Genomic DNA, 55,758 nt, shown 5'->3' on the forward strand with positions numbered 1-55,758 from the left:
GGGCGAGCACCTGCGATGCGGTCTCGATGCCCAGGGCGTCGCATCCGGCCAGCAGGGCCAGGGCGGTGAGGCTGATCAGGAGGCGGGAAGATCGCATGGCGTGGGCTCGGTCGTGGGGCCGGGGATGTCATCTGTATCGGCAGTGCCGGTCCCGACTTGATACCGCAGGCCCGGTTCCGCCCATGAAAAAGGGGCCCGAAGGCCCCTCGATCCGGTCGGTCGGACCGCTGTCGTCACTCGCGCTCGCCGCCGAACACACCCAGCAGGGTGAGCAGGCTCTGGAACACGTTGAACAGGCTCAGGTACACGCCCAGGGTGGCGGTGATGTAGTTGGTTTCCTCGCCGTCCACCACGCGCTTGAGGTCGTACAGGATGAAGGCCGAGAAGATGCCGATCGCCAGCACCGACAGGGTGATCATCAGCGCGCTGGACTGGATGAACACGTTGGCGATGCCGGCCACCAGCAGCATGATCACGCCGATGAACAGGAACTTGCCCATGTTCGACAGGTCGCGCTTGATGACGGTCGACAGCGAGGCCATGCCGAAGAAGATGGCCGCCGTGCCGCCGAAGGCGGTCATGATCAGGCTGGCCCCGTTGGAGAAGCCCAGCACGTTGGCGATCAGGCGCGAGAGCATCAGGCCCATGAAGAAGGTGAAGGCCAGCAGCACCGGCACGCCGGCGGCCGAGTTCTTGGTCTTCTCGATGGCGAACATGAAGCCGAAGGCGCCACCCAGGAAGACGATGAGGCCCATGAAGCCGGTCAGGCCGGCGGTGATGCCGGTGGCCACGCCCACCCAGGCGCCGAGCACCGTGGGCACCATGGACAGCGCCAGCAGGGCGTAGGTGTTGCGCAGCACACGGTTGCGCTGGGCGGCGGAGCCGGCGATGGTGGCGCCGAAGCGGCCGCTGGTCTGGATGTGTTCGGACATGGCGAGACTCCTTGTCGTCGTTGGGATGTTGACTCTGAGCATTAATTGCCCATTAAGTTTCACGATTGTAGGGGTCGTCCTGGTGGCCCGACCCGAAGACGGCGAAAAAGCAGGGCTGTCAGGGGACTTGTGACCGAAATCCCACCAATCGGCGCGGTATCGTCGGGGTTTGTGCCGGGAAAAGGCATGCAACCCTGGAGAAACCTTCCATGAAATCCAAAGACCAGCTCGAAGCCGCCGACGTGAAGGCGATTGCCGCCGCCGCCGAGGCCGAAGCCCAGAAGAACAACTGGCCGGTGACCATTGCCATCGTCGACGACGGCGGCCACCTCCTGTGGCTGCAGCGCATGGACGGCGCAGCCGCCATCTCCGCCCACATTGCCCCGGCCAAGGCCCACACCGCCGCGCTGGGTCGCCGCGAGAGCAAGATCTACGAGGACGTCATCAACCAGGGCCGCATGTCGTTCCTGAGCGCTCCGCTGCTGCAGGGCATGCTGGAGGGCGGCGTGCCCATCATGAAGAACGGCCAGTGCATCGGTGCCGTGGGCGTGAGCGGCGTGAAGTCGACCGAAGACGCCCAGATCGCCCGCGCCGGCATCGCCGCCCTGGGCCTGTAAGCCGATCCAAAAAAGGCCTGGCTACCGACGCTCGGGCGTCGTGGCTGGCCAACACGACCCGGCAGGACCCGCCGCAGCGGCGTCCGGGGTCGCCCCACGAAACCTATTTGGTCAGGATCAGCTTGCCCTGGCGCGTGGCCTGCAGGCGGTAGATCGACCCGTTGTGCTCGATGGCCACGCTGCGCTGGCCTTGCAGGATGCGCTCGCTGGGCACCAGACCCGCCGGCGGGACCGGCGAGGTCGGGGCCCGGCATTCGGTGCTGCCGGTCGGCTCCGGGCGGGGGGACAGGGCGTTCATGGCGCGGGCTCCGTGATGAACCCGATCTTGCGCACCCCGGCGCGCTGGGCTGCCGCCATCGCCTGGGCCACGCGCTCGTAGCGCACCGCCTTGTCGCCCCGGATGTGGAGTTCGGGCTGCGGGTCCATGGCAGCTGCCTGACCCAGCCGAGCCGAGAAGTCGTCGTCGCTCACGCGCTGATCGTTCCAGAAGTACTGGCCCTGGGCATCCACCGAGAGGCGGATGTTCTCGGGCTTGTCCTGCACCCGTTCCACGCTGGCCTGGGGCAGTTCCACATTCACCGAGTGCTTGATGACCGGCACGGTGATGATGAAGATGATCAGCAGCACCAGCATGACGTCGATGAACGGGATCATGTTGATCTCTGCCAGCACCTCGCCGCTGTCGTCCTGGGTTCCGATGGCCATGGTCAACCCCGCTTCATGGGCAGCACCTTGCCGTCGGCACCCACCGAGACGCGGGCACCGGTGACGAAGTAGGCGTGCAGGTCATGGGCAAAGCGGTTGAGCTGGTGCAGGATGCCCTTGTGGCCGCGCACCAGGGCGTTGTAGCCCAGCACCGCCGGAATGGCGACCAGCAGGCCCAGCGCGGTCATGATCAGTGCCTCGCCGATGGGGCCGGCCACCTGGTCGATGCTCACCTGGCCCGCCGCGCCGATGCCCAGCAGCGCGTGGTAGATGCCCCAGACGGTGCCGAACAGGCCCACGAAGGGCGCGGTGGACGCCACCGAGGCCAGCACCGACAGGCCGCTCTGGCCGCGCGCAGTGAAGTCGTCCACGCTCTTGCGCAGCGAGCGCTCGATCCAGTCGCTCACGTCCAGGCTGTCGTGCAGCTGGGGGCGGGTCTGGCCGTCCTTGTGGGTGATGTGGCGCGCGGCTTCGCGGCCTTCGGTGGCCAGCGAGCGGAACGGGTTGCCTTCGGGGGCGCCCAGCTTGTCGAGCCCCTCGGCGAAATCGGCGCTGTGCCAGAAGCCTTCGACGGCGCGGGCCTGGGCCCGCTGCGCGCGCTGGTCCAGCACCTTCCACAGGATGATCACCCAGGTAGCCAGGCTCATGGCCAGCAGCACCAGGGCCACCGAGCGGGTGACCCAGTCGCCCTGGGTCCAGACGTGGGCCAGGCCCGAGGTCGCGAAATCGTTGTTCATGGTGTGGCGAAGTGAGGTTTATTCAAGGACGAAGTTGATCGGGACGGTGACCCACATGGCTTCCGGGGTGCCGCCGCGCTTGCCGGGCACGTAGCGCCAGCGCAGCACGGTCTGCAGGGCCGCCTGATCCAGACGGTCGAAGCCGCTGGAGGTGCGGATCTCGGCGCGCGAGGCGGTGCCGTCGGTCTCGATGAAGACCCGCAGCGTGACCTTGCCCTGTTCGCCCAGCCGACGCGACAAGGCCGGGTAGGGCGGGCGCGGGTTGTTGAGGTAATCGGCCTGGCTGCTGGGCAGCACGACCGCCGGCGGCGCGGGCGGCGCTGCGGGGGCTGCTGACGCGGGGGGTGCCGGTGGTGCCGGGGCCGCAGCCGCAGGCTCGGCAGGCGCCACCTGGGGTGCCAGCGGCGACGGGGCAGGAGACGGGCTGGCCACCGGTTCGGGCCGGGGTGCCGGGGCCGGACGGGGTTGCGGGCGCGGCGCCGGGCTGGGTGCGGCCTGGGGCGGCGGCGGCGCGGGCGGCACCTGGGGCTGGGGCGCTTCGATGAACTCGGCCATCACCTCCACCGGCACCACCAGCTCCACAGCCCGGCGCAGCAGCCCGCTCTGCAGCGCCCACACCCCGGCCAGGTGCAGGCCGACCACGGTGGAGACGACGGCAACCCGTCGGGACGTCTGACGCGACATGGGCAAGGCGGGTGGGGACAGCGGCGGGGGCATCGCAGCGGAGGGCAACGTCATAGTTTAGGCGGCGGTCCGTCCCGGAACACCCAGCGCGCGGCCAGCACGATGATCAGCAGGCTCAGGCCGAAAGCCGACAGGGCAGCAGTCATGGGGGATCCTTTCAGGCGAGGTGGGCATGTCTCGAATTATAAATGAGAATGGTTTGCATTTGAATGAAGAGGCCGAATCTTTTGGCCCGTCAACGCAACAGGCCCAGCGTCGGGGCCTGGGCCGGGCAGTGGCATCCGCACAAGGCCTGCGCGGCCACCAGCTCGTCCTGCAGCCGGCGCAGCACGGTGGCCACCCCCGGGGCGCCGCTGCGGGCAAGACCTGCCAGCACCGGCCGGCCCACCAGCACCGCCGCCGCACCCAGTGCGAGCGCCTTGAGCACGTCGGTGCCGCGCCGGATGCCGCCGTCCACCAGCACCGGCAGTGCTCCCGCCACGGCCGCCACCACCGCGGGCAGGGCCTGCGCGGTGGGGACGGCGGTGTCCAGGGTGCGCCCGCCGTGGTTGGAGACGATCAGCCCGTCGACGCCGCGGGCCACCGCCTCGGCGGCATCGACCGGATGCAGCACGCCTTTGAGGAGCACCGGAAGCCGGGTGTGTTCCTTCAGCCAGGCGACCTGCTCCCAGGTGGGCGCGCCGGCCAGCAACTCCGCCAGCGGGACCTGGGGCGCGGGCTTCAGGTTCACGGCCGACAGACCCGCCGGCAGGCGGAAGCCGGTCTGCAGCTCGCGGTCGCGGACGCCTTGCACCGGGGCGTCCACCGTCAGCACCAGCGCCTCGAAGCCGGCGGCCTCGGCGCGCCGAACCAGGGCCAGCGTGTCGTCCGGGCGGGGTTGCGGGTACAGCTGGAACCACAGCGGGCCTCGGGCCGGGTCATCGAGCACGGCGCGGGCCACCGCCTCCAGCGGCTGACTGGCCTGGCAGCTCAGCACCATGCCGGTCCCCTGACTGGCGGCGGCCAGGGCGGTGCCCTGCTCGCCATGGGCATGGGCCAGCATCTGGTGGGCCATGGGGGCCACCAGCAGCGGCGTGGGCCAGGTGCGGCCGAGCAGATCGGTGCGGGTATGGCTGCCCGCCAGCCGGCGCAGGGTGCGCGGCCACAGTGACAGGTCCTGCCAGGCCTGCCGGTTGGCCTGCAGCGTGATCTCGTCGGCTGCGCCGCCGAACAGGTAGGCCGCGTGTGAACGGTCCAGGTGCTGGAGACCTTCGGCCAGGCTCACAGCTGGCTCCACTGACGCAGCAGGTTGTGATAGACGCCGGACAGCGCGGTGGTCTCGGCGCTGTCGCCGTGGCGCGCGCGCAGGCGCAGCAGGTTCATGTCGAGGTCGAACAGGATCTGGCGCCGACTTTCGTCGGCCACCAGGCTCTGCACCCAGAAGAATCCGGCCAGCCGCTCGCCCCGGGTGACCGGGGTCACTTCGTGCACGGTGCTGGCCGGGTAGAGCAGGGCGTGTCCGGCCGGCAGCTTGAAGGCCCGGGTGCCCGTGCTGTGGTGCACCACCAGTTCACCGCCGTCGTAGCTGTCGGGGTCGGACAGGAAGACGGTGCACGAGAGGTCCCCGCGCATCCACTGCGCCGTCCCGGTCCCGGGCAGGCGCAGCACCGCGTTGTCGACATGGCGCCCGTAGTGGTCGCCCATGGTCTGGCCGCCGTCGGCCGGCGCGCGGTAGCGGTTGAACAACGCCGGCAGCACCTGCCGGGGCAGTGCGGCCGAGATGAACAGGGGATCGCGTTCCAGCGCTTGCGCCACCAGGGCCTGCAGCCCGCGCGACGCGTCGCTGTCCTGCTGCAGCTGCCGGTTGTGCTTGAGGGCCGCGGCCTGGCCACCGGCGGTACCGGCGCCGTCCACCCAGGGCGCCTGTGCGCCCAGGCGCGCGCGGGCCTGCCGCACTTCCTCGGGGGTCAACAGGTCCTTGAGCGGCAGCAGCATGGATGGTCAGAACAGGCTGGTGAGGGTGAGCTGCACCTTGCGCGCGGCACCGGGCACATAGAACCCGGAGTACAGGCTGTCGGCATACAGCTTGTTGGTCAGGTTGCTGATGTTGAGTTTGAGCGTGTGGCGGTCGGAGATCACGTACTCGGCCATGGCGTCCACCGTGGTGAAGGCCGGGGCCACGTTCACGCGGCTGGTGGCCGGCGTCTGCTCGCTGCGGTAGTTCAGGCCCAGGCCCAGGCGCAGAGGCTGCGTGACCCGGTAGGTGGTCCAGAGGCTGGCGCTGTGCTTGGGCGTGAGACCGGGCCGGTCGCCCTGGCGCGGGCTGTTGCCGGTTCGGGCGCCGGCATCGATGCGCGCGCTGGGGATCCATGTGTGGTTGTAGAACACCTCCCACTGCGGCGTGAAGCGCCCGGCCAGGTTGAACTCCATGCCGGTGGCGTGCCGCTTGCCCGAGAGCAGGTACTGGCCGGCCGCGGTGTCGGGGTCGGTGTTGCGCTCGTTGTATTTTTCGGAGCGGAACAGCGCCACGCCGAGCAGTGCCCGGTTCTCGAACAGGTCGAACTTGGCGCCCACCTCGACGTTGCGGCTCTTCTCCGGCGGCGTGTTGGCCAGCAGGGCGTTGTTGCTGCCCGGTGTGAAGGCGCCCAGCGCGTACTGGTAGGTGTCGCCCGAGGTGTTGTACGAGGTGCCCACCGACGCGTAGTACGAGGCCGTGCTGCTGGGCTGGAAGATGAGCCCCACGCGCGGGCTCACCAGGTTCTCGCTGATGTCGAAGGCATTGCCGTTGGGGTCGGCATAGCCGGCCTTGAAGTGGTCGAAGCGCAGGCCACCCACCAGCTTGAGCTGCTCGGTGAGCGAGACCGTGTCCTGCACATAGGCGCCGATGCTGGTGGTGTCGAAGGTGTTGAGCGGGATGGCACCGCGCGTGTCGGGGCGGATGGCGCCATCGTTGGGGTTGCCGACGGTGGTGTTGCTGCCCAGGCTGGGGCCGCCGAAGTTCTGGTTGCGTCTGGCGTCCTCGCGGCTGAGGTCCACGCCGGCCAGCAGCTGGTGCCTGAAGCCCAGTGCATCGAAGCGGGTGCTGTAGTCGCTCTGCAGCTGGGTCAGGTCGCTGTAGCCCACGCGGCCCTTGGCGGCGTTGGTGGTGCGGTTGATGACCGTGTTCGGGTTGAGGTTGGCCAGCGTGGTGCCGGCGCCGAAGCGCACCACGGTGCCCCAGAGTTCGCGCTCGTACTGCCCGTGGCGCAGCGTGGTCTTGAGCTCGGTGTCCTGGTCGAAGCGGTGCAGGTGGCTCAGCGTGACGGCGGTGGTGCGGGTGCGGTTGTAGTCGCTGGCGAAGCCGTAGAAGTTGTCGGCCGGCAGCACCGGGATCACCAGGTTCTGGCCATTGCCCCGGGGTGTGGTGAGCCAGGGATGGTTGTAGATCGGGTTGGCGTCGGTCTGCAGGTGGTAGATGCCGGCCGAAAACTCGTCGCGCAGGCCGATGCCCCAGCGGTAGGTGGCGGCCAGACCGCGCTTGTCGTCCCGTGCGCCCTGGTTGTCGGCGTTCTGCACCATGGCATTGATGCGCAGGGCCGCGTCCTCGTCGGTCTTGAGGTTGAAGTCGCCGGTCAGGCGCACTTCGCGGCCGGTGCCGATGGTGGTGTTGATCTCGTGCTGGTCCAGCAGGAACGGCTGCTTGCTCACCTGGTTGATGACGCCGCCGGTGGAGCCCCTGCCGAACAGCATGGAGGCCGAGCCCTTGAGGATTTCCACGCGGTCGAGGTTGAAGGTGTCGCGTTCGATCAGGGGCGCATCGCGCAGGCCGTCGACAAAGATGTCGCCCGCCTGGCTGAGCGAGAAGCCGCGCATGCGCACGTCTTCCTCGCCGGTCTCGCCGGCCTGGAAGGTCACGCCGGCGGTGGTGCGCAGCACCTCGCGGAAATCGTCGAGGTTGCGGTCATCGAGCAGGCGCTCGGTCATGACCGTGACCGACTGGGGGATGTCCTTGATGGCCTGGCGGCCCTTGCCGATGCCGGTCTCGGTGGCCTTGAGGGTGTTCTTGGCATCGCTGCCGATGGCGCTGTCGCGGACCTCCACCGTGCCCAGCGTGGGCGTGGCGGGGGTCTGCGGGGTGGTCTGGGCGTGGGCGGTCAGGGAGGCGGCCAGCAGCAGGGTGGCCAGGGGCAGGGGGGCGAGCGGGAACGGAGCAGGGGTCGGGAATGGCATGGTGGCAGACAGGTCGAGGGTGGTCGGCTGGCTGCAACGCGCCCGACGGGCGGTGGTGGCTGGCTGAGTGTGTCAGTATATTACAAATAGGAATCGATCTCATTTGCATGCAGTTGCTGCGTCGCAACAGGTCGCCTATCGGGTGCATAGCAACTATCAATCCTGTAGCGTGATAGATCCCTTCTAAAATCAGGGTCATCCCCGGGGCGCCACACTGTCCTGGACAACGTTTCTCCCATCCCGCAACCCACCGAAAGGAATCACCATGTCCCTGATCAACACCACCGTTCAGCCCTTCAGCGCCACCGCTTTCCACAACGGCAAGTTCGTGCCGGTCACCGACGCCAGCCTCAAGGGCGAGTGGTCCGTGCTGATCTTCATGCCGGCCGCCTTCACCTTCAACTGCCCGACCGAAGTGGAAGACGCCGCCGAGAACTACGCCGAGTTCCAGAAGGCCGGTGCCGAGGTCTACATCGTGACCACCGACACCCACTTCGCCCACAAGGTGTGGCACGAGACCTCCCCCGCCGTGGGCAAGGCCCAGTTCCCCCTGATCGGTGACCCGACCCACCAGCTGACCCGCGCTTTCGGCGTGCACATCGAAGAAGAGGGCCTGGCCCTGCGCGGCACCTTCATCATCAACCCCGAGGGTGTGATCAAGACCGCCGAAATCCACGACAACGCCATCGCCCGCGACGTCAAGGAAACCCTGCGCAAGCTCAAGGCCGCCCAGTTCGTGGCCAAGAACCCCGGCCAGGTGTGCCCCGCCAAGTGGCAGGAAGGCGCCAAGACCCTGACCCCGTCGCTGGACCTGGTCGGCAAGATCTGATGATCTGAGGCGCTGACTGGCCCCGCCAGTACCGCAGCCCGATGGGTGGGAGTCGCTGACCCCACCCATCCACCGGCGGCACTGAACACCGCATCCCCTACCAGGAGATCCCCATGCTTGATTCCCAGCTGAAGTCCCAGCTGCAGGCCTACCTCGGCCGTCTGCAGCGTCCCATCCGACTGATCGCCTCCCTCGACGACAGCCAGGGCGCCACCGAGATGCGCGAACTGCTGACCGAGATCGCCGAGCTCTCCGACCTGGTGAGCTTCGACGACAGCGGCACCGATGGCCGCAAGCCGTCCTTCCTAATCGCGCCGCAGGGCTCCGACCAGGGCGTGCGCTTCGCCGCCATCCCGCTGGGCCATGAATTCACCTCGCTGGTGCTGGCCCTGCTGTGGACCGGTGGCCACCCGCCCAAGGAAGAAGCCGAGACCCTGGACGCCATCGATGCGCTGCAGGGCGACTTCCGCTTCGAGGTCTACATGAGCCTGTCGTGCCACAACTGCCCGGATGTGGTGCAGGCGCTCTCGCTCATGGCCATCCGCAATCCGGCCGTCAAGACCGTGGTCATCGACGGCGGCCTGTACCAGGCCGAGGTCGAGGAGCGCCAGGTGCTGGCCGTGCCCATGGTCTACCTCAACGGCGAGGTGTTCGGCTCCGGCCGCATGACGCTGCAGGAGATCGTGGCCAAGCTCGACGTGAATGCCGACGAGCGCGAAGCCGCCAAGCTCGATGCCAAGGAGGCCTTCGATGTGCTGGTGGTGGGCGGTGGCCCGGCCGGCGCGGCAGCAGCCGTCTATGCCGCCCGCAAGGGCATCCGCGTGGGCGTGGCGGCCGAGCGCTTCGGTGGCCAGACCAACGACACCATGGGCATCGAGAACTACATCTCGGTGCTGGAGACCAACGGGCCGAAGTTCGCCGCCGATCTGGAAGCCCAGGTGCGCCACTACGACGTCGACCTGATGAACCTGCAGCGCGCCGAGAAGCTGATCCCCGCCACCGAGCCGGGCGGCCTGGTGCAGGTGCAGATGGCCAACGGGGCGGTGCTCAAGGCCCGCAGCGTGATCCTGTCCACCGGCGCCCGCTGGCGCAACGTGAACGTGCCCGGCGAGAACGAGTACCGCAACAAGGGCGTGGCCTACTGCCCGCACTGCGACGGTCCGCTGTTCAAGGGCAAGGACGTGGCGGTCATCGGTGGTGGCAACTCCGGCGTGGAAGCGGCCATCGACCTGGCCGGCATCGTCGGGCATGTGACGCTGATCGAGTTCGCCGATGCCCTCAAGGCGGACGCCGTGCTGGTGAGCAAGCTGCGCAGCCTGCCCAACGTCACCATCCACGTGAACGCCCAGACCACCGAGATCACCGGTGCCGGCGGCAAGGTCAATGGCCTGAGCTACAAGGACCGGGTCAGCGGCGAGGTGCGCCATGTGCCGCTGGAAGGCGTGTTCGTGCAGATCGGCCTGGTGCCCAACACCGAATGGCTCAAGGGCACGGTGGAGCTCAGCCGCTACGGCGAGATCGTGGTGGATGCCAAGGGCCACACCAACGTGGAAGGCGTCTTCGCCGCCGGTGACTGCACCACGGTGCCGTACAAGCAGATCGTGATCGCTGCCGGCGACGGCGCCAAGGCCGCGCTCAGCGCCTTCGACCACCTGATCCGCCAGCCTGTGGCCGAGGCCGTTGCTGCCTGATCTGCAAGGTTCGTGTCAGTTGTTGACCTCGGCCGTAGGGGCATACCCTTAAGCCCCGCCGGCCGGGATCGATCAGCAATTTTCGAGTAAGGCAGTCTGCCCACATTGCGCTCCCACAAGCCGCAGACCTTCTGCGGACGAGAACCGCCCGGCCTTCCAGTCGGGCTCAACAGGAGCAAGCAACATGGCAACCGCCGACACCGCATCCAACATCCGGGAACGCTCCCGGCCGATGACGCCCGAAGAGAAGAAGGTGATCATGGCCTCATCGGCCGGCACCATCTTCGAGTGGTACGACTTCTACCTGTATGGCGCTCTGGCCGCCATCATCGGCGCGCAGTTCTTCACCGCCTTCCCGGAGAACACCCGCAACGTCTTCGCCCTGCTGGCCTTCGCCGCCGGCTTCATCGTGCGTCCGTTCGGTGCGCTGGTGTTCGGCATGCTGGGCGACATGATCGGCCGCAAGTACACCTTCCTGATGACCATCGTCATCATGGGCGTGTCGACCTTCCTGGTGGGTGTCCTGCCCAACTACGAGAGCTGGGGTGTTGCCGCTCCCGTCATCCTCATCCTGCTGCGCATGGCGCAGGGTCTGGCACTCGGTGGCGAATACGGCGGCGCAGCCATCTACGTGGCGGAACACGCACCGGCCAACCAGCGTGGCTACTTCACCGCCTTCATCCAGACCACGGCCACGCTGGGTCTGCTGCTGTCGCTGATCGTCATCCTGTCGGTGCAGGGTTACGTCAACGCCAACTACCCCGATGTGCCCCTGCTCAAGGACGGCGTGGCCGTGCTGATGGCCGACGGCAATCCGACCATGGTCAAGGCGTTCAACGCCTGGGGCTGGCGCATTCCCTTCATCGGCTCGATCCTGCTGCTGGGCATCTCGCTCTACATCCGTCTGCAGATGAATGAAAGCCCGGCCTTCAAGAAGATGAAGGAAGAGGGTCGTACCTCCAAGGCCCCGCTGAGCGAAGCCTTCGGCAACTGGAAGAACGGCAAGATCGCGCTGATCGCCCTGCTGGGTCTGGTCGCCGGTCAGGCCGTGGTCTGGTACACGGGCCAGTTCTACGCCCTGTTCTTCATGCAGAACGTGATCAAGGTCGACAGCTTCACCGCCAACGTGATGGTGGCCTGGTCGCTGATCCTGGGCACCGGTGGCTTCCTGCTGTTCGGCTCCCTGTCCGACCGCATCGGCCGCAAGCCGATCATCCTGGCGGGCTGCCTGCTGGCCGCCGCCACCTTCCTGCCGGTGTTCGGTTTCCTGACCAAGACCGCCAACCCCGCCCTGTACATCGCCCACCAGACCCCGGTGTCGGTGACCGTGGCGGCCGAAGACTGCTCGTTCCAGTTCAACCCCACCGGCACGGTGAAGTTCACCTCGTCGTGCGACATCGCCAAGGCCCAGCTGGCCCGCACCTCGGTCAACTACACCACCATCGAAGGCGCCGCCCCCGGCACGCTGGCCGTGGTGAAGGTCGGCGAGACCTCCATCCCCGCCTACGATGCCGGCAAGCTCAGCGGCGACGAACTGAAGAAGGCCAAGGCGGCTTTTGACGGCGCCCTGAACGCCGCTCTGAAGCAGGCCGGCTATCCGCTGGTGCCGGCCGACAACACCACCATCGCCAAGGCCCAGAACTTCTTCGACATCTTCTCGGCCCAGAAGCTGACCATCATCCTGATCCTGACCTACCTGGTCATCCTGGTCACCATGGTGTACGGCCCGATCGCCTCGATGCTGGTGGAGATGTTCCCGACCCGCATCCGCTACTCCGGTCTCTCGCTGCCCTACCACATCGGCAACGGCTGGTTCGGCGGTCTGATGCCTGCCACCGCCTTCGCCATCTCGGCGCAGACCGGCAACATCTACTCGGGCCTGTGGTACGCCATCGTGATTGCCGTGATGACGGTGGTCATCGGCTCGATCTTCGTGCCGGGCGGCACGCACAAGAAGGACATCTTCGCCGGTGACACCGGCAAGTAAGCCCGGGTTCCGGACCTGACGCGTCGACCGTCTGCCCGCGAGGGCAGGCGGTCGACCTTTTTATGAGTGCCCAGCACACAGGAGTCCCCGCCTTGATCGACCTGATCGTTTCACAACTCACCGATGTGTTCCGCATCGGACTGATCATTGCCCTGGTGATCACCACCCTCCGGACATCGGCCATCACCGGACGGGTGATTCCGCTGGCCTGCGGTGTGGTGTTCGTGGCGGTGATGCTGCCCCTGACCCTGCCCACCGGATCGGTCCCCCTGGTGGACAGCATCCTGGCGGGACTGCTGTCCAACCTGGTCATCCTGCTGCACGTGCTGGCCGTGGCCCGCCTGGTGCAGCTCCTGCGCCGCTGACCGGGCGGTCCTTCAGTACTCCAGCCGCTCGGGCCGCACTTCCTGCAGGATGGTGGTGGCGATCTCCTCGATCGACTTGGTGGTCGTGGAGAGCCAGCGGATGCCCTCGCGGCGCATCATGTTCTCGGCCTCGGACACCTCCATGCGGCAGTTGTCCAGGCTCGCATAGCGCGAGTTCGGCCGGCGTTCGTTGCGGATCTCGCTCAGCCGCTCGGGCGCGATCGTCAGACCGAACAGCTTCTTGCGGTGCGGCACCAGCGCCGGTGGGAGCTTGCGCCGGTCGAAGTCTTCCGGAATGAGCGGGTAGTTCGATGCCTTCAGCCCGTACTGCATGGCCAGGTAGAGCGACGTGGGCGTCTTGCCGCTGCGGCTCACGCCCACCAGGATCACGTCGGAACCCTCGAGGTCCTTGTGGCTCTGGCCATCGTCGTGGGCCAGCGAGAAATTGATCGCCTCGATGCGGTCGTGGTAAGCCTTGCTCTTGGACGCATCCGAGAAGCGACCCACGCGGTGGTTGCTCTTGATGGACAGCTCGGCCTCCAGCGGCTCGACGAAGGTGCCGAACATGTCGAGCATCATGCCCCGGCAGTGCTGTCGGAACACATCGAGCACCTCGTCGTTGACCACGGTCAGGAACACCAGCGGGCGCTTGCCTTCGAGCTCGGCCACATGGTTGATCTGGCGCACCGCCTGGTGAGCCTTGTCCACGCTGTCCAGGAAGGGCAGGCGCACGCGGCGCACATGGATCTCGAACTGCGCCAGGATGGCGTTGCCGAAGGTCTCGGCGGTGATGCCGGTGCCGTCGGACACGAAGTACACGGTGCGATTGGCCATGGGGGCGGCGTCCTACAATGTCGGTTGTTGCGTGGGGTGATTATGTGGCCCTGCGCTGAGCGATCTGCCTGCCTTGCCCGGTGCCCGACCCACAACAGAACTACAGGTCATCCGCTGGTGCATGGAGCCCCCCGGTTTTTCAACCTCAGGAGTCTTCCCATGTCCCAACTGTTCGGTGCGACCGACCTGGTCGTTCCCTTTGAAAAGCTCAGGATGAGCGATGTCGAGGCCGTCGGCGGCAAGAACGCCAGCCTCGGCGAGATGATCTCGCAGCTGCCCAGCGGCGTGAAGGTGCCCACCGGCTTTGCCACCACGGCCCACGCGTTCCGCCAGTTCCTCAAGCACGACGGTCTGGCCGACCGCATCAATGCCCGGCTCGATGCGCTCGACACCGAGGACGTCCGTGCGCTGGCGGCCGCCGGCGCCGAGATCCGCGCCATGGTCGAGGCCCAGCCGTTCCCGGCCGATCTGGAACAGGCCATCCGCGCCGAGTTCGCCACACTCAGTGCCGGCAACCCGCAGGCCTCCTTCGCCGTGCGCTCCTCGGCCACCGCCGAGGACCTGCCCGATGCCTCCTTTGCCGGCCAGCAGGAGACCTTCCTGAACGTGGTGGGCATCGAGGACGTGCTGCACAAGATGAAGGAGGTGTTTGCCTCCCTCTACAACGACCGCGCCATCAGCTACCGCGTGCACAAGGGCTTTGCCCACGCCGACGTGGCCCTGTCGGCCGGCGTGCAGCGCATGGTCCGCTCCGACCTGGGGGCGGCCGGCGTGATGTTCACCATCGACACCGAATCCGGTTTCGAGGATGTCGTCTTCATCACCTCCAGCTACGGCCTGGGCGAGACGGTGGTGCAGGGCGCTGTGAACCCGGACGAGTTCTATGTGCACAAGCCCATGCTCAAGGCCGGCAAGCGCGCACTCATCCGCCGCAACCTGGGCAGCAAGCTGATCCAGATGACCTTCAGCACCCCGGAGGAGAAGGCCGCCACCGGCAAGCTGGTCAAGACGGTCGACGTGCCGGTGGAGCAGCGCAACCGCTACAGCCTGAGCGATGCCGACGTCGAGCAGCTGGCCCGCTACGCCCTGGTCATCGAGCAGCACTACGGTCGCCCGATGGACATCGAATGGGGCAAGGACGGCACCGACGGCCAGCTCTACATCCTGCAGGCCCGTCCCGAGACGGTGAAGAGCCAGTCCGCCGGCAAGACCGAGGTGCGCTACAAGCTCAAGGGCAAGGGCGCCGTGCTGGCCAGCGGCCGCGCCATCGGCCAGAAGGTCGGCACCGGCCCGGTGCGCCTGGTGCACAACATCAGCGAGATGGACAAGGTGCAGCCCGGCGACGTGCTGGTGACCGACATGACCGACCCCAACTGGGAACCGGTGATGAAGCGGGCGAGTGCCATCGTCACCAACCGGGGTGGCCGCACCTGCCACGCGGCCATCATCGCCCGCGAGCTGGGCATCCCGGCCGTGGTGGGCTGCGGTGACGCCACCGAGCAGCTCAAGGACGGCACCCTGGTGACGGTGAGCTGCGCCGAGGGCGACACCGGCCAGATCTACGACGGCCTGCTGGAGACCGAGGTCACCGAGGTGCAGCGCGGCGAGATGCCGGACATCGACGTCAAGATCATGATGAACGTCGGCAACCCGCAGCTGGCCTTCGACTTCGCCCAGATTCCCAACGGCGGTGTCGGCCTGGCGCGGCTGGAGTTCATCATCAACAACAACATCGGCGTGCACCCCAAGGCCATCCTGGACTACCCGGCGGTGGATGCCGACCTGAAGAAGGCGGTGGAGTCGGTGGCCCGCGGCCATGCCAGCCCGCGTGCCTTCTATGTGGACAAGGTGGCCGAAGGCGTGGCCACCATCGCCGCGGCCTTCTGGCCCAAGCCGGTCATCGTGCGGCTGTCGGACTTCAAGTCCAACGAGTACCGCAAGCTGGTCGGCGGCAGCCGCTACGAGCCGGACGAGGAAAACCCGATGCTGGGCTTCCGGGGCGCCGCCCGCTACATCAGCCACGACTTTGCCGAAGCCTTTGCCATGGAGTGCGAGGCACTGAAGCGGGTGCGCGAGGACATGGGCCTGACCAACGTCCAGGTCATGGTGCCGTTCGTGCGCACCCTGGAGCAGGCCCGCAAGGTGACCGAGCTGCTGGCGGCCAAGGGCCTGAAGCGGGGCGAGAACGATCTCAAGCTGATCATGATGTGCGAGATTCCGAGCAACGCCGTGCTGGCCAGGGACTTCCTGCAGTACTTCGACGGCTTCTCCATCGGCTCCAACGACCTGACCCAGCTCACCCTGGGTCTGGACCGCGATTCCGGGCTGGAGCTGCTGGCGCACGACTTCGACGAGCGTGATCCGGCGGTCAAGGCGCTGCTCAAGCTGGCCATCGGCGCCTGCAAGGCCGAGGGCAAGTACGTGGGCATCTGCGGCCAGGGCCCCAGCGATCACCCCGACTTCGCCCAGTGGCTGCGCGACGAGGGCATCAGCTCGATCTCGCTCAACCCGGACTCGGTGGTGGACACCTGGCAGCTGCTGGCCGGACAGGCCGGCTGACGGTGCTCTGCCACCCCCAGAAAGGCGACCTCGGTCGCCTTTTTTCATGGGCGATCCCGGCGTGATGGCCTTCACGGGAAAACCCTCATGGGGTTTGACCTGCACTGACGACTTCCTGACAGGTTTTGTAAGAACTCGGTAAGGTGCCGATCCAGAATCGCGGCAGCGTTAAGACATCCTTATGTTGCTGCTCATTTCCTCCCTCAAGCTCATCACCGAAATTGCGTTGCTGTCGCTCTTTGGCCGGTGGATCCTGGGTTTGCTGGCGGGCCAGAAGAAGGACAGCAATGTCTTCTACAAGCTGCTGGAAGTCATGAGCAAGCCCTTCGTCCAGATCGCCCGGCTGATCACGCCCAAGGTGGTGCTTGACCGGCACGTGCCGCTGGTGGCCTTCCTGCTGCTGGCGTTTGCCTGGCTGATCGTGACCTGGACCAAGGTGAACCATTGCATCCGCATCGGCGTGGAGATGTGCCAATGAACCGTGCGCTCAACCTGTTGTACCTGCGGACCCTGGTCCGTGTGCTGCTGCTGTTCGGCCAGCGCGACGCCGCGCTGCAGCGGGTGCAGGAGATGATCGCGCTGGACCCGCAGGACCGCTACGCCCTGTCCACCATGGCGCACCTGCAGGTCGAAACCGGGCAGCGGACCGCTGCCATCGCCACGCTGGAGCAGATCGTGGCGCTCTATCCGGACTTTGCGCCGGGCTGGTTCAACCTGGGCTTCGTGGCCGAGGAGGGTGACCAGCTGGAGAGGGCCGAGGCGGCCTTCCGCCGCGCCATCGAGCTCGACGCCAAATTTGACCGCGCCTGGTATGGCCTGGGCATCTGCCTGATCCGCCAGCGCCGCTTCGACGAGGCCGTCCAGGCCCTGCGTCGCAACACCGAACTGCAACCCATGAGCCCCTACGGCTGGTACCAGCTGGCCCGGGTTCATGTCGACCGGCAAGAGCCCGAGGAGGCGGCGAAGATCATCCGCCACCTGCGCGGGTTCGAGCCCAAGGTGGCCGCCCAGCTGGAGCGCGAGACGGGTCTGGGCAAAGCCCGGGCCTGAGTCGTGTTCCGGCCAGGCGGCCGATAACAAGCGGTCGGGCGCCCGGGTGCCCGGCCAACAACCGCGAGCCGGTTGCAGTGTGCCCACAGGAGACGGGCGCAGCTCGTGATTTGCCCGAGAGGGTGTTGCTGATGGAGGTCGAATCGTGGAAATGACCGAAAGCCACCGCCAGTACTGGCGGAAGAACCTGAGAGTCACGGCAATCCTGCTGGCGATCTGGTTCGTGTTGACATTCGTGGTGAGCTACTTCGCCCGTGATCTGAGCTTCAGCTTCTTTGGCTGGCCGTTCAGTTTCTGGGTGGGGGCGCAAGGTGCCCTGGTGGGCTATGTGGCCATCATCGGCTACTACGCCTGGTACATGAACAAGCTCGACATCGAACACGGTGTCGAGGAAGTCGAGGAGTGATCCATGGCAGGCATGTTTGAAACAGGTGCCGCCGGTGGCGGTGGCTCCAACAAGGCGTTCAAGTCGCAGCTCAACAAGGTCTACGCCTGGTACACCGGGGGCTTCGCGGCCTTCGTGATCGTGCTGGCGGTGCTGGAGCAGATGGGCCTTCCGCGCGAGTGGATCGGCTTCATCTTCCTGCTGGCCACCATCGGCCTGTACGCCGGCATCGGCATCATGAGCCGCACCACCGACGCGGCCGAGTACTACGTGGCAGGTCGCCGGGTTCCGGCCATCTACAACGGCATGGCCACCGGCGCGGACTGGATGTCGGCCGCGTCCTTCATCGGCATGGCCGGTACCCTGTACCTGCAGGGTTACAGCGGTCTGGCCTTCATCATGGGCTGGACCGGCGGTTACTGCCTGGTGGCGCTGTTCCTGGCGCCGTACCTGCGCAAGTTCGGCCAGTTCACGATCCCTGACTTCCTGGGCGAGCGCTACGGCGGCAACGCGGCCCGTTTCGTCGGCATCCTGATCGCCATCCTGGTGTCGTTCGTGTACGTGGTGGCCCAGATCTACGGCGTGGGCCTGATCACCGCCCGACTGACCGGCGTGGCCTTCGAGCTCGGCGTGTTCCTGGGCCTGGGCGGCATTCTGGTCTGCTCGTTCCTGGGCGGCATGCGTGCCGTCACCTGGACCCAGGTGGCCCAGTACATCGTGCTGATCGTGGCCTACATGATCCCGGTGGTGTGGCTGTCGGTGAAGCAGACCAGCAATCCCGTCCCGCAGGTGGCCTACGGCTACCAGCTGGAGAAGGTGACTGCCAAGGAAAAGGTGCTGATGGCCGATCCCAAGGAAGTGGAAGTGCGCGAAGTCTTCAAGGCCCGCGCCGCCGCCCTGGGCGAGAAGCTGAAGGACCCGGCAGCCGCCCTGGCCGCCGACAAGGCCGCCGCCGAGAAGAAGATCGCCGACCTGAAGGCCGCCAACGCACCGGCCGCCGACGTGGCCGCTGCCGAGAAGGCGCTGGCCGCTCTGCCGAAGGATCCCGAGGCGGCCAAGAAAGCCTGGACGGCGGCCAAGGCCGCTGCCGAGGCCAAGGCCCGTCCGCTCAACGGCATGGCCCCGCACGCCCAGGCGTTCAGCGGCGACCCGAACGGCGACGAGAAGGCCCAGGCCGCTTACGACAACTCGCGTCGCAACTTCCTGGCCCTGATCTTCTGCCTGATGGTGGGTACGGCCGCGCTGCCGCACATCCTGATGCGCTACTACACGGTGCCCAGCGTGAAGGAAGCCCGTCAGTCGGTCACCTGGTCGCTGTTCTTCATCTTCCTGCTCTACTTCACCGCGCCTGCCCTGGCGGTGCTGGTGAAGTACGAAGTGTTCCACGTGCTGGTGGGAACGCCATTCGACCAGTTGCCGGCGTGGGTGGCTTCGTGGAACAAGGTGGATCCGAGCCTGATGTCGGTGACCGACATCAACAAGGACGGCCTGCTGCAGCTCAACGAGATGACCATCGGTGGCGACATCATCGTGCTGGCCACGCCGGAAATCGGTGGCTTGCCCTACGTGATTTCGGGTCTGGTGGCCGCTGGTGGCCTGGCCGCTGCGCTGTCCACGGCCGATGGTTTGCTGCTCACCATCGCCAACGCGCTGTCGCACGACCTGTACTACAAGATGATCGACCCCAATGCCTCGACCGCCCGCCGCGTGACCATCTCCAAGGTCCTGCTGCTGGTCGTGGCGCTGATGGCGGCCTACGTGGCTTCCCTAAAGGTGGCCGACATCCTGTTCCTGGTGTCCGCAGCGTTCTCGCTGGCCGCCGCAGGCTTCTTCCCGGCGCTGGTGCTGGGCATCTTCTGGAAGCGGGCGACCGGTCCGGGCGCGGTGCTGGGCATGATCGCCGGCGTGTCGGTGACCTTCTATTACATGGCCACCACCCAGCCCTGGATGCGCGGCCTGTTCGGCGTGACCGGTCCGGTGGCCGACTACACCTGGTGGGGCATCGCGCCGATCTCGGCCGGTGTCTTCGGGGTGCCCATCGGCATGGCCGTGATCATTCTGGTGAGCCTGGTGACCCCGGCGCCCAGCAAGAAGATCCAGGAACTGGTGGAGCATGTGCGCTACCCCAACCTGAAGATGTCCTGAGCCTCATCAGGCCTCTGAACCGCCTGTCCTACTCCCCGGACAGGCCCCGAACCCGGCGTGGCTGTCAAGCCCGCCGGGTTTTTTGCTAGAATCGCGGGATTGCCTTGCTGCACCCCAGTCGACGCCGGGGGCAGCTTTTCATCCACAAGGAGAGTCCATGCGTCATTACGAAATCGTGCTGCTGATCCACCCGGATCAGAGCGAACAGGTGCCCGCCATGCTGGAGCGCTACAAGGGCATGATCACCGCCGGCGGCGGCAAGATCCACCGCGTTGAAGACTGGGGTCGTCGCCAGATGGCCTACCAGATCAACAAGCTGTCCAAGGCCCACTACCTGTGCGTGAACATCGAGGCCGGTCAGGCCGTGATGGCCGAACTGGAGCATGCCTTCAAGTTCAACGACGCCGTCCTGCGTCACCTCACCGTGCAGCGCAAGAAGGCCGAGACCGGTCCTTCGGCCATGATGCGCACCGTCGAGCGTGAAGAAGCCCGCAAGGCCGCGCAGCAACCGCAGGAACAGGCCGCCTGATTGCCGGCGGCGCGCCACAGGGAGTGAACCGGTTCAGCGTGACGGCGGCGGTGGTGCAGGTGCAGAGCCTGCGCTACACCCCGGCAGGCATCCCGGCCGTGAATCTGGTGCTGGAGCACGGGTCACAGGTCGTCGAACTGGACACCCCCCGCCTGGTGAAACTTCAGCTGAGGGCCGTGGCCTTCGGCGCACTGGCCGAAGTGCTGTCCCGACAGGGCATGGACACGGTCTGCCGGTTTGAAGGTTTCCTGGCGAATGCGCGCACAGGCAAGGGCGTGGTGTTCCACATCCAAGATTTCAGCAAGACATAGGAAGGCCCATCATGGCTGCACCCAAGCGTTTCAACAAAGACAAGCGCCCCAAGCGCAACACCCAATCGCTGCTGTTCAAGCGCAAGCGCTTCTGCCGCTTCACCGTGGCCAACGTCGAAGAAGTCGACTACAAGGACGTCGATGTCCTGCGCGACTTCATCGCCGAAAACGGCAAGATCATCCCCGCGCGCCTGACCGGCACGCGTGCCTTCTACCAGCGTCAGGTCAACACCGCCATCAAGCGTGCGCGCTTCCTTGGCATGTTGCCTTACAGCGACCAGCACCGCGTCTGAAAGAGAGCCTGACATGCAAATCATCCTGCTCGACAAAGTTGTCAATCTCGGCGCCCTCGGCGATGTGGTCAAGGTCAAGGACGGCTACGCCCGCAACTTCCTGATCCCCACCGGCCGTGCCCGCCGCGCCACCCAGTCCGCCATCGCCGAGTTCGAGGCACGCCGTGCCGAGCTCGAAAAAGTGGCCGCCGCCAAGCTGGCCGAAGCCCAGGCCCTGGGCGAGAAGCTCGCCGGCGTGACCGTCAAGCTGAGCCAGAAGGCCGGCGTCGACGGCCGTCTGTTCGGCTCCGTGACCAACCACGACGTGGCCGAAGAGCTGAGCAAGCAAGGCTTCTCGGTGGCCAAGTCGCAAGTGCGCATGCCCAACGGCCCGCTGAAGATGGTGGGCGACTACACCGTCAGCGTGAACCTGCACACCGACGTCACCGTCGACGTGGCCGTGAGCGTGCTGGGCGAGACCGCCTGACCCTCTGCGGTTCCGATCAAGGCCGCTGTCCTTCGGGGCAGCGGCTTTTTTCTTTGGGGTGACCGGTTATCCCGGTCGCTGCACAGTTATCCAACCGGTTTTCCACAGGCTTGTCCCCTGACAGAACCCGGTTCTCTCCGTACCATGATCGGCTTGCCCCGATCGCCCACCATGTCCGCCGCCTTCCCCAGCCCCTTCCCCGATTTCGACGCCGCCATGGACGACCTGCCCACCGATCGCCAGGTGGCGCAGCTGCGGGTGCCGCCGCACTCCATCGAGGCGGAATCCAGCGTGCTGGGCGGTCTGCTGCTGGACAACGGCGCCTGGGACCGGGTGGCCGATCTGGTCACCGATTCGGACTTCTACCGCTACGAGCACAAGCTGATCTATTCGGGCATCGCCAGCCTGGTCAACGGCAACAAGCCGGCCGACGTGGTCACGGTGTTCGAGCACCTGCAGAGCCTGGGCAAGGCCGACGAGGTGGGCGGACTGGCCTACCTGAACTCGCTGGCGCAGTACGTGCCCAGTGCCGCCAACATCCGGCGCTACGCCGAGATCGTCCGGGAGCGTGCCATCCTGCGCAAGCTGGTCACCGCCAGCGACGAGATCGCCACCGCCGCCTTCAACCCCCAAGGCAAGCCGGTCGACAAGATCCTGGACGAGGCCGAGCAGAAGATCTTCCACATCGGCGAGGAAGGCTCCCGCATGAAGGAGGGCTTTCAGGGCATGGACAAGCTGGTGGTCGACCTGCTGGACCGCGTGCAGGAGATGGCCGACAACCCCAACGACATCACCGGTGTGCCCACCGGTTTCGTCGATCTGGACCGCATGACCTCCGGCCTGCAGCCGGGCGACCTGATCGTGCTGGCCGCACGCCCGTCCATGGGCAAGACGGCGTTTGCCATCAACATCGCCGAACACGTGGCGCTCAACGAGGGCCTGCCGGTGGCGGTGTTCTCGATGGAAATGGGGGCCTCGCAGCTGGCGGTGCGTATCGTCGGCTCGATCGGCCGCATCAACCAGAGCCACCTGCGCAGCGGCAAGCTCACCGACGAGGAATGGCCGCGCCTGACCGAGGCGATCGAGAAGCTGCGCAACGTCTCGCTGCACATCGACGAGACACCGGGCCTCAACCCCAGCGTGCTGCGGGCCAACGCCCGCCGGCTGGCCCGCCAGTGCGGCAAGCTGGGCCTGATCGTGGTGGACTATCTGCAGCTCATGAGCGGCAGCAGTTCGGAAGGCGAGAACCGCGCCTCGGAGCTGGGCGAGATCTCGCGGGGTCTGAAGATGCTGGCCAAGGAACTGCAGTGCCCGGTCATCGCGCTCTCGCAGCTCAACCGCTCGGTCGAGACCCGCACCGACAAGCGCCCCATGATGAGCGACCTGCGCGAATCCGGCGCCATCGAGCAGGACGCCGACATCATCATGTTCATCTACCGCGACGAGTACTACACCAAGGACGCCTGCAAGGAGCCCGGCGTGGCCGAGATCATCATCGGCAAGCAGCGAAACGGCCCCACCGGGACCGTCAAGCTGGCCTTCCTGAACATGCTCACCCGCTTCGAATCACTCGCCGGTGGTGGCGATTACTGAGCCTTGAAAGGCGGTCCAACCCAGTGACACCGCAGAACCGGCTTTGCCGGGCTGCTGGTGTCGCCCCCCTCGGGGGGTGACGCGCCTCAGGCGCGGCGCGGGGGGGTTACAACACTTCGCTGGCGAAGTCGGCCAGACGCGAACGCTCGCCGCGCGCCAACGTGATGTGGCCGCCGTGGGGCCAGCCCTTGAAGCGATCCACCGCATAGGTCAGGCCGCTGGAGCCTTCGGTGAGGTAGGGCGTGTCGATCTGGGCCAGGTTGCCCATGCAGATGATCTTGGTGCCCGGACCGGCGCGCGTGATCAGCGTCTTCATCTGCTTGGGCGTGAGGTTCTGCGCCTCGTCGATGATGACGTACTTGTTCATGAAGGTGCGGCCGCGCATGAAGTTCATGCTCTTGACCTTGATGCGGCTGCGGATGAGTTCGTTGGTGGCCGCGCGGCCCCACTCGCCGGCATTGCCACCGTCGCCCTTGGCCAGGAACTCGAGGTTGTCGTCCAGGGCGCCCATCCAGGGGCCCATCTTCTCTTCCTCGGTGCCGGGCAGGAAGCCGATGTCCTCGCCCACGCTGACGGTGGCCCGGGTCATGATGATCTCGGTGTAGCGGCGGTCGTCCAGCACCTGGGTCAGGCCGCTGGCCAGGGCCATCAGCGTCTTGCCGGTGCCGGCCGTGCCGGCCAGCGTCACGAAGTCGATCTCCGGGTCCATGAGCAGGTTCATGGCGAAGTTCTGCTCGCGGTTGCGGCTGGTCACCCCCCACACCGCATTCTTGAGATGGGTGTAGTCCTTGAGGGTCTTGAGCACCGCCGTCTTGTCGCGGATCTCGGTGACGCGGGCGTACAGCGAGGGCTCGCCCGGCGCCTCGAAGTACACGAACTGGTTGATGTGGAACTGCCCCACGGCCGGGCCGCTGACCCGGTAGAAGGTGTGGCTGCCGCTCTGCCAGCTCTCGATGGTCTTGCTCTGGCGCGTCCAGAAATCCTGCGGCAGCGCCAGCGCGCCGGAGTACAGCAGCTCGCCGTCGTCCAGCGTCTTGTCGTTCTCGTAGTCCTCGGCGGCGAGCCCCAGCGCGCGGGCCTTGACCCGCATGTTGATGTCCTTGGACACCAGGATCACCTCGCGGCCCGGGTGGCGCTCGCGCAGGGCACTGACCACACCCAGGATCTGGTTGTCGGCCTTGCCCTGCGGCAGGCTGGCCGGCAGGGTGTTGTCCAGGGGCTCGGTCTGGAAGAACAGCAGGCCGCGGGCGGACTGATGGCCGGTGGCCGAGAGCCGCAGACCCTGGGCCATGTCGCCACCCTGCTGGGCCACCAGGGCATCGAGCGTGCGGCTGGTCTGGCGGCCGTTGCGGGCCACCTCGGTCATGCCTTTCTTGTGACCGTCGAGCTCCTCCAGCACGATCATGGGCAGGAAGATGTCGTGTTCCTCGAAGCGGAACAGGCTCATCGGATCGTGCAGCAGCACATTGGTGTCCAGCACGAAAAGGCGCTTGACCCCGGTGCGGCTGGAGGGGCCGGTGCGGCGGCGGCGGGCGGGGTGCTCGACCTGCGTTTCGGTCTTCTCGGTCCGGGGCATCGCCTCGGCCTCGACCACCTCAGCCGCTGCGGGCCGTGGGTTGGGTCGCCGTGCACGGGACGGCGGGGCGGTCGGTGCTGTCGGGGCGGATGGGGCGGCGCGCTCTGCTGCCGCGGCCACCGGTGCGGCAGGCGGTTCCGGCGAACGGGCGGGGCGGCCCGGGCGACCGGAGGATCGGGCTGGGACCGCCTTGACTTCCGGCGCCGGCGCAGTGTCGGCCGCTTCGGTGGTCAGGGTCCGGTAGGCGTCGGTGGAGAGCAGGGCGGCGCGTTTGGTGGGGGCGGGGGGCAGGGGCATGGGAACGGTTCAGCGGTGGCCGAAAAAACAAAAAGCCGCCGGGGTTGCCGGGCGGCTTTGTGGTCTGCGCTGGTGGCAGGCGGGGAGGGTGACGTGGCAGAGGCCTGGGGTCATGAGCCCATTATGCATGAGCACCATGACCCGCCGGCCGGCGTGGCACGGCCGCATCAGACGGCTCAGGCCGCCTTCTTCAGGGCCTTGACGGCCTTCAGCACTTCCTCGACGTGGCCGGGGACCTTGAGACCGCGCCACTCCTGGCGCAGCACGCCGTCGGGGCCGATCAGGAAGGTGCTGCGTTCGATGCCCTTGACCTTCTTGCCGTACATGATCTTGTTCTTGACCACGCCGAACATGTGGCACATCTTCTCTTCGGTGTCGGCGATGAGTTCGAACGGCAGCTCGAGCTTGGTCTTGAAGTCGTCGTGGGACTTCATGTTGTCGCGCGACACGCCGAACACCTGCGCGCCGGCCTTCACGAAGTCCTTGTACTTGTCGCGGAACTGCATGGCCTCGGTGGTGCAGCCCGGGGTGTTGTCCTTGGGGTAGAAGTACAGCACGATCGTCTGTCCCAGGTGGCTCTGGTTGCTCACCTTGACGCCGCCGGTGGCCAGCGATTCGAATTCGGGAATGGGTTTGTTGACAACGACGGCCATGCTGCGGGGACCCCTGACTTGAGTGGATGGTGATGCGTTGTGCTCCGTTGTCCGGCGCCGCCGGGGCGATCAAGGGACCCGGGGTTGCGACATGGAACAACCCCGCATTTTAACCCGAACGGGTACTCGCACCCGTGTTGGGTTGCTCAGCCTTCGATCAGGAGTGCCGCCACCACCCGCCGGCCCTCGCCCGCGAGGATGTTGTAGGTGCGGCAGGCGGCGGCCGTGTCCATGGTCTCGACCCCGACGCGCCGGGCGATCAGCGGTGCCAGCAGGGCGGGCGGCACGAAGCGCAGGCGACGGCCGCTGCCCAGGAGCACGAGTTCGGGCGCAGGCCCGTCGGCTGGCAGGAGCGACTCGAAGTGGGCTGTGGTGAGGTCCTCCAGCCGGGTGCAGGACCAGGCTTCGGGGTCGCCTTCGGGACGGACCACGATGCTCTGGTGGTGCCGCTGTCCGTTGACCGCCACCCAGCCGTCGCCATGGGCGGTGATGGCGGTCGTGTCGGGTCGGTCAGCGTGGAGTTTCATGGGCGGAAGCGGCCGGAACAGGCGTTGAACTGTGGTCAAATCCAAGGTTTTCCCTGGATTTGACGACTATAGCGCCCGCGCGATGTCCGCACCGGGCGAACCCCACCGTTCCAAGGACGCCCCCTTTGAAGCCCATCCAGAAGTCCGCCAAGCTCGCCAACGTCTGCTACGACATCCGTGGTCCGATCATGGACGCGGCGCGGCAGATGGAGGAAGAGGGTCACAAGATCATCAAGCTCAACATCGGCAACCTGGCGGTGTTCGGTTTCGATGCGCCGGAAGAGATCCAGCAGGACATGATCCGCAACCTGCCGAACTCGGCCGGTTACTCGGACAGCAAGGGCATCTTTGCGGCGCGCAAGGCGGTCATGCACGAGACCCAGACGCAGGGCGTCAAGGGCGTGACGCTGGACGACATCTACCTGGGCAACGGCGCGAGCGAGCTGATCGTCATGGCCACCAATGCCTTGCTGGACGATGGCGACGAGTTGCTGCTGCCGTCGCCCGACTACCCGCTGTGGACCGCGGCGGTGAGTCTTTCGGGCGGCACGCCGGTGCACTACCGCTGCGACGAATCGAACGGCTGGATGCCCGATCTGGACGACATCCGCGCCAAGATCACGCCCGCCACCAAGGGCATCGTGGTCATCAACCCGAACAACCCCACCGGGGCGCTGTATTCGCCCGAGCTCCTCAAGGCCATCGTGGGCATCGCCCGGGAGCACGGCCTGGTGATCTTTGCCGACGAGGTCTACGACAAGGTGCTCTATGACGGTGCGAAGCACACCGCGCTGGCCAGCCTGTCGGAAGACGTGCTCACGCTGACCTTCAATTCGTTGTCCAAGAGCTACCGTTCCTGCGGCTACCGGGCCGGCTGGATGGTGGTGTCGGGCGACAAGAAGCCGGCCCGCGACTACATCGAGGGCCTGAACATGCTCTCGAACATGCGCCTGTGCGCCAACGTGCCCGGCCAATGGGCGATCCAGACGGCGCTGGGCGGCTACCAGAGCATCAATGACCTCGTGAACGAGGGCGGCCGCCTGCGCCGCCAGCGCGACCTGGCGTACGAACTCATCACCGCCATCCCCGGGGTGACCTGCGTCAAGCCGGTGGCGGCGCTCTACATGTTCCCCCGTCTGGATCCGACGATGTACCCGGTCCAGAACGACCAGCAGCTGTTCCTGGAACTGCTCCAGGAAACCCGCGTGATGCTGGTCCAGGGCTCGGGCTTCAACTACCCGGACAACCAGCATTTCCGCATCGTGTTCCTGCCGCACGAGGACGACCTGCGCGAGGCCATCGGCCGCGTGGCCAAGTTCCTCGAGAACTGGCGCAAGCGCCACGGCACCTGATTCCATCCAATGAGCAACGACATGAAACCGATTCAAGTGGGCCTTCTGGGCATCGGCACCGTGGGCAGTGGCACCTTCCAGGTGCTCCAGCGCAACCAGGAGGAGATCCGTCGCCGTGCCGGCCGTGGCATTCAGATCACCATGGTGGCCGACCTCGACGTGGCCCGCGCCCGCTCCATCGTGGGCGAGGGCGTGCAGGTGGTGGGCGATGCCCGCGCCGTGATCGCCAACCCCGACATCGACGTGGTGGTCGAGCTCATCGGCGGCTACGGCATCGCCAAGGCCCTGGTGATGGAGGCCATTGCGGCCGGCAAGCATGTGGTCACCGCCAACAAGGCCCTGCTGGCCGTGCACGGCACCGAAATCTTTGCGGCCGCAGCGGCCAAGGGCGTGATGGTCGCCTTCGAGGCGGCCGTGGCCGGTGGCATTCCGATCATCAAGTCGCTGCGCGAGGGCCTGACCGCCAACCGCATCCAGTGGATCGCCGGCATCATCAACGGCACCACCAACTTCATCCTGTCGGAGATGCGGGACAAGGGCCTGGACTTCGACGTGGTGCTCAAGGAAGCCCAGCGCCTGGGCTACGCCGAAGCCGACCCGACCTTCGACATCGAAGGCGTGGACGCTGCCCACAAGGCCACGCTGATGAGCGCCATTGCCTTCGGCGTGCCGGTGCAGTTCGACAAGGCCTATGTGGAAGGCATAACCAAGCTGGGTGCGGCCGACATCCGCTACGCCGAGCAGCTGGGCTACCGCATCAAGCTGCTGGGCATCACCAAGCGCGTGGCCTCCGGCATCGAGCTGCGGGTGCACCCCAGTCTGGTACCGGCCAAGCGCCTGATCGCCAATGTGGAGGGCGCCATGAACGCCGTGGTGGTGCAGGGTGATGCCGTGGGCACCACGCTGTACTACGGCAAGGGCGCCGGCAGCGAGCCCACCGCCAGCGCCGTCATCGCCGACCTGGTGGACATCGCACGCCTGCAGACGGCCGATCCGCTGCACCGCGTGCCCTACCTGGCTTTCCAGCCCGACGCCATGAGCGACACCCCGGTGCTGCCCATGAGCGAGGTGGTGACCAGCTACTACCTGCGTCTGCGCGTGGCCGACGAGGCCGGTGTGCTGGCCCAGGTGACGGCGCTGCTGGCGGGTGCCGGCATCAGCATCGATGCCGTGCTGCAGCGCGAGGCCGACGAGGTGGGCGGCGAAGGCGCCACCAGCACCGACCTGATCATCCTCACCCACAACACCCGCGAAGGCACCATGAACGATGCCCTGGCGCGCCTGCAGCAGCTGCCCACCGTGCTGGCGCCCATCGTGCGCATCCGCAAGGAAGAGCTGAACTGATGCGCTACCAGTCGACCCGCGGTCACGCCGACCGCAAGCGTTTCTGCGAGATCCTGCTCGAAGGCCTGGCGCCCGACGGCGGCCTGTACCTGCCCGAGCACTACCCGCAGCTCGACGCCGCAGCCCTGCAGCGCCTGCGCACCGTCTTCAACGGCGGCCAGGCCGGTGGCTACGCCGCCCTGGCCTTCGAGATCCTCAGTCTGTATGTGGACGACATCCCGGCCGACGACCTGCGGGCCATCTGCCAGCGCACCTACACCGAGGCGGTGTTCGGCACGCCGCAGATCGTGCCGCTGAAGACGCTGGAGCCGGGCTTCCACCTCGAAGCCCTTTCCAACGGACCGACGCTGGCCTTCAAGGACATGGCGATGCAGCTGCTGGGCCAGCTCTTCGAGTACGAGCTGGGCCGCCGCGGCGAACAGCTCAACATCCTGGGCGCCACCAGCGGCGACACCGGCAGCGCAGCCGAATACGCCATGCGCGGCAAGAAGGGTGTGCGCGTCTTCATGCTCAGCCCGCACGGCCGCATGAGCCCGTTCCAGCAGGCGCAGATGTTCAGCCTGATGGACGCGAACATCCACAACATCGCGGTGGAAGGCGTGTTCGACGACTGCCAGGACATCGTCAAGAACGTCAGCAACGACCTCGAGTTCAAGCGCCGCTGGCGCATCGGCACCGTCAACTCCATCAACTGGGCGCGCCTGCTGGCCCAGGTGGTCTATTACTTCGCCGGCTACTTCCAGGCCACCGGCAGCAATGCCGAGCAGGTCAGCTTCACCGTGCCGTCGGGCAACTTCGGCAATGTGTGCGCCGGCCATGTGGCCCGCATGATGGGCCTGCCCATCCGGCATCTGGTGGTGGCCACCAACGAGAACGATGTGCTCGACGAGTTCTTCCGCACCGGCGTCTACCGGGTGCGGGGCAGTGCCGACACGCACGAGACCTCCAGCCCGTCGATGGACATCTCCAAGGCCAGCAACTTCGAGCGCTTCGTGTTCGATCTGCTGGGCCGCGACGGCGAGCGCACCCGCGCGCTGTTCGGTGCCGCCCTCGGCAAGGACGGCCGCTTCAGCCTCAGCGACGACCCGCTGTTCCCGCAGGCTGCTGCGCGGTATGGCTTCCGCAGCGGCCGCAGCACCCATGCCAACCGGCTCGACACCATCCGCGACGTGGCGCAGCGCCATGGTGTGGTGATCGACACCCACACGGCCGACGGCGTGAAGGTGGCGCGCGAGCACCGGGAGGCCGGCGTGCCCATGGTGGTGCTGGAGACGGCGCTGCCCATCAAGTTCGCCGAGACCATCGTCGAGGCCCTGGGCCGGCCGCCCGAGCGTCCGGCCGGCTTCGAGGGCATCGAGGCGCTGCCGCGCCGGGTGCAGGTGATGCCGGCCGACACCGCCCGGGTGCAGGCCTACATCGAACAGCACTGCGCGGCATGAAGGTCGTCGGCTTCGCCGGCTATTCGGGTTCCGGCAAGACCACCCTGGTCGAACAGCTCATCCCGGCGCTGCGCCTGCGCGGTGCCCGGGTGTCGGTGATCAAGCACGCCCACCACAGCTTCGACATCGACCGACCCGGCAAGGACACCTGGCGCCACCGGGAGGCCGGCGCGGTGGAGGTGGTGGCTGCCTCGCCGAAACGTCTGGTCATCATGCGCGAGTACACCGACGAGGCCGAGCACGATGTGCACCGCCTCATCGCCCGCCTGAGCGCCGGCGTGGACTGGGTGCTGGTGGAAGGTTTCAAGCGCAGTTCGCTGCCCAAGATCGAGGTCTGGCGGCAGGACAGCGGCCAGCCGGTGATCTACCCCGGCCACGACCGCGTGGTGGCCATTGCCACCAACAGCCCCGAGGCCCTGCCCGAGCCGACCCCGCTGCCGGTGCTGGATCTGGACGTGGCCGATGACGTGGCGGCCTGGCTGGTCGACAATGCCAGCCGCTTCGAATACCAGCCGCCCGCCTGAGCCATGTCCGCCCCGACCGCACCCGCCCGTTCGCCCCTGATGCCGCTGGAAGACGCGCTGGCCGCGCTGCTGGCCCATCTGCCCGCGCAGCCGGCCAGCGAGTCGGTCGCCACCTTCGATGCCGACGGCCGTGTGCTGGCCGAGGACCTGGTGTCGCCGCTGCAGGTGCCGCCGCAGGACAACTCGTCCATGGACGGGTATGCGGTGCGTTGCGCCGACATCACCCAGCCCGGCGTGGTGCTGCCGGTCACCCAGCGCATCCCGGCCGGTCATGCGGGCACGGCGCTGGAGCCGGGGACCTGTGCCCGCATCTTCACCGGCGCACCCATGCCCCCCGGGGCCGACGCGGTGGTCATGCAGGAAGACACCCGGGCGGTGGGCGGCGATTTCCATGCGGTTCACATCGATGCCGTGCCCGCGCCCGGCCAGTGGGTGCGCCGCAGCGGGGAGGACGTGATGCAGGGCGCCGTGGTGCTGCAGCGCGGCCACCGGCTCGACCCGGCCGCGCTCGGCCTGGCCGCCAGCCTGGGGCGTGCCCATCTGCAGGTCGCGGTCCGTCCCCGGGTGGCGCTGTTCTCCACCGGTGACGAGCTGGTCATGCCGGGCGAGGTGGCCCCGCAGGACATGAAGCCGGGCGCCATCTACAACTCCAACCGCTTCTTCCTGCGCAGCCTGCTGCACCGCATGGGCTGCGAAGTGAGCGACCTGGGCATCGTGCCCGACCGGCGCGAGGCCACCCTGGCCGCGCTGCGCTCGGCCGCCGACCACCACGACCTCATCCTCACCAGCGGCGGCGTGTCGGTGGGCGAGGAAGACCACATCAAGCCGTCGGTGCAGGCCCTGGGGCGTCTGGACCTGTGGCAGATTGCCATGAAGCCCGGCAAGCCGTTCGCCTACGGCCAGGTGCGTCGCGATGCCGGCGCCGGTGCGGCGGCCGATCAGGCCTGCCACTTCATCGGTCTGCCGGGCAACCCGGTCTCCAGTTTCGTGACCTTCCTGCTGCTGGTGCGCCCCTTCCTGCTGCGGCTTCAGGGGCGCGATGCCGCAGCCTGTGGACTGCCGCCGGCCCAGCGCCTGACGGCCCATTTCGATCTGCCGCGCGCCGACAAGCGCCGCGAGTTCCTGCGCGTGCGCCGCAACGCGCAGGGCGGCCTCGACCTGTTCCCCAACCAGAGTTCCGGGGTGCTGACCTCGGCGGTGTGGGGCGACGGTCTGGTGGACAACCCCTCGGGCACCCCCATCCAGCGCGGCGACACCGTGTCCTTCATCGCTTTTGCCGACCTGCTCGCATGAACATCCAGCTGCGTTTCTTTGCATCCATCCGCGAGGCCGTGGGCACCGGCCACGAGACGGTGGCCACCTCCGCCGCCAGCCTGTCCGCCCTGCGCGACGAACTGATCGCCCGCGGAGGCCCTTGGGCCGAGGCGCTGGGCCGCGAACGCGCGGTGCGGGTGTCGCTGGACCAGACCATGGCCGACGAGTCCGCCGCCCTGCGCGACGGTGCCGAAGTGGCCTTCTTCCCGCCGGTGACCGGGGGCTGACATGGGCATGCCGCGCGTCTTCATCCAGACCCAGGACTTCGACCTGAGCGCCGAAGTGGCGGCCCTGCGGGCCCACGACAAGGGCGTCGGCGCGGTCTGCAGCTTCGTGGGCACGGTGCGCGACCGCAACGACGGCCAGTCGGTCAGCACGCTGGAGCTGGAGCACTACCCTGGCATGACCGAAAAGGCCATCGAGGCCATGATCGACGAGGCCCACCGCCGCTTCGACATCCTGGGCGCCCGGGTCATCCACCGGGTGGGGCTGATGCAGCCGCTGGACCAGATCGTGCTGGTGGCCGTCACCTCGGCCCACCGGGGCCAGAGCTTCCAGGCCTGCGAGTTCATCATGGACTACCTCAAGACCCAGGCCCCGTTCTGGAAAAAAGAGCAGACGCCCGAGGGTGCGCGCTGGGTGGATGCCCGGGTGAGCGACGACGCCGCCCTGGCCCGCTGGGGCATCACCGCCTCCAACGCCTGAGGCGTCCTGATCTGGGTCAAACCCGCTGCCGGCGGCCTGCGGCAAGCTCGGGGCATCACTTGAAATGGATCGGTTCGGCGCCATGTGCCGGGCAATCGACTTTTCCGGAGTGTTGCCCCATGCGACTCGACAAACTCACCACCAAGTTCCAGGAAGCCCTGTCCGAGGCCCAGACGCTGGCCCTGGGCAACGACCACGCCTACATCGAGCCGGTGCACGTGCTGGCGGCCATGCTGCGCCAGACCGATGGCCCGCAGTCGCTGCTGCAGCGGGCCGACGTGAACATCAAAGGCCTCGCCGCGGCGGCCGAGGCCGCGGTCAAGCGCCTGCCGCAGGTGCAGGGGGCCGAACAGGTCACCGTGGGCCAGGAGCTCGCCCGGCTGATGCAGGCCACCGAAAAGGAAGCCATCAAGCGCGGTGACCAGTACGTGGCCAGCGAACTGTTCCTGCTGTCCGTGGCCGACGCCAAGGGCGAGCTCGGGCGCATCGCCAACGAGAACGGGCTGTCGCGCCGCAGCCTGGAGGCGGCCATTGCCGCCGTGCGGGGCGGGCAGGGCGTGGACAGCCCGGAGGCCGAAGGCCAGCGCGAGGCGCTCAAGAAGTACACCCTGGACCTCACCGAGCGCGCCCGTGCCGGCAAGCTCGATCCGGTGATCGGCCGCGACGACGAGATCCGCCGCGCCATCCAGGTGCTGCAGCGGCGCACCAAGAACAACCCGGTGCTGATCGGTGAACCCGGCGTGGGCAAGACCGCCATCGTCGAGGGGCTGGCCCAGCGCATCGTGGCGGGCGAGGTGCCCGACAGCCTCAAGGGCAAGCGGGTGCTGGTGCTGGACATGGCCGGGCTGCTGGCCGGGGCCAAGTTCCGCGGCGAGTTCGAGGAACGCCTGAAGGCGGTGCTCAAGGAGGTGGGCCAGGACGAGGGCCGCATCATCCTGTTCATCGACGAGATCCACACCATGGTGGGCGCCGGCAAGGCCGAAGGCGCCATGGACGCCGGCAACATGCTCAAGCCGGCGCTGGCGCGCGGCGAGCTGCACTGCATCGGCGCCACCACGCTGGACGAATACCGCAAGTTCATCGAGAAGGACGCCGCGCTGGAGCGACGCTTCCAGAAGGTGCTGGTGGACGAACCCTCGGTGGAAGCCACCATCGCCATCCTGCGCGGGCTGCAGGAGCGTTACGAGAAGCACCACAACGTCGACATCACCGACCCGGCCATCGTGGCCGCCGCCGAGCTGAGCCACCGCTACATCACCGACCGCTTCCTGCCGGACAAGGCGATCGACCTGATCGACGAGGCGGCGGCCAAGATCAAGATCGAGCTGGACTCCAAGCCCGAGGTGATGGACAAGCTCGACCGCCGCATGATCCAGCTCAAGATCGAGCGCGAGGCGGTGCGCAAGGAGTCGGACGAGGCTTCGCAGAAGCGGCTGGCCCTGATCGAGGAAGAGCTGCTCAAGCTGCAGCGCGAATACGCCGACCTGGATGCCATCTGGACGTCCGAGAAGGCCAGCGTGCAGACCTCGGGTGCGGTGCGCGAGGAGATGGACAAGGTCAAGCTCGACATCGAATCCCTCAAGCGCAAGGGCGACCTGACCAAGGTGGCCGAGCTGCAGTACGGCCGCCTGCCCGAGCTGGAAAAACGCCTGAAGGAAGTGCAGGCCCAGGAAGCGGCCGGCGGCAGCGCCGGTGGCAACCGCCTGCTGCGCACCCAGGTGGGTGCCGAAGAGATCGCCGAAGTGGTGGCCCGTGCCACCGGCATCCCGGTGGCCAAGCTGATGCAGGGCGAGCGCGACAAGCTGCTGCAGATGGAGCACAAGCTGCACGAGCGCGTGGTGGGCCAGGACGAGGCCATCGGCGCGGTGGCCAACGCCATCCGCCGTTCGCGCTCCGGCCTGTCCGACCCGAACCGCCCGACCGGCTCCTTCCTGTTCCTGGGGCCCACCGGCGTGGGCAAGACCGAGCTGTGCAAGGCCCTGGCCGGCTTCCTGTTCGACAGCGAAGACCACCTGGTGCGCATCGACATGAGCGAGTTCATGGAGAAGCACTCGGTGGCCCGGCTGATCGGCGCGCCGCCCGGTTATGTGGGCTACGAGGAGGGCGGCTACCTCACCGAAGCCGTGCGCCGCAAACCGTATTCGGTGCTGCTGCTCGACGAGGTGGAGAAGGCCCACCCGGACGTGTTCAATGTGCTGCTGCAGGTGCTGGACGACGGGCGCCTGACCGACGGGCAGGGCCGCACCGTGGATTTCAAGAACACGGTCATCGTCATGACCAGCAACATCGGATCGCACCTGATCCAGAGCATGGTCGGCCAGCCGTACGACGAGGTGAAGGATGCGGTGTGGGGTGAACTCAAGAACCACTTCCGCCCGGAATTCCTCAACCGCATCGACGAGACGGTGGTGTTCCATGCGCTCGACGCAGCGCACATCGAGTCCATTGCCGCGATCCAGCTCAAGGGTCTGCAGGCCCGCCTGCACCGCATGGACCTGCGGCTGGAGGTGTCGCCTGCCGCCATGGCCGAGCTGGCCAAGGTCGGCTTCGATCCGGTGTTCGGCGCCCGGCCGCTCAAGCGCGCCATCCAGCAGCGCATCGAGAACCCGCTTTCGCGCCTGCTGCTGGAGGGGCGTTACCCGCCCAAGTCGGTCATCCCGGTGGGCGTGGACCCGGTGCGCAACCCCGGGGTGTTCGAGTTCGGGGACGCAGCGGCCGGCGCCTGACCGACCGGCACGGTCAGGGTGCCGCCGGTAGCCCGCCGAGGCCCGACCGTCGGCTGCATCCGCCCGGGCCACCCCGGCGCCGGCCGGGGCATTCCCGACCGCCGGGCGTGGCAGGTATAACCGTGACCTTCGTCACGAATACCCCTAGGGGTTGTCACTCCCGACCGCCTGCAGCCGCCCATGAACGAGCCGTCGCCCCTGTTGCAAAGGTGCTTCAGCGAGGTGCTGGACGAGAGCCCGCGCCTGCTCGGCCGGTGTCTGGAGGCCATGGTGCAGGCCCTGATCGGCCCGCAGCAGCGCACGGCGGAGGTGCTGGTGGCCGATGGTTCGTCGGCCGCCTGGTCGGGGCTGATGCGGCACCGCACGGTCTGGGTGAAGGCCTATCCGGTCCGTCTGCGCGAGGCTTTCGAGCGCGGTGACGACGGTGCCGACTCCGCCACCATTCCCCTGCAGACCGACTCGGCCCACCTCGCCCTGGTGGACGAGGCCGACTACAACGAGCAGATCGAATTCAAACGCATGCTGCAGCAGCTGCAGCCCCTGGTCGAGCAGGAGCTGGCGGCGCTGGATGCGCGCATGAGCTCGCTGGTGGGACTCACCACGGTGCATGCCGACCGCAATCCGCTGCGCCCCTCCGTGATGGCCCGGGAGGTCTACCGCCTGATGCAGGGCAGCGAGCCGGACCGAGAAGTCCGCATGCGCTGGCTGCGCCAGCTGGCCGTCCCGCTGGGTGTCGAGCTCCGGCAGCTGTACGCCGATGTGGCCCTGCGGCTGCAGCAGGCCGATGTGCAGGAAGCCGGTTACCGGGTGCGCCTGGTCAGCGATCCGACCGGTCCCCGGGTTCCCGACACCCCCGACGATTCGCGCTACGGTCTGACCACCGAATGGTTCGATCTGCCGGGGGCCGAGCCGGCACCGGTCCCGGACGATGTGTCCGACGCCGGTTTCGGTCAGGCCGATCTGGCCCTGGCCCGCTCTCCGGTCGATCCCGAGGTGTACCACCGCTTCCTGGCCGAGCCGGCGGCCACGCCTGCGCCCGCGCTCACCGGGGAGTACCACCGGGCAGTGGAGCGCGCCTGGTCGGAGCTCCAGTCGTCCCTGGCGGCTTACCGGCACGACGAGGCGGCGCTGCTGGCCCAACGACGCCAGCACGCCCACCTGCCCGCCGTGGATCGCCCGTCGCGGCAGGTCAGCACCGAGTCGCCCCTGATGCAGAGCGTCTGGGGCGAGTTTGCCAACCCCCACGTCCGGTCCCGGACCCTGCTCTCGCTCAAGCGGCAGGCGCGCCGTCAGGACCAGCCCATGGGGCTGGACGTGGTGCGGCTGCTGGTCAATCAGGTGGCGCGCGATCCCTTGCTGCTGGCACCGGTGCGGGAGGCCGTGATCGCGCTGGAGCCGGCGCTGCTCAAGCTGGCGGTGGACGATCCGCGTTACTTCGGGCAGGTGGACCACCCGGCGCGCCGTCTCATCGAGAGCGTGGCGCAGCGCAGCTTCCGCTTCAACGACGAGTTCGCCACCGACTTCCAGAGCTTCCTGCGTCCGGTGGCGCAGGGGTTCACCTCGCTGCTCGAGCGCGCGGAGGTGGAGCCCACCGACTTCGCGCAGGTGCTGTCCGCGCTGCAGGCCGGCTGGGCCCTGCTGGATGCCCGCGAGCACGAGCAGCGGGAGCGCAGCCTGCAGGCGGCGCGCCATGCCGAGGAGCGCCAGAACCTGGCCGATGCGGTGGTGCGCGAGCTCAGCCAGCGCCCCGACATCGATCACGCCCCGGCGTTTCTGGTCGAGTTCCTGTACGGCCCCTGGGCCCTGGTGATCGCGTCGGCGGCCCTCGAAAGCCCCGGCGTGCCCGATCCCCACTGGTACCGCAAGGTGGTGACCGACCTGATCTGGAGCATCCGGCGGGACGTCACCTTGCGCATGCCGGCCCGGCTGTTCGAGATCCTGCCCGGCATGCTCCAGACGCTGCGCAGCGGTCTGGCCCGGCTGGCACAGGACGGGGCGGCGCACCAGCCGTTCTTCGACACCCTGATGCGCCTGCATGAACCGGTGCTGCGTCTGCGCCGGGCGCGGGTGCGTCGCACCCTGGGCGAAACCGCACCGCCCGACTACCCGGTGCTCACCGATGTGCTGCCACCGGCCAGCGCCGAGCAACGCCTGCCCCGACCCGCCGAGCAGCCCTGGCTGGCACCGGCCGAGCTGGCGGCCACCGGGTTCGAAGACACCCTGGCCCTGGAGCCGGTGCCCGGGGAGTCGCCCTGGACGGCACCCGTGGTGTCTGCCGCGCCGGCGGTCTCCGCGCCTGCGGCGGCGGTCCACACCGACACCGCCCGACTGGTCGAGGGGGAGTGGTTCGACCTGCTGTCCGGCGGCGAATGGCTGCGCGCCCAGCTGGTCTGGGCCAGCGCCCGGGGCACGCTCTTCATGTTCATCAGCCGGGGCGGGCGTTCGCACTCCATGACACGCCGGACCTGCGACCGCCTGCTGCGTGAACGCCACCTGCGGCCGGTGGGCCGGCGCGACGTGGTGCTGGAGGCCCTGCAGGCCGTCGCGGGGGAGCCGGTAGCGTCCGGCCATGAAGCGCCGGTGACGGCCGAGGTGGCCGATTCGCTCGAACGCCCCTAACATCGCGGGATGTCCACCGCCACCCTGACCGCCGACGCCCATCGGCAGGATCCGCCTCTGAACCCCGTTCCGCTCCGCCAGGACGCCGCCGTCATCGGTCTGGTGGGCCTGGCCCATGGCACGTCCCATTTCTCCCACCTGTTGCTGGCGCCGCTGTTCCCGGTGTTCATCCGCGACTTCGGACTGTCGTTCTCGGACGTCGGTCTGCTCATGACCGTGTTCTTCATCATCTCCGGCGTGGGCCAGGCGCTGGCCGGATTCCTGGTCGACCGCGTGGGCGCGCGCCCCGTGCTGTTCGCCGCCATCAGCTGCTTTCTGGTGGCCTCGCTGGTGGCGTCCCAGGCCACCAGCTATGCCGGTCTGATGGCTGTTGCCATGCTGGCGGGACTGGGCAATGCTCCTTTTCACCCGGCGGACTTCACCATCCTGAACCAGCGCGTGTCGCCTCAGCGGCTGGGCTACGCCTTCAGCGCCCATGGCCTGACCGGCAACCTGGGCTGGGCGCTGGCCCCGGCCTTCCTGGTGGGCATCACATCGCTGGCCGACTGGCGCACCGCCTACCTGGGCGCTGCCGTGCTGTATGTGGGCGTGCTGGCCCTGCTGTTCTGGCAGCGCGACAAGCTGCGCACCGAGGTCGTGCCGCGCAGCACGGCCGCCAGCCGGGCCGCCAGTGGCGGTGATCTGGCCTTCATGCGCCTGCCGGTGGTGTGGTGGTGCTTTGCCTTCTTCCTGCTCTCCACCATGACACTGGCGGTCATCCAGAGCTTTGCGCCCTCCATCATGAAAGCGGTGCACGGCGTGAGCGTCGAGGTGGCCACGCTCACCGTCAGCGCCTACATGCTCTGCGGTGCGCTGGGCATGCTGGTGGGGGGCTTCGTGGCGGCGGCCAACCCCTTGTCGAGCGACCGCATCGTGGCCCTGGCCATGGCGGCCGGCGCGCTGCTGCTGCTGGTGTGTGCCACCGGCTGGCTGGGCGGGCAGGGCACGCTGGTGGCCCTGGCCATCACCGGGTTTGCGGTGGGTGTGGGCGGCCCGAGCCGCGACATGATGATCAAGAAGGCCACCCCCAAGGGCGCCACCGGCCGGGTGTACGGCACGGTCTATTCCGGCCTGGACCTGGGTTTTGCGCTGTCGCCGGCGCTCTTCGGCCTGCTGATGGACCGCGGCTGGTATGCCACCACCCTGGCCGGTGCTGCACTGGTGCTCGGGCTGTCGGTGGTGGCGGCCGTGGGTGTCGGGCGTCGCACCTGAGTCTGTCCTCGGGGCGCGCCTCGGCCAGAATCGGGGCATGACGACACAACAGCTGGCCGGACACCTCATCGTCGAATGCCTGGTGGCCCAGGGCGTGACCCATGCCTTCGGTGTGCCGGGGGAGAGCTACCTGGCGGTGCTCGACGGCTTCCACCACCACCGCGACCACATCCGCTTCATCACCAACCGGCAGGAAGGTGGTGCAGCCTTCATGGCAGAAGCCCAGGGCAAGCTCACCGGTCGACCCGGCGTGTGCTTCGTCACCCGGGGCCCGGGCGCCACCAATGCCTCCATCGGTGTGCACACCGCCTTCCAGGACAGCACGCCCATGGTGCTGTTCGTGGGCGACGTGGCCAGCGATGCCCGCGACCGGGAGGCTTTCCAGGAGCTGGACTACAGCCATTTCTTCGGACCCTCCACCCGCGGCATGGCCAAGCGGGTGGAGCGCATCGACGATCCCGAACGCATCCCCGAGTACATCGCCCGCGCCTTTGCCACCGCCCTGAACGGCCGGCCAGGACCGGTGGTGCTGGTGCTGCCCGAGGACATGCTCACCCGCACCGTGCAGGCCCGCCCGCTGCCCCGGGTGGAGCCGGTGCAGGCCTGGAGCGATCCGGGTGCCCTGCGCGAGCTGCGCACCCTGCTGCTGGCGGCCCGTCGTCCGCTGGTGCTGGCCGGCGGGGGTGGCTGGACGCCCCAGTCCGCCGCTGCGCTGCAGCGCTTCGCCGAGAACTGGCAGCTGCCGGTGGCCAACACCTTCCGGTTCCAGGACACCTTCGACAACCACCACCCGCAGTACGCCGGCGACGTCGGTCTGGGCATCAACCCGGCGCTGGCCCGCCGCATCCGCGAGAGCGATCTGCTCATCGCCATCGGGCCCCGTCTGGGGGAGTCCACCACCGGCGGCTACACGTTCATCGAGGCGCCGACACCGAACCAGAACCTGGTGCACATCCACGCCAGCGCCGAGGAGCTGCACCGGGTCTACCAGCCGGTGCTGGCCATCCAGTCCAGCATGAATGCCGCCGCCCGCAGCCTGGAGGTGCTGACCGCGCCACCGCAGCTGCCGTGGACGGCCTGGACCGAGGCCTGTCATGCCGATTACCTGGCCAACATCGACGTCGGCAACGGCGGCGTGAAGCTGCCCGGCCCGATCGACATGCCGGCGGTCATCCATGCCGTGCAGCGCCTGCTGCCGGCTGATGCGGTGCTGACCAATGGCGCAGGCAACTTTGCCAGCTGGCTGCACCGGTTCTACCGCTACCCCGGTCTGGCGCGCGGACGCAAGACCCAGCTTGCGCCCACCAATGGCGCCATGGGCTACGGCGTGCCGGCGGGCATTGCCGCGTCCATCCTCACCGGACGCACCGTGTTCACCATCGCCGGCGATGGCGACTTCCTCATGAACGGTCAGGAGCTGGCCACGGCGGTGCAGCACGGCGCACGCACCATCGTGCTGGTGGTCAACAACGGCAGCTACGGCACCATCCGCATGCACCAGGAGCGCGAGTACCCGGGGCATGTGAGCGGATCTTCGCTGGGCAATCCCGACTTCTGTGCGCTGGCCCGCGCCTACGGTTTTGCGGCCGAGCGGGTCGCGACCACGGACGAGGTCGAGCCCGCGCTGGCGCGTGCGCTGGCCCACAGCGGCGGGACCGTCATCGAACTCATGCTCGATGCCGACGTCATCACCACCCGCGGCACGCTCTCGAGCATCCGCGAAGCCGCGCTGGCCCGTCTCGGCCAGGCATGAAAAAAGCCGGCGTGTGCCGGCTTTTGCAGGAGGGGTGGGTTGCTGCAGCAACCCGCCGCATCACTTGAGGTGGTCGTTGACCAGCTTGGTCATCTCGAACATGGAAGCCTGGGCCTTCTTGAAGATTTCCTTCAGCTTGGCGTCGGCGTTGATCATGCGCTTGTTGACCTCGTCCTGCAGCTTGTTCTTCTTGATGTAGTCCCAGACCTTCTTGGTCACTTCGGTGCGCGGCAGCGGGTTGCTGCCCACGATGGCGGCCAGGGCGGCGCTGGGGGTGAGGGCCTTCATGAAGGCGGCGTTGGGGGTGCGCTTCTTGGCCGGAGCGGCCTTCTTGGCGGCCGGGGCCTTCTTGGCCGGAGCGGCTTTTTTCGCCGGGGCTGCCTTCTTGGCGGGGGCGGCGGCTTTCTTGGCCGGAGCGGCCTTCTTCGCCGGTGCGGCGGCCTTCTTGGCCGGGGCCGCCTTCTTCGCGGGAGCGGCCTTCTTGGCCGGGGCTTTTTTCGCAGTTGCCATGGTTGAAGTTCCTTCTAGAAGTGGACTTTGTCCCGGCGGAAAACGCGCTTTCACACCGGTGCTCCGCATGCTAATGGAGTTGCAGGGGCAATCCAAGGTGGCCAGCCCGTGTTTTCCCTCTGAAAACGCGTGTTTTTGGAGACGAAAACAACACTCCGTGGACGCTGCGCCCGCCCGGGCCAGTCGCTGCTGCGGATCGCCACCGCTTTGTCGCGAGAATCCGGGCTTCTTCTGACTGCAACACCCGCCATGAACGACGCTCCATTCACCCCCACCTGCGACCTGTGCGACGCGCACAAGAACGACACCACGGGAGCCTTCCGGGTGCTGCCACCGGTGTTCCACGACTACGGGGGACGGACCCGTTTTGCCGGCCCGGTGCACACGGTGCGGTGCTTCGAGGACAACACGCCGGTGAAGGCGGCGGTGGAGAGCGCCGGGCAGGGGCGGGTGCTGGTCGTCGATGGCGGTGGCTCGCTGCGCCGGGCGCTGATCGGCGGCAACCTGGCCGCCGCCGCCGCCCGCAACGGCTGGGCCGGCGTGGTGATCGACGGCTGTGCCCGCGACGTGGCGGAACTGGGCGCGTGCGACGTGGGCATTCGTGCCCTGGCGCTCATGCCGCTGCCCACCGAGCGGCGCACCGAAGGTCAGACCGGGGTGCCGGTGCAGATCCAGGGCGTGTGGGTGCGGCCGGGCGACTGGCTGTACGCCGACGAGGACGGCATGGTGGTGGCCGACCGCGCCCTGTGACGGCTCAGCCCGTCAGACCCTTGTAGAGCATGTAGGCCGCGAGCAGGTACAGGATGCCGGCGAAGGCCCGTTTGAGCGACTTCACCGGCAAGGCGTGCGCGGCCTTCACGCCCAGCGGGGCCATCAGCACGCTCATGCTGGCGATCACGATGAGCGCCGGCAGGTAGATGTAGCCCACCGAGGCCGGCGGCAGGTTGGTCACGCCCTGGCCGGCCACGATGTAGCCCAGCGCGTTGGCCAGTGCGATGGGAAAACCCAGCGCCGCGCTGGTGGCCACCGCGTTGTGGATGACCACGTTGCACCAGGTCATGAAGGGCACGCTGACGAAGCCGCCGCCGGCGCCCACCAGACCCGACAGGAATCCGATCACGCCACCGGCGCCCAGCAGGCCGGGCGTTCCGGGCAGGATGCGGGTGGGCTTGGGTTTCTTGTCGAGCAGCATCTGCGTGGCCGAGAAGCTCACGAAGGCCGCGAAGAACAGGGCCAGCCAGCTGCCCTTGAGCACGGCAAACACGCCCAGGCTGGCGATGGCGGCCCCCAGCACGATGCCGGGTGCCAGGCCCTTGACGATGTCCCAGCGCACCGCACCCCGCTTGTGGTGCGCGCGCACGCTGGAGACCGAGGTGAAGATGATGGTGGCCATGGAGGTGGCAATGGCCATCTTGACCGAGAGGTCGGGTGCCACGCCGCGTCCGGTCAGGATCAGCGTGATGAAGGGCACCATGAGCATGCCGCCTCCGATGCCCAGCAGTCCGGCCAGGAAGCCGGTGCCCAGGCCGAGCACGGCGAGTTCAGCGATCAGGAGGGGTTCGAGAGGCATGAAGGTGTCTGCAAGTGCCGCCAGGCCGGCATCCTGAACCGGGGTTCAGGTGGGCGAGGGCAGCGAGGCTTCGGGTTCGTCTGACGCGAGACGCTCGCACCAGCCGCGCAATGTACCAAGCCCGTGCTCAATGAGCATTGGTTGCAGGAACTATAAGGCCCGGCAGCACCGCAGACGATAGAGATTGTAGGGTGCGCGACACCGGATCAGACCGGTGTTTCAGATCAACCGACCGTCCTTGTCGAGCGTCTGGTCCAGGCGGCGCATCAGCTCTTCCACGCGGGCCTGGGTCTGGGGGTCGAGCGGATCCTGGTCGAAGGGACCCGGCTCGTGCGCCGGGGCGGTCTCGGTCTGTGCGAACGAGGAGGCCTGGAATTCGGCCTCCTTCTGCGACAGCTCGAAGGCCAGGTTGAGCGAGGCCAGCACCGCGATGCGGTCACGCGCCTTGACCTTGCCGGCGTCGCGGATGCGGCACATGGCGGTGTCGACGCGTTCGACCGCGTCGAGCAGCGCCGACTCGCCGCCTTCGGGGCAGGCCAGCAGGTAGCTCTGGCCCATGATCTGGACCTCGATCTGCTTGGTGGCGGGCTTGTTCATGCGCTGTCCTTGGTGGCTGAGGCGGTGGACGGCAGGCGCTCGAGCAGGGCGTCGATGCGGGCCCGCGCCGCCAGCAGCCGGGACTTCAGCGAGTCCCGCTCCGCCTGGAGCAGCCCGACCTGTTCGGTCAGCAGCGCGTTGGTGCGCTGCAGCTCCTCATGCCGCAGCAGCAGGCGTTCCACCCGGTCGGTGAGCTGTTCGATGTGTCGGTTGCTGGTCATGGTCAGGGCCCCGCGAAGGGCTCATTGTAGGGTTCGCGTCATCACGAACGACATAGAATGCGCCTCGTTGGTGCTCGCTGCCCGGATTCTCGGGCCGCAGTTCAACGGGAAGCAGGAGGGGAACCCCCAGGGGTGTACCTAACCTGCGCTGCCCCCGCAACGGTAAGCAGACGAGACCCCCGATCGCTTCGACAGAAGCGCCATCGGTGCTCCGCTTCCATCACACAGCCACTGGGTGTCCCCACGGATGCCTGGGAAGGCGATGGAGGTTGTTCTGCCAGCCCGGATACCGGCCAACACGGTGGTGGTGCGTGCCCCTGGCGCGTGCCGCCGTGACGTCCATGCACCGTCGGGGAAGGCGGTGAGGACAGCTTGTCATCGTCAACTTTCATGAAAACGCTTCCTTTGCGCGCCCGTCGGGCTGCGCTGCCGCTGGCCATCCTGGCCGGCTCGATCCCTTGCGCCTGGGCCCAATCCTCTGCGCCCTACGAACTCCAGCCCACGGTGGTGGCGGCCACCCGCTTTGCGGAAAGCCTGCAGTCGCTTCCGCAGGGCGTCAGCGTGATCACGGCGGACCAGATCCGTCAGTCGGGCGTGTCCACCGTCAACGAGGCCGTGATGAAGCTGCTGGGCGTGCCCGGTCGCCAGGATCTGTACGGCGGGGGTGACTATTCGCTGGACCTGCGCGGCTTTGGCAGCACCGCCGACAGCAACCAGGTGGTGATCCTGGATGGCGTGCGCCTGAACGAGGCCGATCTGGGCGGCACGCGGCTGGCCGGCATCCCCATCGAAGGCGTCGAGCGGATCGAGGTGCTGCGCGGCAGCGGTGCCGTGCTTTACGGCGAGGGCGCCACCGGCGGTGTGATCGTCATCACCACCAAGGCCGGCCAGGGCATGGATCGCCGATCGCGGGCCAGTCTGCAGGCCGGTGCCGGCTCCAACAGCCTGCGCGACCTGCGTGCCAGCGGAACCCTGGCGCACGGCGGTTTTTCGCTCGATCTCAACGCCCAGCAGCGCACCTCCGACAACCACCGGGAAAACTTCCGCTCGGAATCGGACGGTGGCGGCGTGACCGCGCAGTGGAGCAACGACGCCACCCGCGTGGGTGTGCGGTACGGCCGCGATGCCCTGGACACCGGCCTGCCGGGTTCCCTGACCGCAGCCCAGTACGCGGCCAATCCCTACCAGGCGGCCCCCACCAGCCGCACCAACCGGGCTTCCATCCGCAACGAGCGGGCCGGCGTGTTCGCAGAAACCCACTGGGAGGACTGGCAGTTCGCTGCCGATGTGGGATGGCGGGACAAATCCCTGGCCAGCGTATCGCCGACCTTCATCTACGCGTACACGGTCGATGCGCGCCAGATCGGGCTGCGGGCCCGGCATGCTGCCCGCCTGGCCGGTGCGTCCAACGTGCTGGTGGTCGGTCATGACCGGGGCGACTGGAGCCGGGATGTGGCCGGCACCTCGGGCAGCCAGGCGGACCAGACGTCGAAGGGCTGGTACCTCAAGGACGACCTCACCCTGGCCGGCGGGACACGCCTGTCGGCGGGTGTCCGCACCGAATCCATCGACAAGCGACTGAGCCGCACGTCCGGCCCGGTTCGGCTGTCGGACCGCGAGAACGCCTGGGAGCTCGGGCTGAGCCAGCCCGTCTCGGGCAGCACCACGGTGTGGGCGCGCATGGGCAACAGCTTCCGGCTGGCCAACGTCGACGAGTTCAGCTTCACCAACCCCAACGTGGCGATCCGGCCGCAGACCTCGCGGGACCTCGAATCCGGCCTGCGCTGGACCGGCGAGAAGGCACGGGCCGAGCTGCGGCTGTACCGCAGCAACCTGACCGACGAGATCGGTTACGACCCGAACGCGGTCGGACCGAATTCGGTCTTCGGATTCAACGGCGCCAACATCAACCTGGACCCGACCCGCCGTACCGGCGTGGAAGCCGAGGCCGACTGGACGCTGCAGCCGGGTCTGACCCTGGGCCTGCGATGGGCCTACCGCCGCTCGACCTTCCGCGAGGGCCCCAACGCGGGCCGTGACGTGCCGCTGGCCCCGAGGCAGGTGCTGGCCATCCGGGCCGGCTGGGTGCCGGCCGAAGGCCACCGGCTCAGTGGCGGCGTCAGCCGGGTGGGCACCCAGTCGCCCGACTCGTCCAACGCCTGCCGGATGCCGGCCTACACCACGACCGATGCCCGTTACGCCTACCAGGCCGGGTCGGTGGAATGGTCCCTGTCTGTCGCCAACCTGTTCGATCGCCAGTACTACACCCAGGCCTTCCGCTGCGTGGGAGGGCAGCCGTCCTCCATCTACCCGGAAGCCGGCCGCAGCTTCATGGCCGCGGTCCGCGTGAGTTTCTGATCGCCATGAACCCCGACCGCCCCGGCCCGCAACGCATCGTCTGCCTCACCGAGGAGACCACCGAATGGCTCTATCTGCTGGGGCAGGAGAGCCGCATCGTGGGCATCTCGGGCTACACGGTGCGGCCACGCCGGGCGCGCGACGAGAAGCCGCGCGTCAGTGCCTTCCTGAGCGCCAAGATCGACAAGATCCTGGCGCTGGAGCCGGACTGCGTGTTCGGCTTTTCCGACCTGCAGGCGGACATCGCGTCGTCCCTCATCAAGGCCGGCGTGCAGGTCACGGTGTTCAATCAGCGCAGCATCGCCGAGATCCACAGCATGCTGTTCCAGGTGGCCGCCATGGTGGGTTGTGCCGACGAGGGCCTGGCCTGGATCGAGGCCTCGCGCCGTCGGCTCGATGCCATCCGCGCCGATGTGGCCGCCCTGCAGGCGGAGGGCCGGCGCCGTCCGCGGGTGTTCTTCGAGGAGTGGGACGAGCCCGCCATCAGCGCGATCCGGTGGGTGTCCGAGCTGGTGGGCGTGGCTGGCGGCGACGACATCTTCCCCGAGCTGGCCTGCCAGCCGATGGGCCGTGACCGCATCATTGCCGACGGTGCCGAGATCGTGCGGCGCGCGCCGGACATCATCGTCGGCTCGTGGTGCGGCAAGAAATTCCGGCCCGAGAAGGTGGCCGCCCGGCCCGGCTGGCAGGACGTGCCGGCGGTGCGCCACCAGCAGCTGTTCGAGATCAAGTCGGCCGACATCCTGCAGCCCGGACCGGCGGCCCTCACCGACGGCGTGGACCAGCTGCACCGCATCGTCACCCGGTGGATGCACACCCATGGCTGAATCCGCACGTCCGGTCCATGCCCGCGCCGAACTCATCCTGGGTGGCCAGAAGAGCGGCAAGTCCCGCCGCGCCGAGACCCTGGCCCTGCAGTGGCTGCAGGCCCATGGCAGCCACGAGGCGGTGCTGCTGGCCACCGCCGAAGCCTGGGACGACGAAATGCGCCAGCGCATCGAACGCCACCGGCGCGACCGCGCCGAGCGGGTGCCGGGCATGAGCACGCAGGAGACCGGTCTGGACCTGGGCGCGGAACTGGCCGCCTGCAGCCGGCCACACCGGCTGGTGGTGGTGGACTGCCTGACCCTGTGGCTCACCCGCCTGCAGATGCCGGCGCAGGGGCCGGCGCACGATGCCGCCGCGCCGATGGAAGCGCTGTGCCGGGCCGTGCGCCAGGCCCCCGGGCCGGTGGTGCTGGTGGGCAACGAGATCGGCCTGGGCGTCATTCCCATGGGGCGCGAGGTGCGCGCCTTCGTCGATGCATTGGGCCTGCTCAACCAGTCGGTGGCCGCCGCGTGCGACCGTGTGACCCTGATGGCGGCCGGGCTGCCCATCTCGCTGAAGGAGCCGGCATGAACCGCTGTCTGACCATCTGGCGTGCCACCGTGGGCCTGCTGCTGGCCGGATGCGTTGCCGGGCTGCAGGCGGCGCCGGTGCGCATGACCGATGACCGGGGTGTGACGGTGCAGTGGGCGCAGCCGCCGCAGCGCATCGTCTCGGTGCTGCCCTCGCTGACCGAGACGGTGTGCGAACTCGGCCAGTGCCACCGCCTGGTCGGGGTGGACCGGTATTCCAACCACCCGGCCTCGGTGCGGCGCCTGCCGCAGGTCGGCGGCGGCATCGACCCGCAGATCGAGAGCATCGTGGCCCTGCGGCCCGACGTGGTGCTGATGTCGGCTTCCTCGCGGGGCGTGGACCGGCTCGAGGCCCTGGGCCTGAAGGTGCTGACCTTCGAGGCCCGCAACGCCCGTGAGGCCCGCAGCGTCATGCTGCGCCTGGGCGAACTGCTGCAGGTGCCGGATGCGCCCGCCGTGTGGCAGCGCATCGAGGCCGGTGTGGACGAGGCGGCGCGCACGCTGCCGCCCCAGGCGCGGCGGCTGCGGGCTTACTACGAGGTCAGCACCGGCGGCTATGCGGCGGGTCCTTCGTCCTTCATCGGCGAGATGATGTCGCGGCTGGGGCTGCAGAACGTGGTGCCAATCGAGCAGGGGCCGTTCCCCCGCATCAACCCGGAGTTCGTGGTGCGGGCCGATCCCGACCTGATCCTGATCGGCGTGCGCAACGTGCAGGGTCTGGACAACCGCCCGGGCTGGCGCGGCATGCGGGCCCTGCGCGAGCAGCGCATCTGCGTGTTCACCCCCGATGAATCCGACGTGCTGGTCCGCCCCGGGCCCCGCATGGCCGAGGCGGCACGCGTCATGGCGCGCTGCATCGCCGAAAAGGGGCTGCGGTGAGCGCAGCCCGCCACAGCCTCTGGCTGGCCGCCGCCCTGCTGGCGCTGGCCGCCCTGATGGTGGTGCTGGGTGCGGGCGTGGGCAGCACCGGCTTCGACAGCGTGCTGCAGGCCCGCCAGGACCCGGTGGCCTGGCAGATCCTGTGGGACATCCGGCTCCCCCGCACGCTGGGCGCCTGGCTGGCCGGTGGCCTGCTGGGCCTGGCCGGCGCCCTGGCGCAGGGTCTGTTCCGCAACCCGCTGGCCGACCCGTTCCTGCTGGGCAGCGCCTCGGGCGCGGCACTTGGCGTGGCGGTGGCCCTCACGCTGTTCGGCACCTCGGCCTTTGCCACCTCGTGGGTGGTCCGGCTCGGCCTCACCGGCGCGGCCTTTGCCGGCGCGGTGCTGGGCGTGCTGCTCACCCTGGTGCTGGCGCGCGGGGTGCAGCAGACGCTGCGCCTGCTGCTGGCCGGCGTGATCGTGGGCGTGGTGCTGGGCGCGGCACGCGATCTGCTCACCACCGCCGCCCCCGAGACCTTGCAGGCCATGCAGGGCTTCATGCTGGGCAGCACCGGTTTCGTGGGCTGGGCATCCTGCGCCGTGATGGCCGTGGCCCTGGCCGCCAGCGTGCTGGTCTCGGTCGGTCTGGGGCGGGTGCTCGACGGGCTGGCCCTGGGTGAGTCCACCGCCGTCAGCCTGGGCCTGCCGCTGGCGGCGGTGCGTCTGGTGCTGGTCGGCACGCTGGCGCTGGCCACGGGGGCTGCGGTGGCACAGACCGGCCTGATCGCTTTCGTGGGTCTGGCCGCGCCGCACCTGGTGCGCGCCATCGTCAAGACGACGCATGCCCGGCTGCTGGCCCTGAGCGCCCTGATGGGCGGGGTGCTGCTGATGGCGGCCGACATCGGGGCCCGCTGGCTGGTGGCGCCGCAGGAGCTGCCGGTGGGGGTGCTGACGGCCGTGCTGGGCGGCGGCTATCTGCTGTGGCTGATGCACCGCCGACGCATGGGAGGTGGCCTGTGAGCGCGGCGCTGTCGGTGCGGTCGCTGTCGGTGCGGCTGGGCGGCCGTCCGGTGCTGCGCGGCATCGACCTCGATCTGCCGGCAGGCCGCTGGACCAGTGTGGTCGGGCCCAACGGAGCGGGCAAGTCGACCCTGCTCAAGGCCCTGGCGGGTCTGCTGCCCTGCGAGGGGCAGGTCCGGCTGCTCGATCGCCCGCTGCAGGAGTGGTCGGGGCGCGACCGCGCCCGCCGCCTGGCCTGGCTGGGGCAGGGCGAGCCCGGGGCCGACGACCTGAGCGTGTGGGACGTGGCCATGCTCGGCCGCCTGCCGCACCAGCCCTGGCTGGCCAGTCCGTCGGCGGCCGATCGCCAGGTGGTGCAGCAGGCGCTGGAGGCCACGCAGGCCTGGCCATGGCGGGAGCGGGCACTGGGTGCCCTGTCCGGTGGCGAGCGGCAGCGCGTGCTGCTGGCCCGCCTGCTGGCGGTGCAGGCCGACGTGCTGCTGATGGACGAACCCCTGGCCAACCTGGATCCGCCCCACCAGACCGACTGGCTGCAGCTCACCCGCCGTGAAGCCGGGCGCGGCCGCACCGTGGTGACCGTGCTGCACGAGATCGGCATGGCGCTGCAGGCCGACGAGCTGGTCATCGTCGATGGCGGTGCGATCCGCCACCAGGGTCCGGCCAGCGATCCGGCCACCCGCGCCGCGCTGGAGGCGGTCTTCCAGCACCGCATCCGCATCCTGGCGGCCGACGACCAGTGGGTCGCCGTGCCGCGCTGATTCCATCCCGAGAGGTCATCCATGCAGATCGAGAACCCCCCCACCGAACATGTGCGCCAGGAGCCCACCGAAGAGCGGCGCGGCCTGCTGCTCATCCACACCGGTGACGGCAAGGGCAAGAGCACGGCGGCCTTCGGCCTGGCGCTGCGGGCCCACGGCCGGCGCCATGTGCACGGCCGCGAGGTCAAGATCTACCAGTTCATGAAGGTGCCCAGCGCCCGGTTCGGCGAACACCGCATGTTCGAGCAGCTGGGCATTCCGATCGAAGGCCTGGGCGATGGCTTCAGCTGGAAAAGCCAGGACCTGGAGCGTTCCGCCGAACTCGCCCGCCAGGGCTGGGAACGGGCCCGCGAGACCATCCTCGGTGGCCGCCATTTCCTGGTCGTGCTCGACGAGATCACGTACCCCCTGATCTACGGCTGGCTGCCGTTGGACAATGTGGTCCGCACGCTCCAGGAGCGGCCGCGCGATGTCCATGTCTGCCTGACCGGACGCCGCTGCCCCCCGGAGCTGATCGAGATGGCCGACACCGTGACCGAAATGACCCTGGTCAAGCACGCGTACAAGGCCGGCATTCCCGCCCAGCGCGGCATTGAAGACTGACTTTTCTGGAGCCCTGATGAACCCCACCCCCAACGACACCGCCGCACAACCCGTGCGCATCGTGCCCCGCCCGGCAGCCACCGCCACCGAGGGCACCGGGCGCTGGTCCGAGGCCGATGTGGCGGCCCTGTTCGAACTGCCGTTTGCCGACCTGATCTTCCGCGCCCAGACGGTGCACCGCGAGCACTTCAGCGCCAGCGAGATCGAGCTGGCTACCCTGCTGTCGGTCAAGACCGGTGGGTGCCCCGAAGACTGCGGCTATTGCCCGCAGTCGGTGCATTTCGACACGGGACTCACCGCCGGCAAGCTGATGGCGGTGGACGCGGTGCGCGAGGCCGCCGAACGCGCCAAGGCGGCCGGTGCCACCCGTTTCTGCATGGGCGCGGCCTGGCGTGCGCCGAAGGACCGCGACGTGGAGGCCGTGGCCGAACTGGTGCGCGCCGTCAAGGACGTGGGCCTGGAAGCCTGTGCCACCCTGGGCATGCTCAACGAAGGCCACGCCGAGACCCTGCGCGACGCCGGTCTGGACTACTACAACCACAACCTGGACAGCGCGCCCGACTTCTACGGCGACATCATCACCACCCGCGATTACCAGGACCGTCTGGACACGCTGGAGCGGGTGCGTGGCGCCGGGGTGAAGGTCTGCTGCGGCGGCATCGTGGGCATGGGCGAATCGCGCCGCCAGCGCGCCGGTCTGGTGGCCCAGCTGGCCAACCTGTCGCCCGATTACCCCGAATCGGTGCCCATCAACAACCTGGTCAAGGTGGAAGGCACGCCGCTGGCCGACCAGCCCGACCTCGACCCGCTGGAATTCGTGCGCACCATCGCCGTGGCCCGCATCACCATGCCGCGCGCCCGGGTGCGTCTGTCGGCCGGTCGGCAGCAGATGAGCGAGGCGGTGCAGGCCCTGTGCTTCCTGGCCGGTGCCAACTCCATCTTCTACGGCGAAAAGCTGCTGACCACCGGCAACCCCGACGTGGCCGCCGACATGGCGCTGCTCGACAAGCTGGGCATCACCGCCCGGCGCGCCTGACCGCCCATGCCGCTGCCCGGGTCCGCCGACACGCTCACCATCGCTTCGCTGGCGGTGCTGGTGGCCCTGGCGGTCGACCGGGTCTGGGGTGAACCGCCGGCCCGCTGGCATCCGGTGGTCGGGATGGGGCGCTACCTGGGCTGGGCCGGTGAGCGCATTGCCCCCACGACCCAGCGGGTGGCGACGGTGTCGCCGCGCCGGTCCGTGGTGGCTGGCGCACTGGCCTGGAGCCTGGGTGCGGCCGGCGTGGCTGTGCTGGCCTGGGCCTTGCAGGCCGGGCTGGCCACGCTGCCCCCCGTCCTGAACGCCTTGCTGCTGGGCCTGCTGCTCAAGCCCCTGCTGGCCTGGCGCATGCTGGCCGACGAGGTTCGGGCGGTCGAAATGGCGCTGGGTCAGGGCCTGCAGGCCGGCCGCGAGCGGCTGGCCTGGCTGGTGAGCCGCGACGTGACCCGTCTGGAAGCCGCCGAAGTCCGCGAATCCGCACTGGAAACCCTGGCCGAGAACCTGAACGATTCGGTGGTGGCGCCGCTGTTCTGGTTTGCCGTGGCCGGTCTGCCCGGTGCCGCGGTCTACCGCTTCGCCAACACCGCCGATGCCATGTGGGGCTACCGGGGCGAGCGCGGCGGCCGTGTCTGGACCTGGGCTGGCTGCTGGGCCGCGCGGGCCGACGATGTGATGTCGTGGCTGCCGGCGCGCATCACCGCCGGCCTGCTGTGGTTCGTCGCCCAGGCCCGGCGGCGGGCGGTCTCCTGGTCCCGGGTCCGCGCCGACGCCGCCCTCACGCCATCGCCCAACAGCGGCTGGCCCATGGCCATGCTGGCGCACCTGATCGGGGTGCGGCTGTCCAAGCCGGGTCACTATGTGCTGCACCCGGCCGGACGTGCGGCCGACCCGTCGGATGTCGGGCTCACGCTGCGCCTGGGCGGGCGTGCGGTCGGCCTCATGGCCGGTCTGGCTGCCACGGGCCTGCTGGTCGGGCTGCTGCTGGCCTGGTCGGGAGGTGCATCGGCATGAAGCGCGTGCATGGCGGCCCGGACGGTGGACCCTTGCCCCGCTGGGATTTTTCGGTCAATACGAACCCGGTCGGGCCTTGCCCGCCAGCGGCCAGGGCGGTGCAGCGGGCCGACCGCAGCCGCTATCCCGATCCGGCCTACACCGCGCTGCGTGAGGCCCTGGGCCGCTTCCATGGCGTGCCGGCAGGCCGGGTGGTGGTGGGCGGCAGCGCCAGCGAACTGATCGTGCGCCTCACCCAGCGGGTGGTGCGCCGGGGTGTGCGTCGGGTGTGGTGGCCGCCGGCGTCCTACCGTGATTACGCCCACGCCGCCCACGCTGCCGGACTGGTGCATTCGGGCGCACCCGAGGCGGCTGGCCTGGCGTGGTTGTGCGAGCCCGCCAGTCCGACCGGCCAGCCCGAGCCGGCGCTGCGGCAGTGGGCCACCTGGCCAGGCCAGCGCGTGCTGGACGCCGCCTACGAGCCCCTGCGCCTGAGCGGCGCGTCCACCCTGGCCCCGTCCGATGCCGACCGCATCTGGCGGCTCTGGACCCCCAACAAGGCCCTCGGCCTGACCGGCGTGCGCGCCGCCTATGCCCTGGCACCGGCCGATGCCGCCGACGAGGTGCAGATGCTTGATGCAGCCGCCCCGTCGTGGGTGCTGGGCGCCGATGGCGTGGCCCTGCTCACGGCCTGGGTCTCCCCGCCGGTGCAGCGCTGGCTGGCAGAGGCCCGGTCGGTGCTGCGGCACTGGAAGGACCTGCAGCTGCATTGGCTGCACCAGCGCGGCTGGCAGACCCTGCCCAGCGACACCTCGTTTTTCTGCGTGCAGCCGCCGTATCCTCTGGACCTGCGTCATCTGCGGTCGCGCGGCATCGCGCTGCGCGACGCGTCGTCGCTGGGGATGCCCGGCTGGTGGCGCATGGCGGTGCTGCCGCCGGCGGCGACCCAGGCGCTGGCGCTGGCCCTGGCGGACGCACGGCCCGGAGTCGCCGCATGACGGCGCGCTGCGTCATGGTGCTGGGCACCACCAGCGGCGCCGGCAAGAGCTGGCTGGCCACCGCGCTGTGCCGCCACTACGCCCGGCAGGGCCTGAAGGTGGCGGCTTTCAAGGCCCAGAACATGAGCAACAACGCCCGGGTGGTGGCCGGTGGCGAGATCGGATCGGCCCAGTACTTCCAGGCGCTGGCGGCGCGGGCCGAGCCCGATGTGCGCATGAACCCGCTGCTGCTCAAGCCCGAGGCCGACACCCGCAGCCAGGTGGTGCTGCTCGGCCAGGTGAGCCGGTCCCTGTCGGACATGCCCTGGCGCGGCCGCAGCCTGCATGTGTGGCCGGCCATCGCCCAGGCGCTGGACGCGCTGCGGGCGGAGAACGATGTGGTCGTGATCGAAGGCGCCGGTTCGCCGGCCGAGATCAACCTGATGGACAGCGACATCGTCAACCTGCGGGTGGCGCGCCATGCCGAAGCCCGCTGCCTGCTGGTCACCGACATCGATCGCGGCGGGGCCTTTGCCCACCTGTACGGCACCTGGGCCCTGCTGCCCGAGGCCGACCGCGCCCGCATCGACGGCTTCGTGCTCAACCGCTTCCGGGGCGATGCCAGCCTGCTGGCGCCCGGCCCCGAGCAGCTGCAGCAGCTCACCGGCGTGCCCACGGTGGCGGTGCTGCCGATGTGGTGGCAGCACGGCCTGCCCGAGGAGGATGGCGTGTATGACTTGGCCCCCACGCTCGGCACTGGCGTGTCCTCGCTGCCCCCCGGGGGGGCGCGTTCCGCCTTGGGGCGGCCCGGCGGCGGAACTGTGTCTCTCACCGTCGCGGTGGTGGCCTGCCCGCGCATCAGCAACCTCGACGAATTCCAGCCGCTGCGCAACCTGCCCGGCGTGCGCCTGGTCTGGGCCCGCAGCCCGGCCGACTGCGCCGGGGCCGACTGGATCATCCTGCCCGGCAGCAAGGCCACCGCCAGCGACCTGGCCTGGTTGCGCGAGCAGGGCCTGGACCGGGCGGTGGCCGCCCATGCCGAGGCCGGCCGGCCCGTGCTGGGCATCTGCGGCGGGCTGCAGATGCTGGGCGAGGCCCTGATCGACACCCACGGCATCGACGGCAACGCGCCGGGCTTGGGCCTGCTGCCGCTGGTGACCACCTTCGAGCCCGCCAAGACGGTGCGCCGCACCGAGGCCACCCTGGGCGACTGCGCCGGCACCCATGCCTCGCCCTGGTCGGCGCTGAGCGGCGTGACGGTGGCCGGCTACGAGATCCACCACGGCCAGACCGCGCTGCACCCGGCCCTGCAGGCGGCCGGGCAGACCACCATCGAGGTGCTGCCGGGCCTGGCCTGGATGCACCCGCGCGGCCATGTGCTGGGCCTGTACCTGCACGGCCTGTTCGAGGACGCACGGGTGCTGAGCGCCCTGTTCGGCGAGGGCGCCCGCGGCCTGGAGCCGGTGTTCGACGGACTGGCCGACTTCATCCAGACCCATTTCCAGCCCGGTGTGCTGGACCGACTCATCCTTCCCTCAGACCCCCCATGACCGACGACGCCCTGCTCATTCCCCCGATTGCCGATCTGACCGACGAGGCGCTGGCCGCCGACCTGCAGCACCGGATCGACAACAAGACCAAGCCGCCCGGATCGCTCGGCCGCATCGAGGCCCTGGCGGTGCGCATCGGCACCATCCTGGGCACCACTTCGCCGGTGCTGGAGCAACCCCAGATGCTGGTCTGCGCCGGCGACCATGGACTGGCCGCGCGCGGCACCTCGGCCTTTCCGTCCGACGTGACCTGGCAGATGGTCGAGAACTTCCTGGCCGGTGGTGCGGCCGTCAGCGTGCTGGCCCGCCAGCACGGCATCGGTCTGACGGT

At 68.5% G+C, this 55,758-nt stretch carries 56 protein-coding genes and 1 riboswitch (2 of these 57 only partly in view); of the genes, 39 read left to right on the forward strand and 17 right to left on the reverse strand.

The genetic code is table 11. The features are described 5' to 3' along the window. Together CAP38_RS03545 and CAP38_RS03550 are read right to left on the reverse strand one after the other, a co-directional pair. Positions 1–97, reverse strand: the 5' portion of a protein-coding gene (locus CAP38_RS03545) for a hypothetical protein (protein WP_086119466.1). The gene continues 224 nt to the left of window position 1, outside the view; only the first 97 of its 321 coding nucleotides appear in the window; the start codon lies at positions 95–97; the stop codon falls past the left edge of the window. Positions 98–233: 136 nt separating this feature from the next. Then, entirely contained in the window at positions 234–932 is a 699-nt protein-coding gene (locus CAP38_RS03550) for a Bax inhibitor-1/YccA family protein (RefSeq protein ID WP_086119467.1), read from the reverse strand. A gap of 209 nt (positions 933–1,141) precedes the next feature. Here CAP38_RS03550 and CAP38_RS03555 point away from each other — a divergent pair, with 209 nt between their 5' ends. Continuing rightward, complete coding sequence (locus CAP38_RS03555; RefSeq protein ID WP_086119468.1) at positions 1,142–1,549, forward strand: heme-binding protein; 408 nt, start codon at positions 1,142–1,144, stop codon at positions 1,547–1,549. A gap of 103 nt (positions 1,550–1,652) precedes the next feature. On the opposite strand, the gene CAP38_RS03560 is transcribed toward CAP38_RS03555, so the two are convergent. The 7 genes from CAP38_RS03560 to CAP38_RS03590 form a co-directional block, all read right to left on the reverse strand. After that, positions 1,653–1,847 carry a hemin uptake protein HemP gene (locus CAP38_RS03560; RefSeq protein WP_086119469.1) on the reverse strand — a complete coding sequence of 65 codons (195 nt, stop codon included), beginning with the start codon at positions 1,845–1,847 and terminating at the stop codon, positions 1,653–1,655. Further along, positions 1,844–2,254, reverse strand: a complete 411-nt coding sequence (locus CAP38_RS03565; RefSeq protein WP_086119470.1) for a biopolymer transporter ExbD — start codon at positions 2,252–2,254, stop codon at positions 1,844–1,846. Before CAP38_RS03565 ends, CAP38_RS03560 begins: the two co-directional genes overlap by 4 nt. Positions 2,255–2,256: 2 nt before the next feature. Continuing rightward, positions 2,257–2,991: a MotA/TolQ/ExbB proton channel family protein gene (locus CAP38_RS03570; protein WP_086119471.1), complete on the reverse strand. Its 735-nt coding sequence runs from the start codon at positions 2,989–2,991 to the stop codon at positions 2,257–2,259. Between the two features lie 18 nt (positions 2,992–3,009). Continuing rightward, the gene (locus CAP38_RS03575; protein WP_086119472.1) at positions 3,010–3,675 is read right to left on the reverse strand and encodes an energy transducer TonB; all 666 of its coding nucleotides are present in this window, start codon (positions 3,673–3,675) and stop codon (positions 3,010–3,012) included. Between the two features lie 235 nt (positions 3,676–3,910). After that, complete coding sequence (locus CAP38_RS03580; protein ID WP_306297693.1) at positions 3,911–4,939, reverse strand: alpha-hydroxy acid oxidase; 1,029 nt, start codon at positions 4,937–4,939, stop codon at positions 3,911–3,913. Beyond that, positions 4,936–5,649, reverse strand: coding sequence for a Fe2+-dependent dioxygenase (locus tag CAP38_RS03585; protein WP_086119474.1), 714 nt, complete (start codon positions 5,647–5,649; stop codon positions 4,936–4,938). The genes CAP38_RS03580 and CAP38_RS03585 overlap by 4 nt, the downstream gene beginning before the upstream one ends. 6 nt (positions 5,650–5,655) lie before the next feature. Beyond that, positions 5,656–7,863 (reverse strand): TonB-dependent siderophore receptor, encoded by a 2,208-nt coding sequence (locus tag CAP38_RS03590; RefSeq protein WP_086119475.1) that lies wholly within the window; start codon positions 7,861–7,863, stop codon positions 5,656–5,658. A 265-nt stretch (positions 7,864–8,128) separates the two neighbouring features. On the opposite strand from CAP38_RS03590, the gene ahpC reads away from it, so the two are divergent. The 4 genes from ahpC (at position 8,129) to CAP38_RS03610 (ending at position 12,735) form a co-directional block, all read left to right on the forward strand. Continuing rightward, positions 8,129–8,692, forward strand: coding sequence for an alkyl hydroperoxide reductase subunit C (ahpC, locus tag CAP38_RS03595; RefSeq protein WP_086119476.1), 564 nt, complete (start codon positions 8,129–8,131; stop codon positions 8,690–8,692). Between the two features lie 113 nt (positions 8,693–8,805). Continuing rightward, positions 8,806–10,383 (forward strand): alkyl hydroperoxide reductase subunit F, encoded by a 1,578-nt coding sequence (ahpF, locus tag CAP38_RS03600; protein WP_086119477.1) that lies wholly within the window; start codon positions 8,806–8,808, stop codon positions 10,381–10,383. Positions 10,384–10,567: 184 nt separating this feature from the next. Beyond that, positions 10,568–12,370, forward strand: coding sequence for an MFS transporter (locus CAP38_RS03605; RefSeq protein WP_256924241.1), 1,803 nt, complete (start codon positions 10,568–10,570; stop codon positions 12,368–12,370). Between the two features lie 92 nt (positions 12,371–12,462). Further along, on the forward strand, positions 12,463–12,735 hold the full coding sequence (locus CAP38_RS03610) for a hypothetical protein (protein WP_086119479.1): 273 nt from the start codon (positions 12,463–12,465) through the stop codon (positions 12,733–12,735). 12 nt (positions 12,736–12,747) lie between these two features. On the opposite strand, the gene CAP38_RS03615 is transcribed toward CAP38_RS03610, so the two are convergent. Continuing rightward, positions 12,748–13,569, reverse strand: a complete 822-nt coding sequence (locus CAP38_RS03615) for a pyruvate, water dikinase regulatory protein (RefSeq protein WP_086119480.1) — start codon at positions 13,567–13,569, stop codon at positions 12,748–12,750. A 159-nt stretch (positions 13,570–13,728) separates the two neighbouring features. Here CAP38_RS03615 and ppsA point away from each other — a divergent pair, with 159 nt between their 5' ends. From ppsA to dnaB, 10 genes are all read left to right on the forward strand, one after another. Then, positions 13,729–16,128, forward strand: coding sequence for a phosphoenolpyruvate synthase (gene ppsA, locus CAP38_RS03620; RefSeq protein ID WP_086119481.1), 2,400 nt, complete (start codon positions 13,729–13,731; stop codon positions 16,126–16,128). Positions 16,129–16,309: 181 nt separating this feature from the next. Further along, positions 16,310–16,606 carry a hypothetical protein gene (locus tag CAP38_RS03625; protein WP_086119482.1) on the forward strand — a complete coding sequence of 99 codons (297 nt, stop codon included), beginning with the start codon at positions 16,310–16,312 and terminating at the stop codon, positions 16,604–16,606. Continuing rightward, positions 16,603–17,178, forward strand: a complete 576-nt coding sequence (locus CAP38_RS03630; protein ID WP_086119483.1) for a tetratricopeptide repeat protein — start codon at positions 16,603–16,605, stop codon at positions 17,176–17,178. The genes CAP38_RS03625 and CAP38_RS03630 overlap by 4 nt, the downstream gene beginning before the upstream one ends. A 151-nt stretch (positions 17,179–17,329) precedes the next feature. Continuing rightward, on the forward strand, positions 17,330–17,584 hold the full coding sequence (locus CAP38_RS03635) for a DUF4212 domain-containing protein (protein WP_373271401.1): 255 nt from the start codon (positions 17,330–17,332) through the stop codon (positions 17,582–17,584). A 3-nt stretch (positions 17,585–17,587) separates the two neighbouring features. Then, positions 17,588–19,708: a sodium:solute symporter family protein gene (locus CAP38_RS03640; RefSeq protein ID WP_086119485.1), complete on the forward strand. Its 2,121-nt coding sequence runs from the start codon at positions 17,588–17,590 to the stop codon at positions 19,706–19,708. Between the two features lie 157 nt (positions 19,709–19,865). Beyond that, positions 19,866–20,237, forward strand: a complete 372-nt coding sequence (gene rpsF / locus CAP38_RS03645) for a 30S ribosomal protein S6 (protein WP_086119486.1) — start codon at positions 19,866–19,868, stop codon at positions 20,235–20,237. 23 nt (positions 20,238–20,260) lie between these two features. Then, positions 20,261–20,548, forward strand: a complete 288-nt coding sequence (gene priB, locus CAP38_RS03650) for a primosomal replication protein N (protein WP_086119487.1) — start codon at positions 20,261–20,263, stop codon at positions 20,546–20,548. 11 nt (positions 20,549–20,559) lie between these two features. Beyond that, a complete protein-coding gene (gene rpsR / locus CAP38_RS03655) occupies positions 20,560–20,841 on the forward strand; it encodes a 30S ribosomal protein S18 (protein ID WP_086119488.1) in 282 nt (93 codons plus the stop codon). A gap of 13 nt (positions 20,842–20,854) precedes the next feature. Further along, on the forward strand, positions 20,855–21,307 hold the full coding sequence (gene rplI, locus CAP38_RS03660) for a 50S ribosomal protein L9 (protein ID WP_086119489.1): 453 nt from the start codon (positions 20,855–20,857) through the stop codon (positions 21,305–21,307). 171 nt (positions 21,308–21,478) lie between these two features. After that, entirely contained in the window at positions 21,479–22,900 is a 1,422-nt protein-coding gene (gene dnaB, locus CAP38_RS03665; protein ID WP_086119758.1) for a replicative DNA helicase, read from the forward strand. Between the two features lie 106 nt (positions 22,901–23,006). On the opposite strand, the gene CAP38_RS03670 is transcribed toward dnaB, so the two are convergent. From CAP38_RS03670 to CAP38_RS03680, 3 genes are all read right to left on the reverse strand, one after another. Next, on the reverse strand, positions 23,007–24,773 hold the full coding sequence (locus CAP38_RS03670; protein WP_086119490.1) for a PhoH family protein: 1,767 nt from the start codon (positions 24,771–24,773) through the stop codon (positions 23,007–23,009). Positions 24,774–24,949: 176 nt separating this feature from the next. After that, positions 24,950–25,426 carry a peroxiredoxin gene (locus CAP38_RS03675; protein WP_086119491.1) on the reverse strand — a complete coding sequence of 159 codons (477 nt, stop codon included), beginning with the start codon at positions 25,424–25,426 and terminating at the stop codon, positions 24,950–24,952. 146 nt (positions 25,427–25,572) lie between these two features. Then, entirely contained in the window at positions 25,573–25,953 is a 381-nt protein-coding gene (locus CAP38_RS03680) for an Mth938-like domain-containing protein (RefSeq protein WP_086119492.1), read from the reverse strand. Positions 25,954–26,078: 125 nt separating this feature from the next. Between CAP38_RS03680 and CAP38_RS03685 the strand changes: the two genes are divergently transcribed. The 11 genes from CAP38_RS03685 (at position 26,079) to CAP38_RS03735 (ending at position 40,980) form a co-directional block, all read left to right on the forward strand. Next, positions 26,079–27,305 carry a pyridoxal phosphate-dependent aminotransferase gene (locus tag CAP38_RS03685; protein ID WP_086119493.1) on the forward strand — a complete coding sequence of 409 codons (1,227 nt, stop codon included), beginning with the start codon at positions 26,079–26,081 and terminating at the stop codon, positions 27,303–27,305. 21 nt (positions 27,306–27,326) lie between these two features. Further along, a complete protein-coding gene (locus CAP38_RS03690; protein ID WP_086119759.1) occupies positions 27,327–28,649 on the forward strand; it encodes a homoserine dehydrogenase in 1,323 nt (440 codons plus the stop codon). Beyond that, positions 28,649–30,088, forward strand: coding sequence for a threonine synthase (gene thrC, locus CAP38_RS03695; RefSeq protein ID WP_086119494.1), 1,440 nt, complete (start codon positions 28,649–28,651; stop codon positions 30,086–30,088). The genes CAP38_RS03690 and thrC overlap by 1 nt, the downstream gene beginning before the upstream one ends. Continuing rightward, positions 30,085–30,612, forward strand: a complete 528-nt coding sequence (mobB, locus tag CAP38_RS03700; RefSeq protein ID WP_086119495.1) for a molybdopterin-guanine dinucleotide biosynthesis protein B — start codon at positions 30,085–30,087, stop codon at positions 30,610–30,612. The genes thrC and mobB overlap by 4 nt, the downstream gene beginning before the upstream one ends. 3 nt (positions 30,613–30,615) lie before the next feature. Continuing rightward, entirely contained in the window at positions 30,616–31,905 is a 1,290-nt protein-coding gene (gene glp / locus CAP38_RS03705; protein ID WP_086119496.1) for a gephyrin-like molybdotransferase Glp, read from the forward strand. Then, a complete protein-coding gene (locus tag CAP38_RS03710) occupies positions 31,902–32,153 on the forward strand; it encodes a MoaD/ThiS family protein (protein WP_086119497.1) in 252 nt (83 codons plus the stop codon). The genes glp and CAP38_RS03710 overlap by 4 nt, the downstream gene beginning before the upstream one ends. Before the next feature lies 1 nt (position 32,154). Further along, on the forward strand, positions 32,155–32,631 hold the full coding sequence (gene moaE / locus CAP38_RS03715) for a molybdopterin synthase catalytic subunit MoaE (protein WP_086119498.1): 477 nt from the start codon (positions 32,155–32,157) through the stop codon (positions 32,629–32,631). 119 nt (positions 32,632–32,750) lie between these two features. Continuing rightward, the gene (gene clpB, locus CAP38_RS03720) at positions 32,751–35,357 is read left to right on the forward strand and encodes an ATP-dependent chaperone ClpB (protein WP_086119499.1); all 2,607 of its coding nucleotides are present in this window, start codon (positions 32,751–32,753) and stop codon (positions 35,355–35,357) included. 180 nt (positions 35,358–35,537) lie between these two features. Next, a complete protein-coding gene (locus CAP38_RS03725; protein ID WP_086119500.1) occupies positions 35,538–37,976 on the forward strand; it encodes a DUF1631 family protein in 2,439 nt (812 codons plus the stop codon). 9 nt (positions 37,977–37,985) lie between these two features. Then, positions 37,986–39,227 (forward strand): MFS transporter, encoded by a 1,242-nt coding sequence (locus CAP38_RS03730; protein WP_086119501.1) that lies wholly within the window; start codon positions 37,986–37,988, stop codon positions 39,225–39,227. 37 nt (positions 39,228–39,264) lie between these two features. Continuing rightward, positions 39,265–40,980, forward strand: a complete 1,716-nt coding sequence (locus CAP38_RS03735) for a thiamine pyrophosphate-binding protein (RefSeq protein WP_086119502.1) — start codon at positions 39,265–39,267, stop codon at positions 40,978–40,980. A 60-nt stretch (positions 40,981–41,040) separates the two neighbouring features. Here CAP38_RS03735 and CAP38_RS03740 read toward each other — a convergent pair whose 3' ends face one another. Further along, a complete protein-coding gene (locus CAP38_RS03740; protein ID WP_086119503.1) occupies positions 41,041–41,490 on the reverse strand; it encodes an SWIB/MDM2 domain-containing protein in 450 nt (149 codons plus the stop codon). 249 nt (positions 41,491–41,739) lie between these two features. On the opposite strand from CAP38_RS03740, the gene rraA reads away from it, so the two are divergent. Next, a complete protein-coding gene (gene rraA / locus CAP38_RS03745; protein WP_086119504.1) occupies positions 41,740–42,240 on the forward strand; it encodes a ribonuclease E activity regulator RraA in 501 nt (166 codons plus the stop codon). Between the two features lie 4 nt (positions 42,241–42,244). On the opposite strand, the gene CAP38_RS03750 is transcribed toward rraA, so the two are convergent. The 3 genes from CAP38_RS03750 to CAP38_RS03760 form a co-directional block, all read right to left on the reverse strand. Beyond that, positions 42,245–43,060, reverse strand: coding sequence for a sulfite exporter TauE/SafE family protein (locus tag CAP38_RS03750; RefSeq protein WP_086119505.1), 816 nt, complete (start codon positions 43,058–43,060; stop codon positions 42,245–42,247). Between the two features lie 219 nt (positions 43,061–43,279). Continuing rightward, positions 43,280–43,657, reverse strand: a complete 378-nt coding sequence (locus CAP38_RS03755; RefSeq protein ID WP_086119506.1) for a cell division protein ZapA — start codon at positions 43,655–43,657, stop codon at positions 43,280–43,282. Beyond that, positions 43,654–43,878: a DUF904 domain-containing protein gene (locus CAP38_RS03760; RefSeq protein ID WP_086119507.1), complete on the reverse strand. Its 225-nt coding sequence runs from the start codon at positions 43,876–43,878 to the stop codon at positions 43,654–43,656. The genes CAP38_RS03755 and CAP38_RS03760 overlap by 4 nt, the downstream gene beginning before the upstream one ends. A gap of 51 nt (positions 43,879–43,929) precedes the next feature. Then, positions 43,930–44,191, forward strand: a riboswitch (cobalamin riboswitch). 77 nt (positions 44,192–44,268) lie between these two features. Here CAP38_RS03760 and CAP38_RS03765 point away from each other — a divergent pair. The 12 genes in view from CAP38_RS03765 to cobT are tightly spaced (at most 56 nt apart) and all read left to right on the forward strand, a layout consistent with a single transcriptional unit that may run on beyond the window. Then, on the forward strand, positions 44,269–46,236 hold the full coding sequence (locus CAP38_RS03765) for a TonB-dependent receptor (RefSeq protein ID WP_086119508.1): 1,968 nt from the start codon (positions 44,269–44,271) through the stop codon (positions 46,234–46,236). Positions 46,237–46,241: 5 nt separating this feature from the next. Beyond that, positions 46,242–47,063 carry a cobalamin-binding protein gene (locus CAP38_RS03770; protein WP_086119509.1) on the forward strand — a complete coding sequence of 274 codons (822 nt, stop codon included), beginning with the start codon at positions 46,242–46,244 and terminating at the stop codon, positions 47,061–47,063. Beyond that, entirely contained in the window at positions 47,056–47,634 is a 579-nt protein-coding gene (locus CAP38_RS03775) for a bifunctional adenosylcobinamide kinase/adenosylcobinamide-phosphate guanylyltransferase (RefSeq protein ID WP_086119510.1), read from the forward strand. Before CAP38_RS03770 ends, CAP38_RS03775 begins: the two co-directional genes overlap by 8 nt. Further along, a complete protein-coding gene (locus CAP38_RS03780; RefSeq protein ID WP_086119511.1) occupies positions 47,631–48,512 on the forward strand; it encodes an ABC transporter substrate-binding protein in 882 nt (293 codons plus the stop codon). The genes CAP38_RS03775 and CAP38_RS03780 overlap by 4 nt, the downstream gene beginning before the upstream one ends. 56 nt (positions 48,513–48,568) lie before the next feature. Then, positions 48,569–49,510, forward strand: a complete 942-nt coding sequence (locus CAP38_RS03785; protein WP_086119760.1) for an iron ABC transporter permease — start codon at positions 48,569–48,571, stop codon at positions 49,508–49,510. Beyond that, on the forward strand, positions 49,507–50,268 hold the full coding sequence (locus CAP38_RS03790) for an ABC transporter ATP-binding protein (RefSeq protein WP_086119512.1): 762 nt from the start codon (positions 49,507–49,509) through the stop codon (positions 50,266–50,268). Before CAP38_RS03785 ends, CAP38_RS03790 begins: the two co-directional genes overlap by 4 nt. A 21-nt stretch (positions 50,269–50,289) precedes the next feature. Then, positions 50,290–50,871: a cob(I)yrinic acid a,c-diamide adenosyltransferase gene (gene cobO, locus CAP38_RS03795; protein WP_086119513.1), complete on the forward strand. Its 582-nt coding sequence runs from the start codon at positions 50,290–50,292 to the stop codon at positions 50,869–50,871. A 16-nt stretch (positions 50,872–50,887) separates the two neighbouring features. After that, on the forward strand, positions 50,888–51,907 hold the full coding sequence (gene bioB, locus CAP38_RS03800) for a biotin synthase BioB (protein ID WP_086119514.1): 1,020 nt from the start codon (positions 50,888–50,890) through the stop codon (positions 51,905–51,907). 6 nt (positions 51,908–51,913) lie between these two features. Further along, positions 51,914–52,921, forward strand: coding sequence for an adenosylcobinamide-phosphate synthase CbiB (gene cbiB / locus CAP38_RS03805; RefSeq protein ID WP_086119515.1), 1,008 nt, complete (start codon positions 51,914–51,916; stop codon positions 52,919–52,921). Next, positions 52,918–53,898 (forward strand): aminotransferase class I/II-fold pyridoxal phosphate-dependent enzyme, encoded by a 981-nt coding sequence (locus tag CAP38_RS03810; protein WP_086119516.1) that lies wholly within the window; start codon positions 52,918–52,920, stop codon positions 53,896–53,898. Before cbiB ends, CAP38_RS03810 begins: the two co-directional genes overlap by 4 nt. Further along, entirely contained in the window at positions 53,895–55,427 is a 1,533-nt protein-coding gene (locus CAP38_RS03815) for a cobyric acid synthase (RefSeq protein ID WP_086119517.1), read from the forward strand. The genes CAP38_RS03810 and CAP38_RS03815 overlap by 4 nt, the downstream gene beginning before the upstream one ends. Further along, positions 55,424–55,758 carry the start of a nicotinate-nucleotide--dimethylbenzimidazole phosphoribosyltransferase gene (gene cobT / locus CAP38_RS03820; RefSeq protein WP_086119518.1) on the forward strand. Its footprint extends 733 nt past the window's final position, so 335 of the gene's 1,068 nt are visible here — the first part of the coding sequence; the start codon lies at positions 55,424–55,426; its stop codon lies off the right edge, out of view. The genes CAP38_RS03815 and cobT overlap by 4 nt, the downstream gene beginning before the upstream one ends.

The sequence above is a fragment of the Hydrogenophaga sp. IBVHS2 genome, from assembly GCF_002127215.1.
GTDB lineage: Bacteria > Pseudomonadota > Gammaproteobacteria > Burkholderiales > Burkholderiaceae_C > Hydrogenophaga.

Coding starts and splice junctions, on each gene's coding strand:
- CAP38_RS03550 (WP_086119467.1), bottom strand. CDS start 932: ATGTCCGAACACATCCAGACCAGCGGCCGCTTCGGCGCCACCATCGCC.
- CAP38_RS03555 (WP_086119468.1), top strand. CDS start 1,142: ATGAAATCCAAAGACCAGCTCGAAGCCGCCGACGTGAAGGCGATTGCC.
- CAP38_RS03560 (WP_086119469.1), bottom strand. CDS start 1,847: ATGAACGCCCTGTCCCCCCGCCCGGAGCCGACCGGCAGCACCGAATGC.
- CAP38_RS03565 (WP_086119470.1), bottom strand. CDS start 2,254: ATGGCCATCGGAACCCAGGACGACAGCGGCGAGGTGCTGGCAGAGATC.
- CAP38_RS03570 (WP_086119471.1), bottom strand. CDS start 2,991: ATGAACAACGATTTCGCGACCTCGGGCCTGGCCCACGTCTGGACCCAG.
- CAP38_RS03575 (WP_086119472.1), bottom strand. CDS start 3,675: ATGTCGCGTCAGACGTCCCGACGGGTTGCCGTCGTCTCCACCGTGGTC.
- CAP38_RS03585 (WP_086119474.1), bottom strand. CDS start 5,649: ATGCTGCTGCCGCTCAAGGACCTGTTGACCCCCGAGGAAGTGCGGCAG.
- CAP38_RS03590 (WP_086119475.1), bottom strand. CDS start 7,863: ATGCCATTCCCGACCCCTGCTCCGTTCCCGCTCGCCCCCCTGCCCCTG.
- ahpC (WP_086119476.1), top strand. CDS start 8,129: ATGTCCCTGATCAACACCACCGTTCAGCCCTTCAGCGCCACCGCTTTC.
- ahpF (WP_086119477.1), top strand. CDS start 8,806: ATGCTTGATTCCCAGCTGAAGTCCCAGCTGCAGGCCTACCTCGGCCGT.
- CAP38_RS03605 (WP_256924241.1), top strand. CDS start 10,568: ATGGCAACCGCCGACACCGCATCCAACATCCGGGAACGCTCCCGGCCG.
- CAP38_RS03615 (WP_086119480.1), bottom strand. CDS start 13,569: ATGGCCAATCGCACCGTGTACTTCGTGTCCGACGGCACCGGCATCACC.
- ppsA (WP_086119481.1), top strand. CDS start 13,729: ATGTCCCAACTGTTCGGTGCGACCGACCTGGTCGTTCCCTTTGAAAAG.
- CAP38_RS03625 (WP_086119482.1), top strand. CDS start 16,310: ATGTTGCTGCTCATTTCCTCCCTCAAGCTCATCACCGAAATTGCGTTG.
- CAP38_RS03630 (WP_086119483.1), top strand. CDS start 16,603: ATGAACCGTGCGCTCAACCTGTTGTACCTGCGGACCCTGGTCCGTGTG.
- CAP38_RS03635 (WP_373271401.1), top strand. CDS start 17,330: ATGACCGAAAGCCACCGCCAGTACTGGCGGAAGAACCTGAGAGTCACG.
- CAP38_RS03640 (WP_086119485.1), top strand. CDS start 17,588: ATGGCAGGCATGTTTGAAACAGGTGCCGCCGGTGGCGGTGGCTCCAAC.
- rpsF (WP_086119486.1), top strand. CDS start 19,866: ATGCGTCATTACGAAATCGTGCTGCTGATCCACCCGGATCAGAGCGAA.
- rpsR (WP_086119488.1), top strand. CDS start 20,560: ATGGCTGCACCCAAGCGTTTCAACAAAGACAAGCGCCCCAAGCGCAAC.
- rplI (WP_086119489.1), top strand. CDS start 20,855: ATGCAAATCATCCTGCTCGACAAAGTTGTCAATCTCGGCGCCCTCGGC.
- dnaB (WP_086119758.1), top strand. CDS start 21,479: ATGTCCGCCGCCTTCCCCAGCCCCTTCCCCGATTTCGACGCCGCCATG.
- CAP38_RS03670 (WP_086119490.1), bottom strand. CDS start 24,773: ATGCCCCTGCCCCCCGCCCCCACCAAACGCGCCGCCCTGCTCTCCACC.
- CAP38_RS03675 (WP_086119491.1), bottom strand. CDS start 25,426: ATGGCCGTCGTTGTCAACAAACCCATTCCCGAATTCGAATCGCTGGCC.
- CAP38_RS03680 (WP_086119492.1), bottom strand. CDS start 25,953: ATGAAACTCCACGCTGACCGACCCGACACGACCGCCATCACCGCCCAT.
- CAP38_RS03690 (WP_086119759.1), top strand. CDS start 27,327: ATGAAACCGATTCAAGTGGGCCTTCTGGGCATCGGCACCGTGGGCAGT.
- thrC (WP_086119494.1), top strand. CDS start 28,649: ATGCGCTACCAGTCGACCCGCGGTCACGCCGACCGCAAGCGTTTCTGC.
- mobB (WP_086119495.1), top strand. CDS start 30,085: ATGAAGGTCGTCGGCTTCGCCGGCTATTCGGGTTCCGGCAAGACCACC.
- glp (WP_086119496.1), top strand. CDS start 30,616: ATGTCCGCCCCGACCGCACCCGCCCGTTCGCCCCTGATGCCGCTGGAA.
- CAP38_RS03710 (WP_086119497.1), top strand. CDS start 31,902: ATGAACATCCAGCTGCGTTTCTTTGCATCCATCCGCGAGGCCGTGGGC.
- moaE (WP_086119498.1), top strand. CDS start 32,155: ATGGGCATGCCGCGCGTCTTCATCCAGACCCAGGACTTCGACCTGAGC.
- clpB (WP_086119499.1), top strand. CDS start 32,751: ATGCGACTCGACAAACTCACCACCAAGTTCCAGGAAGCCCTGTCCGAG.
- CAP38_RS03725 (WP_086119500.1), top strand. CDS start 35,538: ATGAACGAGCCGTCGCCCCTGTTGCAAAGGTGCTTCAGCGAGGTGCTG.
- CAP38_RS03730 (WP_086119501.1), top strand. CDS start 37,986: ATGTCCACCGCCACCCTGACCGCCGACGCCCATCGGCAGGATCCGCCT.
- CAP38_RS03735 (WP_086119502.1), top strand. CDS start 39,265: ATGACGACACAACAGCTGGCCGGACACCTCATCGTCGAATGCCTGGTG.
- CAP38_RS03740 (WP_086119503.1), bottom strand. CDS start 41,490: ATGGCAACTGCGAAAAAAGCCCCGGCCAAGAAGGCCGCTCCCGCGAAG.
- rraA (WP_086119504.1), top strand. CDS start 41,740: ATGAACGACGCTCCATTCACCCCCACCTGCGACCTGTGCGACGCGCAC.
- CAP38_RS03750 (WP_086119505.1), bottom strand. CDS start 43,060: ATGCCTCTCGAACCCCTCCTGATCGCTGAACTCGCCGTGCTCGGCCTG.
- CAP38_RS03755 (WP_086119506.1), bottom strand. CDS start 43,657: ATGAACAAGCCCGCCACCAAGCAGATCGAGGTCCAGATCATGGGCCAG.
- CAP38_RS03760 (WP_086119507.1), bottom strand. CDS start 43,878: ATGACCAGCAACCGACACATCGAACAGCTCACCGACCGGGTGGAACGC.
- CAP38_RS03765 (WP_086119508.1), top strand. CDS start 44,269: ATGAAAACGCTTCCTTTGCGCGCCCGTCGGGCTGCGCTGCCGCTGGCC.
- CAP38_RS03770 (WP_086119509.1), top strand. CDS start 46,242: ATGAACCCCGACCGCCCCGGCCCGCAACGCATCGTCTGCCTCACCGAG.
- CAP38_RS03775 (WP_086119510.1), top strand. CDS start 47,056: ATGGCTGAATCCGCACGTCCGGTCCATGCCCGCGCCGAACTCATCCTG.
- CAP38_RS03780 (WP_086119511.1), top strand. CDS start 47,631: ATGAACCGCTGTCTGACCATCTGGCGTGCCACCGTGGGCCTGCTGCTG.
- CAP38_RS03785 (WP_086119760.1), top strand. CDS start 48,569: ATGGTGGTGCTGGGTGCGGGCGTGGGCAGCACCGGCTTCGACAGCGTG.
- cobO (WP_086119513.1), top strand. CDS start 50,290: ATGCAGATCGAGAACCCCCCCACCGAACATGTGCGCCAGGAGCCCACC.
- bioB (WP_086119514.1), top strand. CDS start 50,888: ATGAACCCCACCCCCAACGACACCGCCGCACAACCCGTGCGCATCGTG.
- cbiB (WP_086119515.1), top strand. CDS start 51,914: ATGCCGCTGCCCGGGTCCGCCGACACGCTCACCATCGCTTCGCTGGCG.
- CAP38_RS03810 (WP_086119516.1), top strand. CDS start 52,918: ATGAAGCGCGTGCATGGCGGCCCGGACGGTGGACCCTTGCCCCGCTGG.
- CAP38_RS03815 (WP_086119517.1), top strand. CDS start 53,895: ATGACGGCGCGCTGCGTCATGGTGCTGGGCACCACCAGCGGCGCCGGC.